The organism is Paenibacillus sp. J22R232 (assembly GCF_056269165.1).
This window is the reverse complement of record NZ_JBWDNK010000013.1, coordinates 57,672-115,342: the sequence shown is the minus strand read 5'-3', so window position 1 is coordinate 115,342 and position 57,671 is coordinate 57,672. Positions and strand designations below refer to the sequence as shown.

45 protein-coding genes (2 of these 45 cut by a window edge) are annotated in these 57,671 nt (G+C 49.9%); 11 read left to right on the top strand and 34 right to left on the bottom strand.

Annotated features, from left to right (window positions below):
- The 11 genes from AC0YN3_RS26650 to AC0YN3_RS26600 all read right to left on the bottom strand — a co-directional run.
- Window positions 1-898 carry the 5' portion of a glycoside hydrolase family 3 protein gene (locus AC0YN3_RS26650; RefSeq protein WP_475777943.1) on the bottom strand. 719 nt of this gene lie to the left of the window's left edge, so the window shows 898 of its 1,617 coding nt (coding positions 1-898); the start codon lies at window positions 896-898; the stop codon falls past the left edge of the window.
- A 38-nt stretch (window positions 899-936) separates the two neighbouring features.
- Window positions 937-2,571: a response regulator transcription factor gene (locus tag AC0YN3_RS26645; protein WP_475777942.1), complete on the bottom strand. Its 1,635-nt coding sequence runs from the start codon at window positions 2,569-2,571 to the stop codon at window positions 937-939.
- Window positions 2,568-4,379, bottom strand: coding sequence for a cache domain-containing sensor histidine kinase (locus tag AC0YN3_RS26640; protein ID WP_475777941.1), 1,812 nt, complete (start codon window positions 4,377-4,379; stop codon window positions 2,568-2,570). The genes AC0YN3_RS26645 and AC0YN3_RS26640 overlap by 4 nt, the downstream gene beginning before the upstream one ends.
- A 19-nt stretch (window positions 4,380-4,398) precedes the next feature.
- Window positions 4,399-5,244 carry a carbohydrate ABC transporter permease gene (locus tag AC0YN3_RS26635; protein WP_183569176.1) on the bottom strand — a complete coding sequence of 282 codons (846 nt, stop codon included), beginning with the start codon at window positions 5,242-5,244 and terminating at the stop codon, window positions 4,399-4,401.
- Entirely contained in the window at window positions 5,244-6,125 is an 882-nt protein-coding gene (locus tag AC0YN3_RS26630; RefSeq protein WP_475777940.1) for a carbohydrate ABC transporter permease, read from the bottom strand. The genes AC0YN3_RS26635 and AC0YN3_RS26630 overlap by 1 nt, the downstream gene beginning before the upstream one ends.
- A 96-nt stretch (window positions 6,126-6,221) precedes the next feature.
- Entirely contained in the window at window positions 6,222-7,592 is a 1,371-nt protein-coding gene (locus AC0YN3_RS26625; protein ID WP_475777939.1) for an extracellular solute-binding protein, read from the bottom strand.
- A 193-nt stretch (window positions 7,593-7,785) separates the two neighbouring features.
- Entirely contained in the window at window positions 7,786-7,977 is a 192-nt protein-coding gene (locus AC0YN3_RS26620) for a hypothetical protein (RefSeq protein ID WP_475777938.1), read from the bottom strand.
- A gap of 9 nt (window positions 7,978-7,986) precedes the next feature.
- Entirely contained in the window at window positions 7,987-10,890 is a 2,904-nt protein-coding gene (locus tag AC0YN3_RS26615; RefSeq protein WP_475777937.1) for a DEAD/DEAH box helicase, read from the bottom strand.
- Window positions 10,887-12,503 carry an SWIM zinc finger family protein gene (locus tag AC0YN3_RS26610; protein WP_475777936.1) on the bottom strand — a complete coding sequence of 539 codons (1,617 nt, stop codon included), beginning with the start codon at window positions 12,501-12,503 and terminating at the stop codon, window positions 10,887-10,889. The genes AC0YN3_RS26615 and AC0YN3_RS26610 overlap by 4 nt, the downstream gene beginning before the upstream one ends.
- Window positions 12,504-13,170: 667 nt before the next feature.
- Window positions 13,171-14,925, bottom strand: coding sequence for a sensor histidine kinase (locus AC0YN3_RS26605; RefSeq protein ID WP_475777935.1), 1,755 nt, complete (start codon window positions 14,923-14,925; stop codon window positions 13,171-13,173).
- Window positions 14,926-14,992: 67 nt separating this feature from the next.
- Entirely contained in the window at window positions 14,993-15,715 is a 723-nt protein-coding gene (locus tag AC0YN3_RS26600) for a tetratricopeptide repeat protein (protein WP_475777934.1), read from the bottom strand.
- 214 nt (window positions 15,716-15,929) lie between these two features.
- Between AC0YN3_RS26600 and AC0YN3_RS26595 the strand changes: the two genes are divergently transcribed.
- Complete coding sequence (locus tag AC0YN3_RS26595; protein WP_475777933.1) at window positions 15,930-17,504, top strand: catalase; 1,575 nt, start codon at window positions 15,930-15,932, stop codon at window positions 17,502-17,504.
- A gap of 55 nt (window positions 17,505-17,559) precedes the next feature.
- Here the strand turns inward: AC0YN3_RS26595 and AC0YN3_RS26590 are convergent, their stop codons facing one another.
- Complete coding sequence (locus AC0YN3_RS26590; protein WP_475777932.1) at window positions 17,560-18,189, bottom strand: immunity protein Imm33 domain-containing protein; 630 nt, start codon at window positions 18,187-18,189, stop codon at window positions 17,560-17,562.
- Window positions 18,190-18,672: 483 nt separating this feature from the next.
- Here AC0YN3_RS26590 and AC0YN3_RS26585 point away from each other — a divergent pair, with 483 nt between their 5' ends.
- Entirely contained in the window at window positions 18,673-20,457 is a 1,785-nt protein-coding gene (locus AC0YN3_RS26585; RefSeq protein WP_475777931.1) for a discoidin domain-containing protein, read from the top strand.
- Window positions 20,458-20,622: 165 nt separating this feature from the next.
- Here AC0YN3_RS26585 and AC0YN3_RS26580 read toward each other — a convergent pair whose 3' ends face one another.
- From AC0YN3_RS26580 to AC0YN3_RS26555, 6 genes are all read right to left on the bottom strand, one after another.
- Window positions 20,623-21,930: a sensor histidine kinase gene (locus AC0YN3_RS26580; protein WP_475777930.1), complete on the bottom strand. Its 1,308-nt coding sequence runs from the start codon at window positions 21,928-21,930 to the stop codon at window positions 20,623-20,625.
- Between the two features lie 124 nt (window positions 21,931-22,054).
- Complete coding sequence (locus AC0YN3_RS26575) at window positions 22,055-22,279, bottom strand: helix-turn-helix domain-containing protein (protein ID WP_006040330.1); 225 nt, start codon at window positions 22,277-22,279, stop codon at window positions 22,055-22,057.
- Window positions 22,280-22,401: 122 nt separating this feature from the next.
- Complete coding sequence (locus AC0YN3_RS26570; protein ID WP_475777929.1) at window positions 22,402-23,061, bottom strand: class D sortase; 660 nt, start codon at window positions 23,059-23,061, stop codon at window positions 22,402-22,404.
- A 16-nt stretch (window positions 23,062-23,077) separates the two neighbouring features.
- Window positions 23,078-23,512 carry a GtrA family protein gene (locus tag AC0YN3_RS26565; RefSeq protein ID WP_475777928.1) on the bottom strand — a complete coding sequence of 145 codons (435 nt, stop codon included), beginning with the start codon at window positions 23,510-23,512 and terminating at the stop codon, window positions 23,078-23,080.
- Window positions 23,505-24,506, bottom strand: a complete 1,002-nt coding sequence (locus AC0YN3_RS26560; protein WP_475777927.1) for a glycosyltransferase family 2 protein — start codon at window positions 24,504-24,506, stop codon at window positions 23,505-23,507. The genes AC0YN3_RS26565 and AC0YN3_RS26560 overlap by 8 nt, the downstream gene beginning before the upstream one ends.
- Window positions 24,507-24,547: 41 nt before the next feature.
- Complete coding sequence (locus AC0YN3_RS26555) at window positions 24,548-28,354, bottom strand: phospholipid carrier-dependent glycosyltransferase (RefSeq protein WP_475777926.1); 3,807 nt, start codon at window positions 28,352-28,354, stop codon at window positions 24,548-24,550.
- Between the two features lie 326 nt (window positions 28,355-28,680).
- Between AC0YN3_RS26555 and AC0YN3_RS26550 the strand changes: the two genes are divergently transcribed.
- Entirely contained in the window at window positions 28,681-29,802 is a 1,122-nt protein-coding gene (locus AC0YN3_RS26550) for a glycosyltransferase family 2 protein (protein WP_475777925.1), read from the top strand.
- 177 nt (window positions 29,803-29,979) lie between these two features.
- Here the strand turns inward: AC0YN3_RS26550 and AC0YN3_RS26545 are convergent, their stop codons facing one another.
- Window positions 29,980-31,038: a hypothetical protein gene (locus tag AC0YN3_RS26545; protein WP_475777924.1), complete on the bottom strand. Its 1,059-nt coding sequence runs from the start codon at window positions 31,036-31,038 to the stop codon at window positions 29,980-29,982.
- A 17-nt stretch (window positions 31,039-31,055) separates the two neighbouring features.
- Entirely contained in the window at window positions 31,056-32,165 is a 1,110-nt protein-coding gene (locus AC0YN3_RS26540) for a polysaccharide biosynthesis C-terminal domain-containing protein (protein WP_475777923.1), read from the bottom strand.
- 304 nt (window positions 32,166-32,469) lie between these two features.
- Between AC0YN3_RS26540 and wecB the strand changes: the two genes are divergently transcribed.
- The 3 genes from wecB to AC0YN3_RS26525 all read left to right on the top strand — a co-directional run bounded on the left by wecB (window position 32,470) and on the right by AC0YN3_RS26525 (window position 35,439).
- Complete coding sequence (wecB, locus tag AC0YN3_RS26535) at window positions 32,470-33,597, top strand: non-hydrolyzing UDP-N-acetylglucosamine 2-epimerase (protein ID WP_475777922.1); 1,128 nt, start codon at window positions 32,470-32,472, stop codon at window positions 33,595-33,597.
- Window positions 33,598-33,662: 65 nt separating this feature from the next.
- A complete protein-coding gene (locus tag AC0YN3_RS26530) occupies window positions 33,663-34,646 on the top strand; it encodes a UDP-N-acetylglucosamine 4,6-dehydratase family protein (protein ID WP_475777921.1) in 984 nt (327 codons plus the stop codon).
- 58 nt (window positions 34,647-34,704) lie between these two features.
- Window positions 34,705-35,439 carry a glycosyltransferase family 2 protein gene (locus AC0YN3_RS26525; protein ID WP_475777920.1) on the top strand — a complete coding sequence of 245 codons (735 nt, stop codon included), beginning with the start codon at window positions 34,705-34,707 and terminating at the stop codon, window positions 35,437-35,439.
- A gap of 68 nt (window positions 35,440-35,507) precedes the next feature.
- Here AC0YN3_RS26525 and AC0YN3_RS26520 read toward each other — a convergent pair whose 3' ends face one another.
- The 3 genes from AC0YN3_RS26520 to AC0YN3_RS26510 form a co-directional block, all read right to left on the bottom strand.
- Window positions 35,508-36,821, bottom strand: a complete 1,314-nt coding sequence (locus AC0YN3_RS26520; protein WP_475777919.1) for a nucleotide sugar dehydrogenase — start codon at window positions 36,819-36,821, stop codon at window positions 35,508-35,510.
- Window positions 36,822-36,909: 88 nt separating this feature from the next.
- A complete protein-coding gene (locus tag AC0YN3_RS26515) occupies window positions 36,910-38,205 on the bottom strand; it encodes a UDP-glucose dehydrogenase family protein (RefSeq protein ID WP_475777918.1) in 1,296 nt (431 codons plus the stop codon).
- Entirely contained in the window at window positions 38,202-39,194 is a 993-nt protein-coding gene (locus tag AC0YN3_RS26510; protein ID WP_475777917.1) for a sugar phosphate nucleotidyltransferase, read from the bottom strand. The genes AC0YN3_RS26515 and AC0YN3_RS26510 overlap by 4 nt, the downstream gene beginning before the upstream one ends.
- A 201-nt stretch (window positions 39,195-39,395) precedes the next feature.
- On the opposite strand from AC0YN3_RS26510, the gene AC0YN3_RS26505 reads away from it, so the two are divergent.
- The 4 genes from AC0YN3_RS26505 (at window position 39,396) to AC0YN3_RS26490 (ending at window position 42,923) form a co-directional block, all read left to right on the top strand.
- Window positions 39,396-40,421 carry a glycosyltransferase family 4 protein gene (locus AC0YN3_RS26505; RefSeq protein WP_475777916.1) on the top strand — a complete coding sequence of 342 codons (1,026 nt, stop codon included), beginning with the start codon at window positions 39,396-39,398 and terminating at the stop codon, window positions 40,419-40,421.
- Complete coding sequence (locus AC0YN3_RS26500) at window positions 40,415-41,104, top strand: glycosyltransferase family 2 protein (protein WP_475777915.1); 690 nt, start codon at window positions 40,415-40,417, stop codon at window positions 41,102-41,104. Before AC0YN3_RS26505 ends, AC0YN3_RS26500 begins: the two co-directional genes overlap by 7 nt.
- 83 nt (window positions 41,105-41,187) lie before the next feature.
- Complete coding sequence (locus AC0YN3_RS26495) at window positions 41,188-42,174, top strand: glycosyltransferase (RefSeq protein ID WP_475777914.1); 987 nt, start codon at window positions 41,188-41,190, stop codon at window positions 42,172-42,174.
- A complete protein-coding gene (locus AC0YN3_RS26490) occupies window positions 42,174-42,923 on the top strand; it encodes a glycosyltransferase (protein WP_475777913.1) in 750 nt (249 codons plus the stop codon). The genes AC0YN3_RS26495 and AC0YN3_RS26490 overlap by 1 nt, the downstream gene beginning before the upstream one ends.
- 60 nt (window positions 42,924-42,983) lie before the next feature.
- Here AC0YN3_RS26490 and AC0YN3_RS26485 read toward each other — a convergent pair whose 3' ends face one another.
- Window positions 42,984-44,129, bottom strand: coding sequence for a hypothetical protein (locus AC0YN3_RS26485; RefSeq protein WP_475777912.1), 1,146 nt, complete (start codon window positions 44,127-44,129; stop codon window positions 42,984-42,986).
- Between the two features lie 221 nt (window positions 44,130-44,350).
- Window positions 44,351-45,076, bottom strand: a complete 726-nt coding sequence (locus tag AC0YN3_RS26480; RefSeq protein WP_475777911.1) for a YhcN/YlaJ family sporulation lipoprotein — start codon at window positions 45,074-45,076, stop codon at window positions 44,351-44,353.
- 160 nt (window positions 45,077-45,236) lie between these two features.
- Here AC0YN3_RS26480 and AC0YN3_RS26475 point away from each other — a divergent pair, with 160 nt between their 5' ends.
- On the top strand, window positions 45,237-46,244 hold the full coding sequence (locus AC0YN3_RS26475; RefSeq protein WP_475777910.1) for a beta-ketoacyl-ACP synthase 3: 1,008 nt from the start codon (window positions 45,237-45,239) through the stop codon (window positions 46,242-46,244).
- Window positions 46,245-46,313: 69 nt separating this feature from the next.
- Here AC0YN3_RS26475 and AC0YN3_RS26470 read toward each other — a convergent pair whose 3' ends face one another.
- The 9 genes from AC0YN3_RS26470 to thiC form a co-directional block, all read right to left on the bottom strand.
- Window positions 46,314-46,565 (bottom strand): hypothetical protein, encoded by a 252-nt coding sequence (locus AC0YN3_RS26470; RefSeq protein ID WP_475777909.1) that lies wholly within the window; start codon window positions 46,563-46,565, stop codon window positions 46,314-46,316.
- On the bottom strand, window positions 46,552-46,866 hold the full coding sequence (locus tag AC0YN3_RS26465) for a hypothetical protein (RefSeq protein WP_475777908.1): 315 nt from the start codon (window positions 46,864-46,866) through the stop codon (window positions 46,552-46,554). Before AC0YN3_RS26465 ends, AC0YN3_RS26470 begins: the two co-directional genes overlap by 14 nt.
- Window positions 46,866-47,210 carry an alpha-helical endospore appendage domain-containing protein gene (locus AC0YN3_RS26460; protein ID WP_475777907.1) on the bottom strand — a complete coding sequence of 115 codons (345 nt, stop codon included), beginning with the start codon at window positions 47,208-47,210 and terminating at the stop codon, window positions 46,866-46,868. The genes AC0YN3_RS26465 and AC0YN3_RS26460 overlap by 1 nt, the downstream gene beginning before the upstream one ends.
- Before the next feature lie 27 nt (window positions 47,211-47,237).
- Window positions 47,238-47,528 (bottom strand): nucleoside-diphosphate sugar epimerase, encoded by a 291-nt coding sequence (locus AC0YN3_RS26455; protein ID WP_475777906.1) that lies wholly within the window; start codon window positions 47,526-47,528, stop codon window positions 47,238-47,240.
- Window positions 47,529-47,591: 63 nt separating this feature from the next.
- Entirely contained in the window at window positions 47,592-49,001 is a 1,410-nt protein-coding gene (locus tag AC0YN3_RS26450; RefSeq protein ID WP_475777905.1) for a glycosyltransferase family 2 protein, read from the bottom strand.
- A 450-nt stretch (window positions 49,002-49,451) separates the two neighbouring features.
- The gene (locus tag AC0YN3_RS26445) at window positions 49,452-54,932 is read right to left on the bottom strand and encodes a WIAG-tail domain (RefSeq protein WP_475777904.1); all 5,481 of its coding nucleotides are present in this window, start codon (window positions 54,930-54,932) and stop codon (window positions 49,452-49,454) included.
- A 153-nt stretch (window positions 54,933-55,085) separates the two neighbouring features.
- Window positions 55,086-56,057, bottom strand: coding sequence for a FecCD family ABC transporter permease (locus tag AC0YN3_RS26440; protein ID WP_475777978.1), 972 nt, complete (start codon window positions 56,055-56,057; stop codon window positions 55,086-55,088).
- A gap of 62 nt (window positions 56,058-56,119) precedes the next feature.
- A complete protein-coding gene (locus AC0YN3_RS26435; RefSeq protein ID WP_475777903.1) occupies window positions 56,120-57,160 on the bottom strand; it encodes a FecCD family ABC transporter permease in 1,041 nt (346 codons plus the stop codon).
- Between the two features lie 325 nt (window positions 57,161-57,485).
- Window positions 57,486-57,671: the end of a phosphomethylpyrimidine synthase ThiC gene (thiC, locus tag AC0YN3_RS26430; RefSeq protein ID WP_475777902.1), read on the bottom strand. 1,581 nt of this gene lie beyond the right edge of the window; 186 of the gene's 1,767 nt are visible here — the last part of the coding sequence; the start codon falls outside the window, past its right edge; its stop codon occupies window positions 57,486-57,488.

The window sequence follows — 57,671 nt, the reverse complement described above, 5'->3', positions numbered from 1 at the left end:
TGTGGCTAATGAGCACCATATCCGCGCCAGCTTGCAGCGCCTTGATCGCGCCTTGCCCCGGACCATACGTTTTGTCAATGGCATCCATCTCTAAGCAATCTGTCACGACAACCCCATTATAGCCCATCTCCTCGCGCAGCAGCCCGGTCAAGACCGGCTTGGACAAGGTGGAAGGCACACCTGTAGCATCTAGCGCAGGCAAGCATACATGAGCGGTCATGATGCAATCCGTCCCCGCATCAATGGCTGCTCTGAATGGCTTCAGCTCAATCCCCTCCAAGCGCTCGCGGCCATGCTGCAGAATTGGCAGCGCGTGATGGGAATCAACCGCCGTATCGCCATGGCCTGGAAAATGCTTAACCGTTGCGGCTACGCCTGCCGCTTGATACCCCGCTACCGCAGCGGCTCCGAGCTCGGCAACGACAGCCGAGCGGTCGCTATAGGAACGGACATTAATGACCGGATTGTCAGGATTATTGTTAACGTCAATGCATGGCGCGTAATTCATCGTAATGCCGAGCTGGCGGAGCTCCTCTCCGCAGACTCGCGCCGTTTCCATCGCTCCTTCAGCAAGCCCTGCCGCCCCTAGCGCCATATTGCCCGGCATCAGCGTCACTCCCTCAACCAGCCGCGCCACCATGCCGCCCTCTTGGTCGATTGCGATGAACAATGGCGGATTGCCAGCTTCCTTCGCAATGCTTTGAAGCTCTGCGCTTAGCCGATGAACCTGCTCCGCATCCTTCACGTTGCGGGTGAAATAAATCGTCCCGCCGATGCCGTTTGCTTCAATCAGCTGTTTGATCGGCTCTGATGGCTCAAAGCCATGAAACCCGAATACAAACAATTGCCCGATTTTCTTCTTCAAATTCCAGCTCTGCCATTCTCGTCCGCTCGTCACTATTTCCCCATCCTCTCGTTTTTCGTAACGCACTCCGGTTATTCGTTCAATGCCGCATGCCCAGACGTACCGCCCTGCCTTCTGCTTCGGTAGTCAGTCGGGTTCTCTCCCGTATATTTCATGAACACCTTTGTGAAATAACGCCGCTCCGCATACCCGACTTCCTTGGCGATTTGGGCTATGCTCTTGGCCGTTTCCCCCAGCATCGCCTTCGCTCGCTCCATTCGCTGACGCGTAACATATTCAATGAACGTTTCTCCGAACGTTTGCTTAAACAGCAGGCTGAAATAAGATGTGCTCAGCCCGACATGCGTCGCCGTCTCCTCTACGCTCAAATCACGGTATAAATTGCGATCCAGAAACGCTTTCGCCTCCGTCATCGAACGCTCGGATTGTTTTTTCTTGTCCATCGATTTTTCCGATACCGCATTCGTTACCTGACGGATGACCGACAGCAAATCCTTAATGCCAAACCGCCGGTCCAATCTCCGCCACAGCATATCCTCCTGCTCGCGCGAGAAAATCCCCATTTCCTTCATCTCCCGCATCAGATGAAGCACAAAGAAGTGCAGCAGCGGCTTGACGCGGTTGAGCGAGGGCTCGTTCATACGCTGCAGCAGCGTCGTGATGCCCTGCAATTCGTTGTCTACGCCGACAGAATCACCCCGCTTGACTGCTCCGATAATTTTCTCGGCGGTATCCCAGAATGCTTGATCGGCCTGCGATGATTTCTGCTGCTCGGACGGATACACCGCAATGCTATCGTGCTCCGGCGTTAGCTGCATGCCTTGCTGCACCAGCTTATAGGCTTGCGACAAGTCAGCCACTGCAGCAAATTCCCGGAATATCCCCGCAAACAATGACAGCTTTACATGGTTTTTAATGGCGGTCAGCAGCATTTCCGCCCAGCCCTTGATTAACGTTAGATCAAAGTCTGCTGACTTATCCGTTTCAATAAGGACGCACCATTCCCCGTCTCGTATCTGAATGACCGCATGATGCAGACCGTTCTGCTGCAGCCGTTCGCGAAGAACGTTGCAGACGGCGAAGTTCCACAGCTTTCGTTCCTTATCCGGCCAATCCCGCCAGTCCTTCGTCGACTCTGAGCTAACATCCAGATCAAGCACGATCAAGACGAACTGCTGCTGCTTCAGCTGCTGTTCGTCTCCGGTCAGCAGCCAGTTGTCTGCAGTCACATCGGTATAGTCCATAATAATGTCGTATAAAATTTTCTCGCTGGCCAGATCAATCATGCGGCCCAGCTTCTGCTTCTCTTCCTGCAGCTGCTTTTGTTTGTTCCGCTGGCTGGACATCACGCGCGCAATAACGCCGGTAAGCTCATCGTACGGAATAGGCTTCAGCACATAATCATTGACGCCGAACTGAATGGCCGTGCGCGTATAAGCAAAGTCCTGATAACCCGAGAGCATAATAATATCGCATGGCATCGCCTTATCCCGGATATGCCGCACGAGCTCCAAACCGTCCATTACCGGCATCCGGATGTCGCATAGCAATAAATCAAAGGAATGCTGCTCCATAAGCTCCAGCGCTTCCATGCCGTTTTTTGCCGTCCCACCGACAGTTAGACCGAGCATTTCCCAGGGAATAACCTTTTCTAGATTTCTCGTTATATGTGCTTCATCGTCGACTAAGAGCACTTTACCTGTCATAGCTGATCACCTCTGCTCTTCGGAATTACACAGCGAATAACGGTACCGCTGCCCTCTTGGCTGCAGATCCACAAGCCAAAAGCAGGGCCATAATGAATGCGTAAGCGATCGGCAACATTGCGAAGGCCAAGTCCTCTGCGCTCCCCGATCTCGGCGGCGTTTGACGGGCCGTTCGACGAGCCTTGCTCTGCCGTGAGCTTCTTAAGCACATTTGCGCTCATGCCAAGCCCGTTATCGCGAACCATAATGACAATTTGATAAGGCTCGATCAACACATCGATCACGATTTTGCCTTGACCATCCTCATAGCCGTCAAAGCCGTGCTGAATGCTGTTTTCTACCAATGGCTGCAGCGTAAGCTTAAGGATCGTGAAATCCAGAGCCTCTGCCGGCACATTCAGCTCATAAGAGAAAAGCTCCTCGAAACGGTACTTCTGAATTTCCAAGTAGCTGCGCACATGCTCAATCTCTTGGTTGATTCTAATTTCTTCCGTATGGTGCATGCTCGTACGCAGCAAATTGCTTAGTCTGCGCACCATCAGCATAATTTTGGCGCCTTCGTTCTGAGCGGCAAGCGCGTTGATCGACTCCAAAGTGTTGAATAGGAAATGGGGCTTAATCTGCGCCTGCATCAGCATCATCTCGGCATGCTGCTTGCGGGCTTGCTCCCGCCTGACCTCGCTGAGCAGGTTGCCGATTCGTTCAACCATGCTGTTAAAGCTATTGGCGAGGAGTACCGTTTCGTCCTTGCCGTGGGCGGTCACGCGGATATCAAGCAAGCCTTGCTCGACAAGCCTCATTTTGCGCACCACTTTAATAATCGATTTGGCTACGCGATTGACGAAGAAGACATTAAACAGAACGGCTGACAATACGCCCAGCACCGTTATCATGCCAATCCATTGCACGAATCTGACATTCTCGTTCGTTAGCGAGTTCCATGGCTTAACAGAGACCAGAATCCATTCGTTGCGATCCAATTGATAGGAGGATACCAAGCTGTCTATGCCTTCGAACTTTACCCTGGAGCTATTGTAGTTGCTCGTCTGCTGCGGCAGAGAATCAGTCTGTTCATTAATATTGTGGCCATCGAACTCGCTCTTGCTGTCGAGCATGATGAGCCCTGACTTATTAACGATCAAATATCTCGTCTCTGCGGCATCGGCCTGCGGATTCTGAAACGCTTTGAGCATCGCCGAAACTTCTTCCGTCTTGTACTGCGTAATCATAACGCCCAGATCATTAAACGTCTCGATATCCTTCACCACGCGCATTTGCGTGAATAGCGGCGGCTCAACGCCCGTCAGCTCCCTTTGCTCGTAAGGACCAATCCAAAGCGGGCGTCCCCCAAGCTTTAACACCTGATCATACGTCGAATGGGCTTTCAGCATATCGAAGGAAATCGGCTTAAAGGTCGTTGGATCGTTGCGGTAAGAGCGAAACATCGTACCGTCTTTCGCATAGAGAACCACGAAGCTGACGGCCGGATGCTGGAACAGGATTCTTTTCATCTCTTTCTCTGCTTGGTTGATGGCAATGAGCGTACTGGCGTCATTCGATGTGTAGGTGCTGTATTTCAGCGTATCCTGAACCTCGGAGCTCGTAAGATTGCCATCGGAAAGCTGATCCAGCTCGCGGAAGAAATAGCGGATGTTCCCGCCGACCGCCCTGAGCGAAATTTCCGTTTGCTCGCTATATTTTTTCTCAAGCAGCGTCTCTGAATTAAGAAAGGAGAAGATGCCGAGGCCAATCATCGGGATCACGATCAGGCATATGAAAGCAAGCATCAATTTCGGTCTCAGGTTCATCTGGCAGGCTCCTTCTTGTTTACCCCTTCACGCTTCCCGCCGTCATGCCTTCAATAATCTGCCGCTGTAAAAACACGTATACGGCAAGCACGGGTATAATGCTGATAATGACCGCAGCCGACAACGACGCAAAGTTCGTGCGATATCCGTCATTGAAGGTAGCCATGCCGGTTGGAAGCGTTTTGAGCGATTCGGACGTAATAAACAACTGCGATAATATATATTCGTTCCAATTGGATATGAAGTTGAGAATAAAGACGGTAACGAGTGCGGGCAGCGAAATCGGAATAATAACCTTGAAGAACAAGCCTACCGCCCCCAAGCCATCCACAATGCCCGCTTCCTCCAGCTCATTCGGTATCGAGAGCATAAAGGCATAAATGATAAACACGGTTATAGGCAATGCATATGTGCAGTATACCAAAATTAATGACCAATGCGTATCATACAAAGGTTGTCCGAATACTTTGATGCCCTGTACCAAACGGTACAAAGGAATAAACAGCGCGCCCGGCGGCACGATCAGCCCAAGCAATATGAATTGGTAAATCGCTTTGTTCGATTTTTTGTATTTCATGCGGGCGATCGCGAAGGAAGTCATCGCCGCGAACAGAAGCGTAAGCACGCAGGCAATGACCGTTACGAACGTACTGTTCCACGCATATTTCCCGATATTCGCCGTTTGCCATGCAGCTGCGTAATTGTCGAAGTTAAAGCTAGTAGGCAGAGACCAGGTATTAACCGTGATTTCACGGTTCGTTTTGAATGAAGACATGAACAGCCATAGCAGCGGGAACAGCAATACGATCACGTAACCGAACAGAAAGGTATGCATCCACCACTGCGAATTCCGTGTTTTTTCCATTAGTATTGCACCTCTTCGCTTTTCGTGATGCGCTGCAGAATGCCGGTCAGCACTAAAATAATAATGAACATCGCTACTCCAATCGCGCTTCCGTAACCAAGCTCCAGCGAACGGAAGCCTACTTTAAGCATATAGGTCGACATGACCTCCGTGGATTGGAACGGTCCGCCGTTCGTCATGATTTGTACGATATCGAGCACCTTCATCGTTCCCGAAACCGTGAGCAGCAGCATGACGAACAGGATCGGCCTAACGAGCGGTAGCGTAATGGACCATGTTTCCTGCCAGCCGTTTACCCCGTCCAGCTTGGAGGCTTCGACAATCTCTTTCGGAATGTTTAGAATCGCTGCCAAACAAAGCACAATGAAGAAGCCGATATTTTGCCAGGCATTGGCGATCAAGATCGAAAGCATCGCAAGCTTCGGATCAGACAGCCACTCGCGGGCCCAATCATCCGGCGCAACGAGGCGAATAAATTGATTGATCATGCCCGAATCATAGTTGTAGAGCACGCCAAACAGGATCGCAACCGTAGCCGTTGATATGACGACCGGTACGAACACGGCCGATTTGTAAAAGTCACGCATCCGTCTTACTTTGCTAATAATAATAGAAATCAAGAAGACGAGCGGAATGTTCACGATTAGGGAAAACGCCATGAAATAAAAGTTGTTGACTAATGCCTTTCTAAAAACCTCATCCTGCCAAAGCCTCGTGAAATTATCGAAGCCGATAAACACTTTTTCGGTAATGCCATCCCAGCGAAAAAAACCGTAGAAAAAGGATACGATAACGGGGTATACGAAAAACAAGGCATATAAAGCAAGCGTCGGAATAATGAACGCCACGTAAGTAATCGGATTTCTAAGTGCTCTGTTCATAATGTCCTCCTTTTACCCTGGCGTGAAAAGAGGATGTCCTCCTGGAAGGAAGGACATCCTCTCGCCCGTCACAGGATCGATTGTAATGTCTCGCGATTACTTCGCCGCGTTTGCTTTGTCTTGCGACGCTTGAATTTTTGCCGCTACTTTCTCCGGCGTGCTTACTTTTCCGATCAGTTCTTGGATGCCAACGTTTACGTCCGCGCCTACTGCCGGCTGAACGATTGCGTCATAAGCCTTCCAAGAAGTCGAAGCATTTGCCATAACCGTCAAAATTTCAGTTGTAAGCGGATCAACGCCGGACAAATCGCTAAGCTTCATGGAAGGAAGCAACTTATCTTCAACCAGCGTGCGTTTTTGAACTTCTTCCGTGAAGAAGTTCGCGATGAACTTCTTAGCCGCTGCAATTTGATCTTCGTTCAAATTGGCAGAGAAACCGAAACCATTCGAATATGATGCGTTAATGGACGTTTGGTCGCCTGCTCCGCCATCGATGGACGGGAAAGCAAAGTATCCAATTTGTCCTTTGAGCTCGCCTGCTTCGTCGCCGGAGAAACGGTTAGCGTCCCAAGTACCCGTGAATACCATTGCCGCTTTGCCAGAAAGCAATTGCGCGCCTTGGTCGGCATAGGCAAGGCCTAGAGCGCCTTTCGTGAAGTAATCCTTATTCACGAGCTCCGCGTACGAAGCAAAACCTTTTACGAAGTTTTCGTCCGTCCATTTTGCTTCGCCGGATACGACTTTGCTGAAGGCGTCAATGCCTACGTTGCGTTCCATAACCGTGTTCCAAAGCATGCCGTTTACCCAGCCGTCTTTGGCTGCAAGCCCGAACGGCGTGTAGCCTGCTGCTTTGATTTTCTCCGACACCTCAAGCAATTGCGCCCAAGTAGTAGGGATTTCCAAACCAAGCTCGGTGAAGATTTTTTTGTTGTAGAAGATCGCTTCGCTATAGCCGCCGAAAGGCAGGCCGTACACTTTGCCATCTACCGTGAACTCATCCAAGCTTGCGAATTTGTCTTTGAGACCAAGCTCATCAATGATTGGTGTCAGGTCGAGCATGCGATTTGCTTTCACATAAAGGTTAAGGTCTGCGCCGCCGAATACTTCAAATATATCGGGAGGGTTGCCAGCAGCCATTTCAGCCTTCAGCTTCTGATCGCGGTTAACGATCTCGTCAATGCCTTCAAGCTTGAACGTCAAGCCTTTGTTTTCATCCTGCGTTTTGGCTACGACATCCTCAAGAATTTTCAAACGTGTCTTGCTCGTTTCTTTAATTTGAGTATGTCGGAGCGACAACGTTACGTCCTTAGCTTCTACTGGCGGATCAGTCGCTTCGGCCGGCGTATTCGTACTGTTATTCGTACCCGTGTTTGTGTTCGTTTCTGCATTTCCGTTAGAGCCGCATGCCGATGCAACCAGCATGATCGATACCAATAGGGTCGCAATTACCGTAGATCTTTTTCTCATTCGGAAGACCTCCTCGTTTATGGTCGTACTTGTTTGCCTCGCACCTTTATTATAGTCGGGTCTGCTCCCAGCGCAGGAGGTCCAAAAAACGATAAGTTAGGGATACAATTCTCTTATTTTTCGCAAGAGGGATAAAATTGAATAGCCTGCCGGGTTATTATTCCCGACAGGCTATGTCAATGTTCATTCCATATTAGTAACGCATATCCCTCGTAATACCCTTGATAACCTCATAAAACTGCTGCCACTCCCCATTTGCTTCCTCATGGCTTCGTTCCTCGGCAGGCAATTCCTCAATACGATGTGAGGTTTGCTCAGCTTGATTGGCTTTTTGGGTGTCAAGCTGCAGCTTCTCCTGCTTTGCCCGCAAGCTGCCTTCAATCATTTATATCCCTCATCCCTTTAACCAGCCTTTTCGAAGCGCAAAAAGCTCGCGCAGATCCTCGGTTGTCATTTCGGTAATCCATTGCTCCGACTGTCCGACGACTTGATCATTAAGCGATTGCTTCCGCTCGATCATCTCGTCGATTTTCTCTTCCAGCGTGCCGAGCGTAATAAACTTATGCACCTGAACCTGCTTCGTCTGCCCGATGCGGAACGCCCGGTCGGTCGCCTGGTTCTCTACGGCCGGATTCCACCAGCGATCGAAGTGGAACACATGGTTCGCTGCCGTTAGATTCAACCCCGTCCCTCCGGCTTTCAACGAAAGGACGAAGGCGCAGCAAGGCTCATCGGCATTCTGGAACTGCTCAATCATCTGGTCGCGTTTCGCCTTTGGCACACCGCCATGCAAATACGGAACAGGCAGCCCGAGCTTCTCCTCCAGCATCTGCTTGAGCTGATGGCCCATATCGATGTACTGCGTGAAAATAAGGCAGCGCTCACCCTCTGCTGCAATTTCTTCGCACATCTCAAGCAGCCTAGCCACTTTGTTGGAGCGTTCGATTTCCCATGCAGCGGGTTTATCTTCGCCGCTAAGCAAGGAAGGATGGTCACACAGCTGCTTCAGCTTCGTTAATGCCGCAAGAATAAGACCTCTGCGCTGCATCGGGCCAAGCTTATCGAGGTTTTCGAGCAGGTCCGCAACCAAATTCTCATATAGGACGCCTTGCTCGGCCGTCAATGTCATATAGGTTTTAAATTCATTTTTATCCGGCAGCGAGAGCTGGATGTTCGGATCCTTTTTCACGCGGCGCAGCATAAACGGCTTCACCCAGCGTTGAAGGCCGGCAATCATTTTTTCGTCCCGCGTTTTCTCGATTGGCGCAACGACTTCCTTCCGGAATTCGTTAATATTGCCCAAGTAACCTGGATTAATGAAATCATAGATCGACCAAAGCTCCGTCAACCGGTTTTCCATCGGCGTTCCGGTTAACGCGATTCGATGCTGGGCAGGCAATCGTCTAATCGCCGTCGACTGCTTCGTATACACGTTTTTAATGTTTTGCGCCTCATCCAAGCATAACGCATCCCAATCGACTAGGCTCAAATCCTCTTCATCCAGCTGAGCCAGAGAGTATGACGTGATAACCAAATCAGCTTCAGCGACAGAGTCGCGGAAATGCTCGCCCTTCTCCCGCTTGTTCCCATAGTGAAGCATGACGCGAAGAGACGGCGCGAATTTCTCAAGCTCCTTCTCCCAGTTCCCGATAACCGATGTCGGGCATATCAGCAGGGAAGGTCCGTTCGATTGGAGCTTCCGCTCCTTTATATATACGAGATAAGCCATAAATTGAATGGTTTTCCCCAGTCCCATATCATCTGCAAGCACGCCGCCGAGCCCGAATTTCCTTAGAAAAAGAAGCCAAGATACGCCTTGATGCTGATAAGGGCGAAGCTCGCCTAGGAAAGACGGCGGAATTTCGGCAGACGGTATTTCCGATATTTGCTGCAGCTGCGTAAGCCAAGAGGTCATATGCTCATTCAGCTCGACCTCCGCTTCCAGCTCCGACTCCAGCTCCCCGCTGTCATCCAGCGGAATGCCGCCTCTTAGATGCATCTCAAGCACGTCACGGAAAGACAAGCCTTTGCGTTTGCCCATTCGTTTCAGCCACTGCTTGATTTGCGTGACATCCTGAGGATCCAAATGGACCCATTCTCCGCCTATATGGAAGAGCCTTCGGTTCTGCTCGGCAAGCTGCATAAACTCTGCTTCGGACAAATTGACATCGCCAAGCGCCAGCTTCCAATCAAACTGCACGATCTGGTCCAGACCGAACATCGGCTGCGCTGCCGAGCCTACCGAGGATTTCATCTTCGCTTTCAGCCTCAGCTTGCGCGTGCGCACCGCTTCCCACCAGCTGGGCAGCAGCACTGGGCAGCCAGCTTCCAACAGCTGAACGCTCGCATGCTCAAGGAAATTCCACGCTTCGTTGTCGGACAGCCTATCTCTCAGCTCGCTCTCATTCGAGGCAGCCTTCAGCTCAGGCAGGGCGGTTATCCATTTCAACTGTTCTTTAGCAAGCTTGCCCGCCAGAAGCGGCAGCCATTCGGCCTTAATTTCACGTTCGTCCTCCGTATCCGCCTCCCAGCTGCCATCCTTCTCATTGAACCGAATAGGCAGCCATGGGCCGCCGTCCCTGTCCTGCAATGCCGGGCGCAGCCGCCACACCGCTAACTCCGCAGGCTCAACAAGCTGCAGCGCGATCCGAAACGGAAGCACATCCTTCCGAAGTCCGATCGCGATGAGCCAATCTTCCTCATCCGCGGCTTTCCGCCTAAGGACAGCTTCGCCCGAGGCCGAGCTGATCGCCTTCCAAGCGCCCGCTGCCTGCTCGTTTTCTTCAATCATTTGCTCAATGGCTCCGCTGATCCAATGCTCGATGCCGATATCGCCATTAAGATGGGCAGCCCGTTCGTTGGTTTCCCATTGGAGGGAGAACGCTTGCTCTTTCTCCGGAACCGACATCCGCCATGCTCGCTTCTCGTCGTTCCAGCGTTCCCAATCCGGCGCAAACCAGCCGTTCAGCAGCGCCGTTCTTATTTGTTCAGCCATTTTGATCAAAACGCTTAAGCGATCCGTCCAATCCACCTGAAGTAGCCTGACATGCTGAGGCGAAGACAAGTAGTCCATGGCGAGCAATGGAGGAATCTTCAACAGCTTCCGTTCGCCTACGCTGATTTCCTCGACGTCTGCTCCGTACCACGACGCCTTATGCCAAGCGAACAATAGCGTTCGCAGCTTCCCGTCTGCCGCATCCTTACGGTCAACAGCGCTTAATAAAACGGAGGCGCCGCTCTCATCCTCGTTCCAAAATCCGTCTACCGTCAATTTGCGCGCGCCAATATGTGTTTTCATGTAACAATTTTCCCTTTCCACAGCTCTTCTTGGAACGCTCTAAGACGCTGATGCTTGTGTACAAGACCGCCTATATACTGCTCCCACCGCGCTGCATCCTTGTCGGCTTTGTAGAGCTTTTCAAGCTTCTTGAGCTGTTTAACGGCTACCCGGTAGCCTTGGCGGTTGCGCGTTTGAATCGATGCCTCTACGGACTGGTGATACAGCGGCATTAACGCACGCGGCGCAAGCTTGGCAATTTCCCTTAGCGCATGCGCGCCAACGTCCTCAGGGCGCGAGCCCACCAGCATTTGCAAATCCGCCCATTCCTCGTACCGCTTTTGATCCAGCCAATGATCCGATAATTCAGAATAGGAATGGGGCAGCAGCTGCGTCATGTATTCGGACCAGACCGGCATATCCGGACGATCAAGATCGGCTCTACGGCATAAGGTTACGAAAGGTCCCACAGACCTTCCGTTTTTGCCTTTGTTCACCCGTTCGAAAAGAAAGCTCATCCACTCGGCAACAAGCTCCCAACGTCCCTCTTCCATACGCTGTGCCGCGCATGGATACATCACTTTCTGCGAACGCTCAAAGGCCGTTAACGAGAAATGCTCGATTGCCTCTTTGTCCTGTCTATCCAAAAAGTACATAATCCCAATGGCAGTGTGCAAAAATGCTTTGTTTACGCTCTCCGGAGCTTCCTCCTTCGACTGCTGCACCATCGCCGAAAGCTCTCCTTCAAACCAGCTTCGGTTTTCGGCAAGCTTCTCGCAAAAAGCCAAATACATGTATTCCCAATCAAAAAGCTGCCGTTCCGTGCTGGATGCCCATAGCTTGACGTGAGAAATCAAAGCGTCCGCCCATGACTCTTCCCGCGGCTCCATTTCAGCAGGCGTCAGCTCCGAAACGAGCGTATATAAATGTTCAACCCAAGGCTCCGCCATACGGATGAATGACATTTCATGATAATATCTGCTGAACGAATCGACGGTATTGATCGCCTGCTCAGCTTGCTCAAGAACAAAAATAATCGCGGTCGACCAGTGCAGGCGCTGCATCGGCTTCTCCCAATCCTTGGAGAGCCCCTTCAGCGAGGAGAGCAAGGGCTGAAGCGCATGAAGCGAATGCCTGCATTTGCGCCATGTCTCGCCATGGGTAGCCTCCATCCATGCAAACCAGTCCTGAGCCGTTGCCGATTCCCCTGGATCCCTCGGGATGACGGGTACCGCCTCTGGCTGAGGAGCTTCCTGCACGCTCGGCTTGTTCTTGACAAACGTGCTTGCGGACGATAGTCCGAGCAAGCGGAAATAAGAGCGTTCGGCAAGCGTATGTCCGCCCTCCTGCTGACTGCAATATTGAAAATAAACGGCTGCCATGTGCTTGCAAAATCCAGAATAAGGACATGTGCAAGAGCTATACCTCAAATTGCCGGCATCCAGAATAACGGCATACAGATCCGAACCTTTCACCACTCCGTAGAGATGGTCCTGGCTTCCTTCGTTGGCACTGTTCACTTTGCCTTCCATATAGTACTGCCAGCCACGTTTCATGATCGTGGTCTCGACATGAACGTTAAGCTGTTGTTCCATCAGCGCGTGCAGCTTTTCATTGAGGTGCATTACAGACATTCACCCGCTTCCTTTCCGTTCACTTGCATTCTTACTATTATACCAAGCGAGAACCTCCGGTGCCATCATTTGGAGGCAAAACCACGATAACGATTAAAATAATTCAACGAGCAAGAAGAAACGTCTGATGGCGTCCTTTCGATAGACGCCATCTTCTCGGCGAAACATATAGAGAAAATTTGAGCAAACTCATAAGAACGCATGCGTGCTTACAGCTCACTCAATAGGGTTACTTGGCTGCTGCGAGAACATATAGGTGCTTACAGACACCCTTCAATGCTCGCTGCTACACCAATATGGCTATATAAGAACACATGTGCGCTTACAGCTCACTCAATAAGCTTACTTGGCTGCTGCGAGAACATATAGGTGCTTACAGATACCCTTCAATGCTCACTGCTACACCAATGTGGCTCTATAAGAACACATGTGTGCTAACAGCTCACTTAATAAGGTTACTTGGCTGCTGTTAGAACGTATAGGTGCTTTCAGCTAACTCTTAAGCTCTCGTCTACGCCAATAGGTACTTACAACTCCCCTTCTCCCCTACGCCAATTTGACTCCATATGCACACATACTTGCTCACAGCTACCGGTTTTGCATCAGTTCCTAAACCATAAAAAAAAGCCCGACTGCAGTTGTTATCCTGCGGTCAGGCGCTTCATTCCTATAATGGCATCTTCACGACAAATGTCAATTTTCCCGTCGGTTCGGCGGTAACGTATACGTCGCCTTTGTATTGCTTGGCGATGGATTTCACAATAGCAAGGCCCAAGCCTTGATGGTCCTGCTGCTTCGTGGAATAACCAGCCTCGAATATCGGCATGGCAACGGCTTCCGCCGCATTCTCGCAAGTATTCGTGATCGTGAATTCCAAAGCAGCTGCGGTCTGCTTGCCTACGAGCGTTACATGTCGGCGATCCTCGGTGTACTTCAGCACCTCATCAAACGCATTATCGATCAAATTGCCAAGCATCCGGTTCACATCGAGCGTTTTAACGCCCATTTCCTGCATATTGAGACCGGTAAAGGAACAGCTGAATTGAATCTTATGAATTTCCGCCTGCGAAATTTTGGAGCGCACGAGCGCGGCAATTGCCGGGTTTCCGATATTGATAATATCGTTCATGAGCCGAATATCGCCGGTCAGCTCCTTCGTGTAGGCTACAAGCTCTTGCGATTTGTTGAGCTCGGCCAAGGAATGAATCGTCTGCACATGGTTAAGGAAATCATGGCGCTGCGCACGAATCGAATGGAACATTTGGTTAATCTCTTCGACGTAGGTTTCTTGCGTCACGCGGACAACCTTTTCCTTCGACTGTCTATAATAACGCATAACCACAACGGCAATAAGCAAGCTAAAACCGGTTACGATCAGGATAATGATCCCTAAATTCAAAAACTGCGAATCCAGCTTGTCTTGAATAACATGATAATCAGACGATAGCATCAGCACGTAGCTATTCATCGGCTGGCCGTCTCGGTCCGTAATGTTAATGCCGCTTTCGTTCACAAAGGTTGGGATATACATTTTATAAATTTCTTGCCCGTTTATATTTTCGCGGTGCGTGACCGTTTTTTTGGAGAAATAGGCTTGGCGCACCAGCTCCGTATCCTTCGCCGACTTAATGGTATAAGAACCGTAGAAAATGGGCTCCTGCACTTTGTGTCCTTGCACATGCCCCTCCGTATTGATCGTTTCTTTGCCGTCAGGGAATGTCTCCGGATTTACGAACGCGATTTCCTTCAAGGAATCGCTGCTTTGCAGCGAGTTCTCGATCATCCGATGAACGCCTGTCGCGCTCTCATATTGCTCCTGCCGCTCGTAATTCACATAAGGATCAATCATGTAATTGGTTGCCCCGTCGAAGTAATAGCCCCACTTGTTAATTTGATCTACGTTAGTGGACGAGACCTCGAACGGCCCGCTCCAAAAGTTCGGCAGCGATTGCCCCAGCCAATCCACGGAGGCGTTCTTGTCATCAAAGAGCTGATTGAACACTTCGTACCAAGGCTTCCATGTCTTTGTGCTCTTATTCACTTGATTCGGATTCGTCGATTTATATAACACGATGTCATCCGGCAGCTTCTTGAGAAGCGTAATATGGCTAAGTCCCAGCTTGTCGCGAAGCTCTGCCAATTGCTCGGTCGTGACCTTTTCAACATCTGGATCAAGCGCATATTGAATGGCAATCGATGCTGCGCGAAGCTCTCGTCCGATTTGATTCTGGAACTGCTCCGATCCTTCCCTTGATTGCTCCAGCGAAATTTGCAGCCGTTTGGCAGCTGTGACAAGCTCTTCGTTAAACGATTCTTCCAATGTCCTTTTGGTTAAAAAATAATAGGCCGAGTTATTCAGTAAAACCAAAACGACTATAACACTTATAGCCACAAGCCAAATGTTGCGTTGCATCTCCTGCATCTTGCCCTTCTATCTATTATAGCTTTCATTATGTAACATCCGCTTCCAAACGACAATATGCTGCCCGCTAACAAATGATTACAAATACCCACAGGAGAAACGGCTTGGAACGAATCAGCCAAAACGTTTTCTGAACCATAGCCGCACGGCCCACCGGCGCTCCTGGCGCTTCTTGTATTTGGGCAGCATACGGTAAACACGCAGCCCCTCTTCGGCCACGCTTCTCGCCTCTTGAGTATTTCCAAGTTTTTTTGTAAATAGAGGATTGATAGTGATAGGCTTCGCAGGAGGAAGAATTCACTTCTTGAAAAGCATGTAAGTAAGCGAGTGCCCGATTTGAATTCCCAGCTGCCAGATGAGCGGCAAGGCGCAAGTATGGAGCACCGTATTTGACGCGCGGGTTAAGCTCCAACGCACGGAGCGTGCTGGCCATTCCTTTCTCTTCATCGCCGCTATAGAGATAGCCGATGCCCAGATCATCCCAATACTCAGCCGAATCCACAAGAACATGCTCAATCGGCTCAAGCAATCGAAGCGCCTCTCCATACTTTTTCCGCTCGAGCAGCAGGCGTGCAAGATCATGCTTGGAGGATACATCGTTCGGGGATTGGTCTATTTGCTGTCTTAATTTCCTGATTCTCGATAATCTTTTTAATGGTTTGAGGATACTTGGCGATATTCCGATAAAACGCCGATCAAGTAGGTAAAGCAGGAGGAGCATAACGATAATCGCAATAAACGGGTTGCCGAGCAACCAAAACAAAAATACGAAAAGACCAAATTTTAACATCTTATCCCCCTGTGAATTTGTAAAAATCGGCAAGATTGTTCGTGCCAGAAATAAAATTAATGTTGAAATATGGTTCTATTATACCATAAACCTACCTATTATTGATCAATTCTTGCAATTCCTTTCGGTAGCCAAACGATGAATAATGTTAAGTCACGCTAGGCAAAATACGTGGAAGGATCCCAATAAAAGTAAATGCGGAGGATGAAATAGAATGTCGACAAACGATACAAATGAGCAGACGCTTACCGACCGGCAGGGTCATCCGATCTCGGACAACCAGAATATCCGAACGATTGGCAGCCGCGGTCCCTCAACCTTGGAGAACTATCATTTCATTGAGAAAATATCGCATTTCGACCGTGAACGCGTTCCTGAGCGTGTCGTTCATGGACGAGGAGCCGGGGCACACGGATATTTCGAAGCATACGGAAAGCTTGGCGAGGAACCTATCGCGGCATACACGAGAGCGAAGCTGTTCCAAGAACCCGGCAAGCGAACTCCCGTATTCGTGCGCTTCTCGAGCGTCATACATGGCGGGCACTCTCCCGAAACGCTTCGCGATCCGCGCGGCTTCGCAACCAAATTTTATACGGAGGACGGCAATTGGGATTTGGTAGGCAACAACCTCAAAATCTTTTTCATTCGCGATGCTATGAAATTCCCGGATATGGTCCATGCGTTCAAGCCGGATCCCGTTACTAACGTGCAAAGCATGGAACGTTTTTTCGATTTTGTCTCGCAGTCGCCTGAAGCGACGCATATGATTACGTTTCTGTTCTCCCCATGGGGAATTCCTGCAAATTACAGGCAGATGCAAGGGTCGGGCGTCAATACATACAAATGGGTAAATGCCGAAGGCAAAGCGGTACTCGTCAAGTATCATTGGGAGCCGCTGCAGGGAATCAAAAACCTGAAGCAAAGCGAGGCGGAACAGCTTCAAGGAAAAAACTTCAATCATGCAACGCAAGATTTATATGAGGCGATTGAACGCGGCGAGCATCCCGCATGGGAGCTCCAAGTCCAATGGATGAGCGATGACGCGCATGACGAGCTCGACTTCGACCCGCTCGATGATACGAAGCTATGGGATCCAGAGCAGTTCCCCATGCTGCCCGTTGGCAAAATGGTGTTGAACAAAAATCCGGAAAACTACTTTGCAGAAGTTGAGCAGGCAGCCTTCGGGACGGGAGTGTTGGTGGACGGTCTTGATTTCTCCGACGATAAAATGCTGCAGGGCCGTACGTTCTCGTACTCGGATACGCAGCGTCACCGAGTCGGAACGAACTACCTTCAACTGCCCATCAATGCGCCCAAAAAGAAAGTGGCTACCAATCAACGGGATGGTCAAATGGCTTTCTCCATTGATATCGCACCGGGACAAAATCCCCATATCAATTATGAACCATCGACGATGGGAGGGCTTAAAGAAGCCGAGCGCTCAGGCGAGCCGCATGAACCCTATTACTCGGCGAAGCTGATCAAGGCGCCTATTGACCGCCCGAACAATTTCAAGCAAGCAGGCGATACCTACCGCAAATTCGAGCAATGGGAACGGGACGAGCTCATTGCGAATTTAGTCGATGCCCTCAAGGGCTGCAGCACCGTCATTCGCGAGCAAATGGTAAAGCATTTCACGGAGGCCGACAAAGACTATGGAAAGCGGGTCGCAGACGGTCTTGCGCTTGCCGATCGGCAAATGAAAGATGCCGGACATGTCGGCACGAATCCAGCGAACGAGGGCATGGAGCTGGCAAGCGAGCTCGGCCAATCAACCGACGGCTATTAAAATACGGAAAAGGCCTGGACATGGGTCCAGGCCTTTTCGCAATGACAGCCGCTCACTATTCGATAGAAGGCTGTTCTTCTACTTTTACCCAAGGGCTTTGCTTGTCCGCGCGCTCGAATGCCGAGCCGTATTCTGCTCTAAACACCGTTCGCAAGGTTGCATCGCGTTCACAAAGATCATATATATTCTGAATGATTACATGCTCGGGATCACTTGTGTATTCAGGCGTTTCATTGCCGTAAAACAATCTCCAGCCGCTGTCTTCCGCATGGTCAGGCTGCTCGCGATAGATATAGCGAAAGGTCCACGCTTCATCGATGCACATTTTCGATACTAACGCCATGTCCTCGCCGATTGCCAGCCAGTCGGGATCGCTTGCCTTCAGTATTATTCTTGCGACATGTCTAGGCTCGAATACGATGGTATCCCCTGCTTGAAGCGATCCGATATACAAGGGCTCATTCGTCAACACGCCCGTGTACGTCCCAGAGGATTCGTTCATGCCGGTTATTTCCACCCACATTCTCTCCGCGCGCGGCTCTCCGTCCTCCGGTTGATCCATGACAAAATGCAACCGTACTAAATCCCCCTCCCGCTGATTAATCCTTGCTTCTACAGAAGGGATAAAAAAAGTATCCGGATAGGTTAGGCTCGTCTGCGCAACATCTTCTAAAGTCCATCCCATTGCTTGTTTCCTCCTTAACGCGTTTGCCGTTCCTGATCGTACTTGAAAGAAGTAAATCGTTCGTACTCCACATTCTTTATTTTAGCTCACTCCGGCACGGGATGCCATTCCCGCCCTTTCTTCTCCTTTTCCTGCTGCAAAATCATAGCAATCAGGATTGCTAGCCGGAATGAAACCAATAGATTCACTTCTATAGAAACTTCAAATGTTTACATTTAGTTTCTATTTTATTCACTAAACCCAAAGATAAAACCGTTCATCCACTTGATTCAAGCCTTAAAATCGATCCCTTCCCACTAAAAGTATAATTTTGTTGAATAATGTTTACCAAACTTTCCAATCATGATATACTCATCCAGAAACAATTGGAAACGTTTACAAATTTCATTGAAGAGGAGGCTTCTTCTTTATCACTACATATGAATGCTGGATACCGAGAGACAGAGAGTGAACCAACTGAATTCCGATATTGGAGGATCTGCCATGTTCAAAACCATGTACGGGAAAGGTATCTCATTCGTCATTATTTTTTCGCTGCTGCTTAGCGGCAATGTGTTTGTTTCCCCAACAAAGGCTCTCGCCGCAGCAAATCTTGCATTAGGAAAAAGCGTCACCGCTTCTACCACAGAATCTTCGAGTTATCCGGCTAGCTATGCCGTTGATGGCAACGCAAGCACGAGATGGGCATCTGCTTATAGTGATCAGCAAAACTTCATCATTGACCTCGGCTCCATGCAGTCGGTTTCTAGCGTTGTCCTCAAATGGGAGGCTGCTTATGCCACGCAATTCCAAATTCAAACCTCGCTAGACAACGCAAGCTGGACGACCGTTTATTCCAATTACAGCGGAACAGGCGGTACGAACACGATTCATTTCGCTTCGACGAATGCGCGATATGTGAAGCTGTATGCTTTTCAAAGAGCGACCGCTTATGGGTATTCCTTATATGAATTCGAGATTTACGGCAATCCTTCAAACCTCGCTTTAGGCAAGTCAGTGACTGCTTCCTCGTTGGAATCTGCCAGCTACCCTGCAGCCAATGCCGTTGATGGCAATTCGGCGACAAGATGGTCATCCGCCGTAGCGGATCAACAAAACTTCGTTGTTGATTTAGGTGCTGCACAGAGCGTATCAAGCGTGATTCTGAAATGGGAGTCCGCATACGCTTCGCAATACCAAATTCAAACCTCAACCGACAATGCGAGCTGGACGACCGTCTATTCCGACTACAGCGCTACCGGCGGCACCAATACGATTACATTCCCCGCCACAAATGCGCGATATGTCAAGCTTTACGCTTTCCAAAGAGCTACGGCGTACGGGTACTCCCTTTACGAGTTCGAGGTCTATGGAAGCGGAACTCCTGCCGCAAGCATAGGCGTGCTCGATTACATCTACAGCATCAGCGGCAGCAAAACGGTCATCGGTATTCATAATCGGGAGCCAAATGCGACGCCTGCCGTGCAAACCAATGCCGTTACGAACATAACAGGACGTTATCCAGGGTTATGGAGCGGCGACTTTTTGTTCAGCGCAAGCGATATCAGCAATCGTTGGACCATGGTCTATGAAGCAAAGAAGCAGTGGGATAACGGGGCAATCGTCAATATAATGATGCATGTTACGCCGCCTACGCAAGCTGATTCCGGCAATTGGAACGGCGGCGTCGTAAGCTCGCTTACCAATGCGCAGTGGACGGACCTTATTACGAACGGCGGAGCGCTTAATCAAGCGTGGAAGGCTAGGCTCGATAACTATGCGCAATATTTGCAATACCTGGAAGACCAGAATGTAACCGTATTGTTCCGCCCATTCCACGAGATGAATCAGGGCATATTCTGGTGGGCTGGTAGGTCAGGCGCGAACGGGACCGCTGCTCTCTACCGTTTGACCCATGACTATCTGGAGAATACGAAAGGCTTGTCCAACCTGGTCTGGGTGTGGGATATGCAGGATCTTGATTTGAACTGGAGCGTATACAATCCTGGCAACAGCTACTGGGATATATTCGCCTTGGATGTATACAACCCCGATGGATTTACTACGGCCAAGTACAATGCAGCTTTAGGAGTGGCCGGCAACAAGCCTATCGCGATCGGTGAATGCGATAAATTGCCAACCGCCAGCCAGCTCTTGGCTCAGCCAAGGTGGGCCTTCGCGATGAGCTGGGCGGAGCTTACATTCAGCTCCAATACGAATGCCCAAATACAGGCATTGTATGGGGCATCCAATGTGATCACGCGGGATGAGCTGCCTGATCTCCATTAACAAGCGTAAACGGCTGTCGCCATCTTCTGTAGCAAAAGCAGTCGTTTAGCGGAGATAAATAAGATCATTTATATGTGAAAACAAATGCATTCTTTTATATTAAAAACAGGGCTGCTTGAATCAAGCAGTCCTGCTTTTTTTCCATATGCCATGCCCGCTCCATCCCTAGATCAATATTTCCATCCGCAGCTTGCCCGCTTCAAGGCGGCAATTTAATTCACCCTCGTATTTATCAACGGTTCTCCGTACAATGGACAGGCCGTTGCCATGTGCGCCGTTCGCCTGTTGCTTTGTCGTATATCCGGATTGGAACAAGCTTCCCAGCTCGTTCTCCGATAGCTCCGTTGGATTAGTAATCACAAACAGATATTTGTTTTTGTGCAAGTGACAGCTGACTTGAATATCCCGCGGAAGCTCGCCTTCATAGGCTGCTGTCGCGTCAATTGCATTATCCAGCAAATTCGAAAAGAGCTTCACCATATCCATTGGCGCTATGCGATCAAACCCATCGAACACCGTATCAAAACTCATTTGAATCGTTTTGGAGTGGGCAAGCTCCCATTTGCTCTTAAACAGTACCAGCAGCATCGGGTTTTTAACGCTTAAGGAGAGATGCAGCGCTTTTGACTCCTCCGTCAATTGTTTCAAATAGTCATGTGCCTTCTCATACCTGCGAATATCCATCAACCCGTTCAGCACCTGAAAATGGTTCATCAAATCATGCCGGCTCGACTTGATCGTGTCTACGACCTTGCCAAGCTCGGATATATACATTTCCTCCGACTCCTGCATATCCTGCTTGAGGCGTCCCTTGTACCACTTATTCAGCAAATAAACCCCCGCCAGCAGCAGGATAGCAAATAGAATATCCAAGCCGAACACATACATATTGTTTTGGATGACCTGCCTGCTAATATTGCCAAGCTCGCTTGCCGATATATCGATCCCGATTACACCGAGAACATTGCCATTACCGTCAAAAAACGGTACGCCTACCGATAAATAAGAGCCAGTCCTCTCATCATGTATAACGCTCGTATGGTATTCAAACCCTCGCTTAGCCAACTGCACCTGTTCGGCAGGCACCGTACAAGGATAACCAATCGGAAATTCCTCAACGTTTGGCGGCATCGCGGATACCAAAACTTTGGATACGTCGGTGTCGTCCAACATCAAAATGTATACATATAGGGCATTGATTCGTTTCTGGTACTCTCCCAAAAACCGCTTCAGCTGCATGTGATTCCCGTCATAGGATTTCGTCTGCATAAGTTTTCCAAACGTTTCTTTATCCAAATCAGCGGCAATGTCCACGGCAATTTCCGTGTATTGCTTCGCTAATGTGATCTCGGCCATATTGCTAGTGGTATGATAAGAAAAATATAATTTAATACCCGTTAACACACTCATTACCGCAATCGAAATGATGATAAAATAAATCATTCTTTTTTTAGTAGATAATTGGATTCTCATTTTGGCATTAGTCTCGTTTCCTCATAGCGTTAAAAGTTAGTTATCGGATTATTCCTATGTAATGATTAGATTATAACAAAAAATAAGACAGCATATCGCTATGCTGTCCGATCCTCTAGCTATGTTAGATTTGTAATTCACCAAGCTTAATAAGCTCGACAACCGCTTGTGAACGACCTTTTACGTTCAGCTTTTGCATGACATTAGAAATATGGTTGCGGACGGTCTTCTCGCTGATGAATAATTGCTGTGCGATATCTCTCGTTGTCTTGTCCTGTACCAACAGCTCAAATACCTCGCGTTCACGATGCGTCAATAAAAACTTGCTCTTATGGTCGCTACCCTTCAATGTTTGTCACCCCTCCTTGCGCGGGTTTTTATGGTTTAACAAGGTTAAGGGATACAGTCAACTTATACTATGAAGGGGCGATACCATTGGTGCTGTTGCGCGGAGAAAATGGGCGCTGACGCTTACATTTTGGCGTGGATAATCAATCGATGCGTTGGGTTTACGATTGGATCGCAAGTAATCAGGGTAAGCAGCTTATCTTTGTTATTGTAGTTCAGGACGGAGACGTCCGTAGGTTTTACGATCGACACTTTATAAACGGTGTATGTATAGGATTGATCCTTCGTGTCGACGACGATTTTGTCCCCGACCTCGATCTCCCCCAGCCGATTGAACAGCCTGCCCTTGGATCTCATCCGATGCCCTGCGATGGCTGCATTGCCGACTTGCCCGATGGCCGTTGTCTCCTTCAAATGGGCGGTAGCAGCTTTCATGTTTTTCTGCGTTGCTCCCTCGACGACAGGCAGCTTCAGCTTTATTTTGTCAATCTTAATCGTAGCGATCGGTACGATCTTTTGCGCTGCTGGCGTAGCCGCAACTGCGGGAGCCTCAGTCGGAGCCTCAGTCGGCTCATCGGTCGATGCGGATTCTTCATTGAACAAATCCGTCAGTTCCTCGAACTGCTGCTGTGCCTGCTGTTCTGCCGTTTCATCGAAGCTTGCAGCCTCCCAATCAGCCATCAGCTTATCCTGCTGGCGATTGTCGTACCATTCGCTTGCTTTTGGATACAATAAAATCATTAGGCCTACGATCACCAATACATAAGACAGTACTTTTTTCATTTCCCCCCACCTTCCGCTAGCTGCTCTCTGTCTGCGGCTTGCTCGCTGTGAATACCCATCTCTTGCTCCCGTAGAAATTGAGCGCCACCGTAATGACCGTAACGATCGCTTTGGAAACAATCTCGTTCAGTCCTAGCCACCCGTTCAAGGCCGCAAGGAGCAGCAAGGAGAAGCCGAGAAGAATGGCGTTCCACCCGATGAATTTGATTCCTCTGTTCATCTTATGCTGCTTCGAGGATTGCTTGTCATCCTTCTGAAAAGTATATCGGCTATTTAAGACGTAGCTGTTAATCATCCCAGCTCCGTAAGCGATAACCTGCGCCAGCAAGTAATAGGCGCCGAACCATATAAGCAAAGTGAACATGAGAAAATCAATGGCTGTATTCAGCAGGCCGACCGCATTGAAGGTAAGAAATTGAATAATCAGCTTCCTCGAAGCTGGTCTAGACATACTCTTTCATCCGATCGCCATCGCTATTTTCTTGCGCGTGTCGGGCTGCTTTCTCCGGGTATCCCTGCACCTCGCGAACGATATACAGCGGCCTGTTTTTGGACTCGTCATAGATTCGGCCGATATATTCGCCAATGATCCCGAGAAGCATCAGAATAATGCCGTTAAACAATAAGTTCACGGCCACGATCGAAGCCCAACCAGTGATCGTACTGCCTGTGAACAAACGCTGGAAAATAACGACGAGCAGATATAGGAAGCTTGTAATAGATAACGTAAAACCGACATAGCTGGCGATTTTAAGCGGTTTATAAGAAAACGAAGTAATGCCGTCGATGGCGAAGGAAATCATTTTCTTCAATGGATATTTCGTTTCGCCGGCGAATCGTTCCTCGCGTTCGTATTCAACCATCGTCTGGCGGAAGCCGATCCAGCTGACCAGCCCGCGCACGAAACGGTTTTTCTCCTTCAAGCCGCGCAGCACGTTGCCTACCTTGCGGTCAATCAAGCGGAAATCTCCCGTGTCAACAGGAATGTCGACATTGGTCAGGCTGCGCAGCGTACGGTAGAAGATTTTGGCGGTCAGCTTCTTGAACATGGTTTCACCCTTGCGCTTAAGGCGTTTGCCATATACGACCTCGTAGCCCTCCTTCCACTTTGCGATCATATCGAGGATCACTTCAGGCGGATCTTGTAGATCGGCGTCAATGACGACGATCGCATCTCCCTGCGCATAATCCATGCCGGCAGAAATCGCGATCTGATGCCCAAAATTACGGGAAAAGTTAATGAGTCGGACGTTCGGATCGAACTCGCATATCATGGAGACTAATTCTACGGTACGGTCCTTGCTTCCATCGTTAACGAATAAAAGCTCGTATGGCTCATTGGTGTTATCCATCACCAGCTTCAGCCGCTCATACGTATGCTCGATTACTTCTTCCTCGTTATACATAGGAACGATAACGCTGTATTTTACAGGTGCTTGATTCATGCTATTTCCCCTTTCTCCTATATTTGCGGCAATTTTATCATTTAGAATAACCAACTCGGGAACCAGCGCAGCACATGCTCCACGTACCAGCTTTTCACCGTCATGCCGGATAGAGCCGGGTAATAAACAACGAACAATAGGACGGCTCCGGCCAGAAAAATGTTGCGCGCATGCTTAAAGCCCGGCCTCCGCTCCTCGATCACCTTCGACATGTAGACGAGACTCAGAATGATAAACGGTACCATGGCAAAATAGTGATACAGAAAAGTAAGCCGCGTAACGAGCATCCACGGCACATATTGCGCGAGAAAAGCGATCCAAATGGTGTACATCGCTTTATCCTTCCGCTTGATGCTGATCCAGATCGCTGCGGTCATCGCAAAAATACCAGCCCACCAGATAAGGGGATTGCCCATTGCCACGATCGTGGACTTGAGCCCTTCAGCCATATTATCACCGGAATAATACCATACCGGCCTCTTCATGAACGGCCACTCCCACCAGGAAGAGGAGAATGGATGCGTCGATACAAGCTGGCTATGGTAGCTGAACATATGCTTCTGGTAATCGATTAAGCTCTTCAGCGTGTACCCGTCATCCATTACGGTCAGTACCGGGATATAGGACAAGGCGTAAATGGCTAACGGTATTGCAACATAGAATAGTAAACATACTGCAAGGGTAATAACCGTGTACCTCGGAAAGACTTTGATGATGTGTTGAAGGCTATCGGCATTGAAGGCAGCGGCAGCACCCTTGCCGTCTCTCAGAACGCGCCTAGCGGCCGCGTACTCCTTATAACGCTCAAACAAAGAGATGCCCAGCATTATCGCAAGCCCTGCTCCGCCGTATAGCACAATCCATTTGGATGCAACGCCGACTCCGAAAAACAAGCCTGCAAGAAACAGCGGCATAAGGGTGACTCCCAGCTTAACCCGGTAGAAGCTGAGCGAATAATACTTGTGCATGAAATAAAACATCAGCATGATGAAGAACACGCCGTACACGTCTATCGTCGCGATTCTCGTCTGCGTGAAATGCATGAAATCGGCGGCAAACAGTGCCGTCGCAAGCGCCGCGTACGTACTCGTTTTGAATAGTCTTCTGGCGAAAACGTACATCAGAGGCAGCATGGCAACGCCGAAGAGCGTGCCCATGATGCGCCAACCAAACGGATTAAGCCCAAATAGCTTAATACCGATTGCGATGATGATTTTGCCAAGCGGCGGATGCGTATTCTCGTAGGCTACGATATGTTCCAAGTGTTCATACGCGGTCCGTGCATGATATATTTCATCGAAATAAGAGCCATTCATGAAGGTTGCGTCATATTTCGCGAGCCTCTGCTCGTCGAACAGAAGCGCCACGCTGCCTCGTTTGGGCTCTTTGGCAAGCTCATCGTTAATCCCGACGATGGGGAGCGGTTCTTTGCTGCCCTGTGCGTAGATGACAAGCTCATGCATCGAGAAGCCCGATTGAACCGTCGTAAGCTTGACATAACGCGCTTGCAAAGCCGCAGGCTGGCTAGTCCACGTAAATACGGCAACATGGCTGCTGTCTATTTCCATGACTTGATCCCAATCGATGCCGTTTTGGCTAAATTCGTATTTGAATTTCCCCGTACCCACTCCGCCGAAGCTGTTGATTCGGTCAAGCTGCTTCACGTCTCCAAGGTCGACATAGAAGCTTTGCCCCGCCGATTCAGGCTGCCATGCCGATTGCGGTCCTTTCATCTCTCCGAGCTGGAATAAGGCAACGATCCCGTATATCAGCGTAATAGCGCCCATAAGCAGCCAGTCTTTGCGTACGAAGCGATTGGCGCTCTGCGTCATCCGGGACGCTGCTCCGGTCTTGAAGGCAGCTAACGCTTCGTGATCCTCCCTCTCGGCTTCGCTTGGAAGCAGCGGCTCAACGGGTTTGATCCTGCCGCTTATATAAGTATCATATCCGATATAAAGCAAGTATAGCAGCAACCCGATATTTGCCAGCGAGCACAGCAGCACGATTCCATTAAAAGGAACATTCGTCGTAATCGTGCTGTAATCGAGCACATAGGTGATGTTGATGAAGCTCGTAAGACTGAACCCTAAAAACACAGACAGCATCCTTCTGTCTAACGATTGCAGGAATGCCAGCAATGCGAGCAGCAGAATGGGGAACAAGTAGCGCTCATGCATTTTGGTCACGCCGATATAAACGACCGCAATAAGGACCATAGCAATAAAATATACCCGGTTCGTAGCGGCAGCGTCACGCTTTCGCAGCGCGAAGTAGGCAGCCAAAACGACGGCAGCAGCTATAAAAATCATACCCCATGTCTGGAAAGAGAAAATCAGCCACGTGTCCGTAATGGGCTTCCAATTATCATTGGTGAGCGTATATAGGTTGAACGCATTCAAAGTCGCATACGGATAGGATGACAGTGTTCCTTTATAGAGCTGAATTAGACCGGATAACCCGCCATTCCCCCAGAAGAACGGAAGCGCAAGCACAATAAACGTCGCAAACCCGTAGATGGCGCTGATAGCCACTTTCTTCCATTCCTTCCGGCAAATAAACCAAAGCAGCAGCACGGGCATGAATATGAACGCCTGCGGTTTAATAAGCGCTGCAATTGCGTACCACACCGAAGCGCGTTCAATCTTATTCTGGGCAAGGCCGTGAATGGACAGCACAAGCGCAAGCGCGAAGATCGAATCAACCTGTCCCCATACCGCCGAATCCACAATGACTGCCGGATTGAATAAGTACAGCAATGCCAGACCAAGCGATACCGAATATCCAGCTGTTTTTTTGCCCGCTTGAACGATAAAATAAGCAGCGGCAAGATCTGCCAATATGGCTGGCAGCTTAAACAGCAGCAGCGCAGCATTTGAAGCTCCGTCTAACGAGAGCATATCCTTGATCAAACCGAGAATATATAGAATATAAATATAGCCTGGCGGGTAATCTACAAACATCTCCGAATGGTAAAAGGCGCCAAGCCCCTGCTTTGCGGCCTGATCGGCCCAAGCCATAAACAAGGCAATATCGTTGGCATAACCTTTATTCGTGACTGCCAGCCATAGCCGCAGCGCCAGCGCAGCCGCAAATACGATGGCAAGAATAAGGCCTTGCGAATGCGCCTTCTCGTCCAGCCAGCTTCTTTGCCGCAGCAGCTTCTTATAAATTACGGCAAACAGCAGGCTGAACAGCCCGGCGAATAGAAGCAGCGGCAATACAGGCACGGCTGCCGCGTCAGGCTCGGCAGCTTGTCCGGTTTCCGTTGCAACAAGGCTGAATACCTCCGTCCCTCCGGGGGCCTTCGATACTTTCTCCACGCTGACATCATCGAAATAGGCTTTCCCGGTGTTGATGCTTCCGTAACCGCCGAGACTTGCGCCGAATGTGATGCTCTTCTGATCCTTTCCTGACTTTGCATAAAAGTGGACATACGACCATTTGCCGTTCGTGTCCTTGATTTCGGGATACGCGACAGCCACGCCGTCCACGAAAAAGTGAGCCCCGGTCGCATCTGCGCCGATTTGTTCGGTTTTAATATAACCGGACAGCTTATAGGTGGTTTTGGGCTTGACCGTTATGGTCTGGATCCATCGCGAATGGTTCGCTTCCTTGTTCTCCAGAACGGCGGAATAGGTGCCCGTATGGGCTTCTGAATTCGATATCGTGTATGAGGTGATATGCTCCTCTTTCAAATAAGCGTCATGCTGCCACTGCGCCGGGGCATTGTCCGTAACTTGTTCAAACCCTGCGTTAACGAGTAGATTGCTCGCCGCATGCAGGGAAGCTGGCCAAAGAAGAGTCAGCAGAAGGATGGTTATCATAGCGCGACTAAACTTATTTATCATCGTTCTTTTACTCACCTCGAATTAGGTTTAGGTAGGGCTCATCGGAACATCGGTTTTACGCTTCAAACGCCTATCTTTTCTGGATTATTCAACCATAATGACATATTAACTCTAAAGGATAATACCCGCATGGTCAATGCTAATAACGAAAAACGCCCCTCTCTTGTTGCATGTCTGTCTCCTACTCTACTATCTGCTCCCGCGGCCTCGTTCAAATGAAAATCTATGCCCATTTCCGTATCCCCACTAGGATGGTGCCGTGGCTGAACCCGAACCTCGGAATACAATGAAATGGGTGACTAGATATAAGGGAGTGATGTTCCGCAATGGCAGATGTAGGTATAGTTATGCCTGTGTATACGCAAGACAGCAGGCTGTTTAGGAGAGCGATACGATCCATTCTGAATCAAAGATACAGAAACTTCAAATTGCTAATCGTAATTGACGGCGTTACGCCTAACGTTCTCCAAATTGCTAGATTCTACGCGCGCAGGGATAAGCGGGTCCGGGTCATTCCAAGAACCGAGAACCAAGGCACGGCGACCGCCCTGAACGTTGGTTTTGAAATTTTGCAAAGCATGCCGAGAATCAAGTATTTAACATGGGTTTCAAGCGATAATTACTATTATCGCAATTTTGTCGGCGTCCTGCGGAATAAGCTCAAATATTCTCCTCCGAATGTCGGGCTCGCTTATGGAAGCTTTGGCTTAATTAGAGGCGGCAGAAGACTAGATACGACGAAAACATGGTTGATCTGGCAGGACCAGCCAAAAGAAAGGCTCGTCGATTTCTATTTCATCGGCTACTCTTTCATGTACAAAAAAGAATATTCGATGCAAATCGCAGGCTGGCAGTATACGCCTGTTGAGGATTATGACTACTTCCTGCGCCTAACCGAAATTTGCGATATGGTATATGTTCCGAAGATGCTCATGGATTTCATGCTTACAACGCCTCACAGCAATTCGATGCAGATCGAGAACAACATCGAGAAGAAACGCAACCGCCGCTACATTATGTACCATGTCATGCACCAAGCACGCTTGCGGAGAAATATTAGTCCGCTGGTGACGGTGATCATGTATGGATCGGAAGGCTCGGCGTCATTTACGCAAATTCTTGAAACGCTGTATGAATCGAATATATCGAATTACAAAGTATTGCTGTATGACGTAACCCCCGACCAATCTATCATTCCTATTATTCAGGATAACCCCGACTCCCGCACCAAATATTTCTGGAAGCCGTACGGAACGAGGGAGCAGGTCATCGCAGAAGGCTTGAAACAGGCCGATACGCCGTATTTCATGCTCTACCGTACTGAGGAACCGCTGCCGGACATCTACCATCTCGATAAAATGCTATACAGCATTCCCGTCGCAAATTACGATCCTGCATCGCCCCAGTTTCTGCAGCTTTATCATACCGGTTCAGTTATCCCGATATGACAGCCGCTCGGCAATCCCGCTAACCAAACGCTTTAAACATTCAGCCGAACAGGATACCTTCTCCTGCTCGGCTCTTTCGCGTTTCTTCCTCCAACCCACCAAACGAAAATGGATAGAAAGCAAATAGACTGATCCGAGCAAGGTCCGTAACCTGCTGGATCAGTCTATTTGCTTGCATTAAACGGTCATGTACGGCGGAGAAGCAACCGGTGCACCCAGGAAATCTTCCAAAATCCGTTGTTTCATATACGGATCGTAGATAATATCCCCAAACAAGGAATAATGGCCTGCATTGTTCGTCCATACGTCCTGAGCCGCATTGTTCTGTACTTCCTGCGCGAAGAAAAACGCCGTATTCGCATCATGCCCGTGATTAATATAAACCGGGTACGGCATGATTTCATGCTCGAGCTGGATAGCTCCGGTCCATACCCCCGTTTCCGACGGCTGGAATATATTATGCCTCACGCCATTGATATAATCGCTGACTTTATAGATCAGGCAGTTAAAGGAGCTTGAGAAATTGAAATATTTGGCCAATATATTGGATACCGAGTTGTAAATATACCCATTCTGGCAAATCAGAACCTTCGTCCCCGGTCTCGGCCTGTAATTATACAGCATATCGATATATGCCTTGTGATACATGTCATCGCTGTAAAGATGAAGCTCATACCAGTACTTATAGCCTTCCAGCTGCCTAATAACCTCAGCCTCATATTCACTGCTTGAAATAAACCGGATGTTAGAGGGGAGTGCAGGATAGCCTAGCAGCGCATTCTCGATAAAATATCTCGAGCTGTCATGATAGACGATATAAGCCAGATAATGCGGATTGGTTTGATTCAGCAGGCTCTTTAACGTGAAATTCATAAAGATTTCGACTCTTTTATTGATCCATGCCTCCGTGAACTGGGTGTTCGCCTCCGGCAAAGTGAGCGCGGATATAGAGGCCGGCAGCGTTTCCCTCACATTTAAATTATTGAAAGGGATATAGACGATCAAGCGGGTATTTCCTTCATGCAGCTGTTCCTCCGCGCTTGCTCTTGCGGGAACCGCTCTCCTCTTGGCATAGGTTTTTTTTCTATTCCCTTTTTTTCTGAGCTTGAGCGCCTTTGGCCTCGTCGCTTTCTTTTTCAAGCCTACGCTCTTCGCTTTTTTCTGCAAGGTTCCCCGACGAATCGCCTTCGCCTTTTTTGGGGCCAAGACTTTGCGTTTTACCGTCTTTTTTTTCATAAGCTCCCCGCTCCTTTTTATACCTTGACCCCGTACGTATCAGGATTGTTTGCGTCAAATATTTCGTTTGCCCAGAACAACACGATTAATTCGCCGTCTGATATGTTTTCGATCGCATGGGTGTAGCCAGGCGGAATATCCAGAATCATTATTTTTTCGTCTGACAGCGTGTAGGAAAAGGATTCCTGTTCGAATATATGCCTGAACTTCACGACTGCCTTCCCCTTAATGACGCAAAATTTCTCAACCTTTGTATTGTGGTAATGATGCCCTCTCTCCACTCCTTTCACTGTCGTTGACACAAAAAGCTGTCCGGCGTAGGGAGATTTAACAGTTTCGAATAAGCTTCCTCTATGATCGTGAAAGGTTTGGAGCGCATAAGCGAAATCGGAGCGGTCCAAATAGGACAAATAAGTGGAGTATAAATATTTCGTAAACGGATCCGACAAATTGGGGAGGATGGAATGCGATCGTATCGCTTTAAAAGCATAGATTTGGTCGGCCAAAGCCTTTAACGTGACAGAGAAGGTAGTCTCCAGCTTGCAATACACATCCTCCGCATTTTCAGGCTGCTCGAGCAAAGCAATAAATCTCTTTACGACATGATCGATATAAGCAAGCTCGACCTGCTGGTCGGGATTCGAGATGCTGATCTCTAAGTCTCGGGATATATGATGGCAAAATGTAGCGACAACGGAGTTGTATTCCGGCTTGCACCATTTGCCGAACAAATTCGGAAGCCTGCATATATGAATGGCTGTCGAAGTCTCTTTGGCGTATTGAATCAGTAGGGACTCTGCTTCTTGTTTGCTTCTGCCATAAGGATTATCGGCTGCTGCATGAATCGTCGATGCAAATATGATCTTTGGCCTGTTGGTCGTTGCGTTCAATCCATCTATGATTCGCTGCATCAGCTCCACATTGCCATGGTAATCCTCAAGCCGCTCGGGCCGATTAATCCCCGCCAAATGATAAATGACATCCGCCTTTGACAGCTGCCGCAGAAGCTCCTCGCTGCTCGTGCCCCTGCTGCATGATAGCACACGCACATCCGGTAGCTGCATTAATCCTTCTATTAAATTTTTGCCAATAAACCCGTTAGAGCCTGTAACCAGAATATTTCTCATAACATTCCCCTCTCCGACATGTTCAACTCGAAAAATCCTCTGTCTAGTATATGTTCGTTACCAAGCAATGCGAGTCTATTTTCAAAATAAGGCTGATATCTTCTAGTCTATGAACTAAATCTCTTTCAGGTGGTTGAATGACCGACGCCGCAAGCAGTCCGAGCGAATACCATAGAGTAATGTTCGCAGAAGCCATAGACGTACAACCGCTCTATAGGAGGTGAGTTCTAATGTAAGGATCTTGAAGATGCACTCGGCTAGGAGGAGCTTAAGGCAACTATATTTTACCCGGAGGCGGTAATCGGTGAACAAATTGAAAGTAATGACGATCCTTGGCACGAGGCCGGAGATCATCCGTTTGGCGTCGGTCATCAAAGCCTGCGATCTATACTTTGATCATGTCTTTGTGCATACGGGCCAAAACTGGGATCCCCAGCTCAATGACGTTTTCTTCGAAGATCTGCAACTTAGAAAACCGGATTATTATTTGAACGTAGTCGGCAAAAATCTGGGAGAAACAATCGGCAACGTTATATCCCTCTCCTACGATTTAATGGTACAGGTACAACCGGATGCCGTACTGCTGTTAGGCGATACGAATAGCGCGCTGAGCGCGATCGCCGCCAAGAGATTGAAGGTTCCGATCTTTCACATGGAAGCTGGCAATCGCTGCTTCGACCAGAATGTTCCGGAAGAAACGAACCGTCGGATCGTCGACCACATCAGTGATGTGAATTTGCCTTATACGGAGCATAGCAGAAGGTATTTGCTCGCAGAGGGCGTCCGCAAGGAACACATTTTCGTGACAGGCTCCCCGCTCCCCGAAGTATTCGCTCAATTCCAGCCTGATGTAGACAAGCGGGATATTTTATCCCAGCTCGGCTTGGAGCAGCAGAAATATATCGTGCTCAGCGCGCATCGCGAAGAAAATTTGGATATCGATGAGCGTTTCACCTCCCTGATTGAAGGCATTAACCACGTCGCCGACAATCTTCAGCTTCCCGTCATCTATTCCGCCCATCCCAGATCGCTCAAAAAACTGCAGGAAAAGCAATTGAAGCTCCATCCCCTCGTTCGCATACACCAGCCGTTTGGTTTCTTGGACTACAACCACCTGCAGCAGCATGCCTACTGCGTGCTCTCCGACAGCGGAACGTTAAGCGAAGAATCTGCCATTCTCAATTTCCCTGGCGTATTAATTCGAACCAGTACGGAGAGGCCGGAGGTGCTGGATAAAGGTACCGTCGTTATTGGGGGCGTATCCGGCCATGATATTTTGGAATCCATTCAACTCGCGGTTGGCATTTACTCCAATAACACTCACGTAAACCCTTTGGTTCCAGATTATCAGGATACGAACGTTTCCATTAAGGTGGTCAAAATTATTCAGAGCTATACCAAAATCGTTAATAGAGTCATCTGGAACAAGTAGAAGCAAGTAAAAGAAGAGCGATCATGCGGCACAAGCTAAGCATAAGTATCTGAGGAGGGTTACACATGTTTACAAATAAAACGGTATTAATTACGGGCGGTACAGGCTCATGGGGACAAGAGCTGACTAGAAACCTATTGGGAGCAGATCCAAAGGAGATTCGCATCTTCTCCCGCAATGAATTTACGCAGGTCGATCTCAAAAGAAAATTCAACAGCCCGAAGCTCAATTTCATTATCGGGGACGTTCGCGATTATGATGCTGTGTACGAAGCATGCCAAAACGTAGATTACGTCTTCCATCTAGCCGCGCTGAAGCATGTGCCGATTTGCGAATTCCAGCCTTACGAAGCGCTCAAAACGAATGTGCTTGGCACCCAGAACATCATCCGCGCAAGTATCGCGCAGGGCGTCGAGAAAGTAATCGACGTCTCGACCGACAAAGCGGTGGACCCAATCAACTTCTATGGAATGACCAAAGCAATCGGCGAGAAAATCATTATTAAAGCCAATGATTTAAGCGAGAAAACACGTTTTGTTTGTATACGCGGCGGCAATGTGCTCGGAACGAACGGCAGCGTCGTTCCCTTGTTTAAACAGCAGATCATCGACGGTCAAGAGCTTACGCTTACCGATATCGACATGACGCGTTTCTTTCTGACCGTGCCTGAAGCGATTCAACTGCTGCTCAAGGCTACTGCGGTAGCCGTTGGAGGCGAAACCTTCGTTATGAAGATGCCGGCATGCAAAATCATCGATCTTATCCAGGTATTAAAAAATGTTTTCGGAGGATCGAACCTGCCTATCAAGGACATCGGGATTCGCCCAGGCGAGAAGCTGCACGAGGTATTAATCTCGCAATCCGAATCGCCTTACTCCTACAAGTACGATGAGCAATATTATGTCATCCTCCCTTCGCATCCGTCGGAGCAGCTCTATAATCAATACAACCACCTGCCGAAAGTAACCTTCCCGTATTTCCAGTCCGACCAAGACCTCATGTCCTATGAAGAGATTGAGATATTGTTAAGAAAAGGAAAATTCATTTAATTCGATTAGAAATGAGGGGAAAGCAAACTTTAACGAACAAACCTAGGTGGTGTGCTTGGTGAAAACGAACAAGAAGAAAAGAAAGGCTGCGACCGATATTGGCGTTTCGATCATTACTTGCACGAATAAGCTGCCGTATATGTACAATATATTCAACAACTACGGCAGGCAAATCGTAGAGAACAAAGAGCTGATCATTATATTGAACAATGATCAGCTCAGCTTGGCCGATTGGCAGGAGCGCTCTGCTATCTATCCCAATATTTCCGTCTACCAGCTGCCCGAGTCTGCAAGTCTAGGCGAGTGCTTGAATTTCGCTGCTGAACGGAGCCGGTTCGATGTGCTGGCCAAATTCGATGACGATGATTTTTACTCACGCTATTACGTAAGCTCCGCGATTCATGCGCTGCACACGACAAGAGCGGATATTATCGGAAAAAGCGCGTATCACACTTATTTGGAAGAAGACCGGGCTTTATCCCTTCGATTTCCGAATAGAGAGAACGCGTATACGAAACAAATTGCCGGAGCGACGCTCCTGTTTCGCAAAAAAGTATTCCAAAGGGTGCGCTTCCAACCGATTTCCCTTGGCGAGGACGTTGCATTTCTAAGGGACTGCCGTTTATCTAATTTCAAAATTTTCACGACCAACCGTTACAATTACGTTTGCAACCGCAGAGCGGATCCGAATCTTCACACTTGGAAGCCTGCGAAGGAATATTTCCTCAATACCGGCATCTTTATTGCCCATACCGACGATTATCGCAAATTCGTTGTCCAAGAATCTCTCTAGCGCGCATACAAAAACAAGGATGGCCGCGGCCATCCTTGTTTTTGCGTCGAATCCATCCATCCGCTTAGTCAGCTCCAGCCTCCGCCGAACCTTACGACCTTGGCTTTGCCGTCCGTCCCGCCAGTCACGTTGCGTGTGTCATAAATAAACGGAGCATGCTCAAGCAGCAGCTGCAGCGGCAGGCTCGAGTGATCCGTCGCAATCACGACGCAATCCAGCCCGCTTAGTACAGCTTCATCCAGATCCACGCTCATAAGCTTCTCGCCTCCGACTTGTATGGTAGGGACATATGGATCATGGTACATCACGCATTCCGCCTCGAGCTGCAGCATATGGATGAGCTCAATGGAGGCCGATTCCCTATGGTCGGCAATATCCCGCTTATAGGCAGCGCCATAAACCAATATTCGTGCGCTCGACAACGGCTTTGGCGCCAAATGCAACTTCAACTGCTGCGTAATGTACATCGGCATGATGCGGTTGACTGTGTTTGAAATTTGAATGAAATCCGATTTGATGCCATATTGCTTGATTTTCCATGCCAGATACGAAGGATCTACCGGAATGCAATGGCCGCCGACCCCAGGACCGGGATAAAAAGCCTTAAAGCCAAACGGCTTCGTACTGGCTGCTTCAATAATTTCCCACAAATTCAATTCCAGCACATCGCATATCATCGCCAGCTCATTAATAAACGATATATTGACGAGACGATATGAATTTTCCAGCAGCTTTGTCATTTCGGCCGCATCCGTCGAAGAGACGCTGTGCACATGATTGAATATACCGCTGTACAGCTCAACAATCCTGCTCAAGCAGCTCGGCGTAATGCCGCTGACCACCTTCGGAATCTGCGCGACTCGGTAATCCGCGTTGCCTGGGTCGACCCGCTCCGGGGAATAGGCTAGATGGACGTCTTCGCCGATCTTCCAATCAAACGCGCTTAATAGAGGGAGCAGCACCTCGCGCGTCGTTCCCGGATACGTCGAGCTTTCCAAAACGACAAGCTGTCCCTTTCTTAGCCGGCAGCCGATTTCCCTAGCCGCCTGCGTAAGAAAGCTTAGATCCGGCGTCCCGTAAGCAGTAAGCGGAGTCGGGACGCAAATCATGACAGCTTCGGCCGACTCCAGCTCGCTGTACTGGTCCGATGGAACGAAACGCTTTGAAGCAACCGCTGCATGAATCTCATCGTCCTGCACCTCTAGGATATAACTTTTCCCTCTGCTTAGCTTGTCGATCTTCTGCTTATCCAAATCAATGCCAAGGACGTGAAAACCTCTCTCGGCAAAAAGCAGCGCTAACGGAAGGCCCACATAACCAAGACCCACAATAGCTACCGTTCGCTGCTCGCTTGGAGACCAAATGCCTGCTTCCATACTCATACTCTATGATCTCGCCTTCTTTCTATTTGCAATAGTCAACTGAAATAGTATATGAAAGCGTCATAGGAAATGATTGGACAAATTACGGCTAATCGTTGCTGCCAATGCTTTGGTAATAGTATCCCATCGCCTGCATGTCCTGCGCATTCAGGATGTTCCTGCCGTCAAACACATTGCCCTGCGCCATCACATGCTTCATCTGGGCCCAGTCAATCCCCCGAATAATTGGCCATTCCGTGCACAGAAAAACCGCATCCGCTTCCTGCAAGGCTTCCTCTACCTCCAGGCATACTGCTACGGATTCATATTTCGCATCGTTCGGAAGGGTCGCGATAGGGTCGAACAGCCGCAATTGGGCTCGTTCGTTCAAGAGGCACTCGATGATGCGCAGGGCAGGAGCTTCTCTTATATCATCCGTATCCGGCTTAAACGCCAAGCCTAGAATCGCTATTTTTTTGCCCGAAAAGCTTCCGAGACGCGCTCTGGCCTTATCCGTCAGATAACTATGCTGCGTTTGATTGACCTTCACGACCTTCTCTAGCACGCTTAGCTCGATGTTGTTCTGCCTTGCCGTCAGGATTAAAGCAGACACGTCCTTTGGAAAGCATGATCCCCCGTAGCCGATTCCTGCTTGCAAGAAGCTTGAGCCGATACGCGGGTCTAAGCCAATTCCTCCCGCCACATCCTTCACGTTGACTTTCAGCTCGTCGCAAAGTCTAGCGAGCTCGTTAATATAGGATATTTTGGTAGCTAGAAACGCGTTTGAAGCATATTTAATAAGCTCTGCCGTCCGCGGAGTCGTGATCACAAAGGGACACTTGACGGAATGGTAAAGCGACTTGAGCAGATTCGTCGCTCGCTTGCTCTCTGAACCGATGACGATACGATCCGGATTCAAGGCATCGGTCACCGCTTTTCCTTCACGGAGGAATTCCGGGTTAGACGCTACGTCGAAGGGGTAGAAATGCTCCTGCGCGGCCTCGATCCAGCCTGTGACCAGCTCCTGCGTCCCGACCGGAACCGTGCTCTTGGTTACGACCAGCTTGTAGCCATTCATTTTCTGGCCGATCTCTGAGGCTACCTGTTTAACGAACCGCAGATCGGCGCTGCCGTCCGGCCGCGACGGCGTTCCTACGCAGATAAAGATGACATCGCTCTCTTGAATGGCCTTGTCTTTGTCCGTTGTAAATCTGATTTGTCCCGTTTGGATATGCTTCTTCAATAAATCCTCCAAACCCGGCTCATGGAAATGCAGCAGGCCCTGCCTGAGCTGCCTGATTTTGTGAACGTCCGTATCAAGACCCGTCACCTTCCAGCCAAGCTCGGCAAACACCATCGCCGTCGTTGAACCGACATAGCCGGTTCCGATCACTAATATTTTCATTCGTTTCCCCCTTCTTTCTGTGCCGGCAATCCCGTCATAACGGATTGGCGGCCAATCACCGTATCTTTCAGCTTGTAAGGCATATCTTTCAAATGGACGCCGCTTAGCAGAATGCTGTTTTCTATGCAGCAATTCTCAATATGCGAATTTGCGCCAATTGACACATATGGACCGATTACGCAGTTTTTGAGGACGCAGCCTTGATTGATGGACACCGGAGCGACGATCGTACAGTTCTCTGCGACAACGGATTTGTGAATGGTACCTTGGGACGGGAGCACCCCCAGCATTTGACGGTTCGCCTCCAGCCAACGCCCCACCGTCCCGACATCCATGTTGATCTGCTCGGTCACATGATAGGTTACCTGCTTGCCATGCTCAATAAGCCATTGAATCGCGTCGGTAATCTCATATTCCCCTCTGGGTGATGGCTTAATATGATCCACGGCTTCGAATATGGTGCTGTCAAACGCATAAGCGCCCAGAACGGCAAGCTTGGACTTCGGTGCCTTCGGCTTCTCTTCCAGCTGTACGATGCGTCCCTCCAGCACTTCCGCAATGCCGTAATCCCGAGGATTCGCGACCTCTGCAAGCAATAAGGAGCCCTGGCTGCCTCTCTCCTTCACGTCTAGCTTCAGCTCCGTCAGGCTTTGGGAGATTAAATTGTCTCCCAGCAGAAGCAGGAAGTCTTCCGCGCCGATAAACGTCTGAGCTTGCCTGACCGCGTCTGAGATGCCTTTCGCTTCATATTGGTAAATATATGTGATCACGGCTCCCCAAGCTTCTCCATGGCCAACCTGCTCGCGAATGAAGCCTTCCTGCGACGGATGGATAACGACTCCGATTTCCACAATGGCAAGCTCAGTCAGTTTCTCGATGCAAGCTTGCAGAATAGAAACGTTGGCTACAGGAATAAGTGTTTTTGGAAAATTCAAAGTGATCGGATACAATCTTGTCCCTTTACCCGCACATAGGATAAGTCCTTTCAATTCGCATCTCCCCTAAAAAATCAGTTTCTATTAATCTATTAAATCGCGGCATGATTGGTGTGGGCCGAGCTTCGCGAGCGGGATAGAATTAAGCGGAACTTTCTTCGCCCAACTAATGAAAGTGCCGTGTCGCCAGCTGAAAACCGCTCATATCCTATCAAGAAATGCCCATGGATACTAACCTAAGGGAGCTGTGTACATTTGAAGATTGTTCAAGTATCGACAAATACGATCCCAGTTCCTCCAAAAGATTACGGCGGCACGCAGCGTGACGTTTATTATCTAACCGAGGAATTGGTTCGACGCGGACATGAGGTCATCTTGTTCGCCAAGGAAGGCTCTACGGCTCAGGCTACCCAAACCTTTGAATATCCTTCCAACAATCCAAAAGAACAACTTGATTTCATCATAAAGAACATGCCGGAGGACGTTGATTTCATCCATGATCATTACGGTATCGTCGCGCAAGCAAACCCGCCGATTCCAACGATCCGCAACTCGCATTCAAAAGGCGTTAGCGGCGTTCAGCTTCCCGTCTATGTAAGCAGAATGATTTTGCGGAAATACGGAAAAAGGAAAGGCTTCTACGTCTATAACGGGATTCGTGTCGAGGATTACGTCTTTCAAAAGAAGAAAAGCAAGTATCTGCTTTTCCTTGGGCGGCTGATTGACCAGAAAGGCGTGCACCTTGCGATCGAGGTTGCCAAAAAAACCGGTAAAGAGCTGATCATCGCAGGTCCGCTGAATGACAGGAAATATTTTAATGCCAAAATAAAGCCCCATCTCAATAAACGCATCCGGTATGTCGGCTCGGTAGGCGGCAGCAAAAAGCAAGAATTGCTTGCCGGCGCAAGCTGCGTGCTGTTCACCTCCACTTGGGATGAACCGTTTGGCCTTGTGCTGATCGAAGCGCTCGCAAGCGGGACTCCCGTCCTCGGCTTCAGGAAAGGCGCCATTCCCGAAGTACTGAAGGGCTTGCCTCAGCTGATATGCGCCAACACGAGGGACATGATCGCCAAAGTCAAGAACGCCAAGCGATTCCCGTCCCCCCATCGATGCAGGCGATACGTGCGCAAGCGCTTCTCCGATGTCGTCATGACCGATCAATTTCTCAAGCTCTATGAAAAAATTATAAAAGGGAACAAATACAAGCTCATCAAAAACTCTAAATGGAATAAGCGAAAAGCCCGGATCGTTAAACAGAACGAGGAGATGAAAGAATGGTAACCATCATTGCCTGCACGATGAGATCTTCATTTATGGACAATGTCTTCGCCAATTACGATCGGCAGACATGGAAAAACAAGGAAATGATTATTGTGCTGAACAAAAACAACATGAATTTGGAGGCATGGAAGGAACGCGCAAGCCGTTATCCGAATAACGAAGTACGCGTATTCAAGCTCCCGCAGAAGTATAAGCTTGGCAAATGCTTGAACTACGCCATTGCGCGGGCGAAGGGCGGCATTATTACGAAGTTCGACGATGATGATTACTACGGAGCAAAGTATTTGAGGGAATCCATGCGAGCGCTCAAAAAAGGCAAAGCCAAAATCATTGGCAAGCATACCTCCTACCTTTATTTCGAGGAAAAAAAGGCGCTTATGGTGTTTCGTGCCGGCGGCGAGCGCAAATACCAAAGATCCGTAAAAGGCGGCACCCTTTTGTTCCGGAAATCCGTATGGAAAAAAGTGAAATTCCCCGAAAACAAATTAGTAGGCACCGATTCCGGATGGACTGGCAGATGCCGCCGAAGGGGCTATAAAATATATTCGGTTTCCAAAAAGCATTACGTCTGCGTAAGAAGAAAAAACATTGGCTCCCACACGCAAAAAAAGAGCACGAAACGATACATGTCTCATTGCAGGCTGGTCCGACATACCCGCAACTTCAAAAAATACGTTTCTTAACAGGGATGAACGGAATTCCGGAAAAGCCGGGACAGCGGGATCCGCTGTTCTCGGCAGCACTAAAACAGAGGAGCTGAGCGGCTTTGAGAATTGCTCAAATATCGAACAATACGATACCTGTGCCTCCCAAGGATTACGGGGGTACGCAGCGCGAGGTATACTATTTAACGGAGGAATTGCTCAGGCGCGGCCATAAAGTTTATTTATTTGCCAAAAAAGGCACAAGCGCCCGTTCAACGAAAACCTTCTATTACCCATCCAACGATGCCAAGGAACAGCTTGCTTTCATCAAAAAAAACCTTCCGGACGGCCTCGACTTCATTCATGACCATTACGGAATTGTCGCGAAAGCCAATCCTCCGATTCCCACGATTCGCAGCTCCCATTCCAAAGGGGTAACCGGGGTTCAAATACCCGTATATGTAAGCAAAAAAATATGGAGCAAATACGGCGATAAAAAAGGCTTCTTCGTGCATAACGGCATTCGGATGAAAGACTATACCTTCCGCAAGAAGAAAAAGAAGCATCTCCTCTTCCTTGGCCGGATCATGAAGGAAAAAGGAACCCATCTCGCCATCAAGGTAGCCAAAAAAACAGGCAAGGACCTGATCCTCGCCGGTCCGATCCATGATAACAAATATTTCAAATCCAAAATCCAGCCGCATTTGAATAAGCATATCCGATACGTGGGACCCGTAGGCGGCAGGAAAAAGCAGCAGCTGCTTTCCGAGGCGAGCTGCGTGCTGTTCACGTCGACCTGGGATGAACCGTTCGGCCTCGTGCTCATCGAAGCGATGGCTTGCGGTACGCCTGCGCTCGGCTTCAAGAAAGGCGGGGCTGTGCCTGAAGTATTGAAGGGCATGCCCGAGCTCATTTGCAAAAACACAAAAAGCATGATCGCGAAAGCCAAGCATCCGAAAAAGCTGCCCTCTGCACGCGCATGCAGGCGCTACGTCAAAACGAACTTCTCAGACCGTGCAATGACGGGAAAATTCCTGAAGCTGTACAAAAAAATCATTAAGGAAAAGCAATACAAGCTCAATAAACAATCGACTTGGAATGAGATCTGATGAAGCTTGCGGCCGAAGGCGTATCCATGATTGCTGCCACAGTCCGTGAGCCCTTTCTCCTGCAGATCTTTCACAATTACGATCGGCAGACCTGGATCCATAAAGAGCTGATTATAATCGTGAACGATAACGCAATTTCCTTGGCTCCCTACAGGCAGAAGGCGCTGGAGTATCCGAATGTATCCGTGTTTAGGGTCGATGAGGGCAAAAACCTAGGGGCCTGCCTGAATTACGGAGTAGCTCAAGCCAAATTCAATTATATCGCCAAACTCGACGATGATGATTATTACTCGCCTTATTATCTTACCGAGGCGATGCAGCAATTTTCAAGCTCCGATGCGGACATAGTAGGCAAGCGTTCCTGCTATTTCTATTTTCCTCACCGCTCCAAGCTGCTATTCCGCAGAACCGCGGTCCGCGCCAATAGCCGGTGCAAGAAAATAGCAGGAGCTACGATTATGTTTCACAGAAACGTGTTTGAAAAGGTGCAATTTTCCACTAAAGTCATACAAGGCACAGACGTCCGTTTCATCCGCGCCTGCTTGGCGAACGGTTTTCGGTTATATACGACCTCCCGATACAATTTCGTCGCGTTCCGGCGAAAGGATCCAAGGTCGCATACCTGGAAAGTAAACGATAATCAATTGTTGTCTAGCAAAGGGGCTATCATCATCCGCACGGCTAACTTCAATAAATATATTTTGAAGCCGTTTCATACTGTTCCTTCTGAGACTGCCAGCAAGAGCTAGCACCGTAAGCGCGAAGGCTGCCTTTCACTCGTCCCTGATGGTGGTAGGCAGCCTCCCCTTTCATTTTCGGCGCTGCATGCGTTTTCGCCTAATTGATTTCCTTTTTTTACGGACAAGCTTTCTTCTTGTCAAGACAGTCGTTTTCCCAATCGTTTCATCCGGGCCGAAACCCGGCATCGCTTCATCCGAACCGATATATCCGTTCACGGGCTGTTCGTCTGGGCCAAAGTAGGCATTCGTTAGCAGATAAGGATTCTCCGTTTCAGGATTCTCATAATAGTAGCGGCGGAACACCGTTTTCGTACGATCCGAAATGGCTTCTCCGCTGGCAAATATGCCATAGCTCCAAGGCACGCTCTCAACCATTGTTTCTCTTGCCGCTGCTAATCTAGCTTTGTAGTTTTCATAGAGCTCTTGATACAGCATCGCATTCGCGTCCTCGATCCAGGCCGTTGCCTGAAGAAATCCGCTCGAGGGCTGCACGATGCGAAGCGGCTGTCCTTCGATATCGTAATGATTCGGTCCCGCAGCCGTAATGTTCCAACGCTCCATGAGATTATCCGCATTCACTAGATAGCCCGGATTTCTAATCGCATAGACGTTATCAAACAGCGTATGCGTGAAATCAAGCCAGGATTGATCGGCAAAACGGCTGTTTTCACTCTCGTAATAACAGTTATTTTCGCTAATCCCGCACCACCATTTCAAGAAAGCATCCGCAATAGCGTGACGCCTAAAGGCTACGAAGCCGATATCGTATATGCCCTTCTGGCGAACGCTAGACTGCATATGGGCATCCAGCGCTTCGGGACACACAACTTTGCTCGCCATTGCGATCGGATGCGCTTCCCAAATCGCTGCAAGCTCGTTAAAGGGAGATACGATCATCGTCCCCGCATCCACGCTGACAAAGTGATTCTCGCTGCCAAATTTATCGTACACATACCTTGCAGCCATCGCTCTGCATGCACGTTCTGCTTCTATTCGTGTATATTGAAAGAAAAATTTCAGCACGCTATCCGATCCAACTATATCCTTCATCAATACCGTCTCATCAAAATAGGAGCATTGCTTTGCGGCTGGTGGAAGCTTATCCTCCAATATGGCGACTACTGCCTTGCTCCCGGGCATTTGTTCCTTGACCGATTTGGCCATTACGATCGCTTTAGGCAAATCATCGGCACTAATTGCCGTTACGATAATCATCCAGCTACTTCCATACGATTTCGTTGTAGTCGTTTATCACTCATGGTAGTTTGACCATCTCCTCTCCTTTCCTATACTATGAATAACTAGAATGGCAGGTAACCCTATGATCTGTCTATATTTGAATCGCCGCAAATGCTAGAGTCCCAGAAGGTCGCTGCTCGCGCCAAAAGACGGCCGAAGTGATCCTTCTGCCGCTTTAGCTTATAGACTGCTTCACCTTAGTCGTAGATCATTCGTTTCGTTTTTGTGCTTCTTGTCTCCACTTGATCTTCCCCTGACTTTTTCGGGAAGACACGCTCAGCCATTGCGTTGAATTCTGCAATAAAGCCTTGAATAGGATGTCCGAGCTTAACGTCGTTCATGTATGCGGTCATTCGTCCAACGAAGTCAGGATTCGCGGATACGTACACATGCTCGATGCTTGGATTCAGCTCTTTGATCTTATTCGCGATTTGACCTTTGATTGCGTCAGTCAGCTGAGCATGCCCGGTTGACAAGCTGCTCATGCGCCTGCTGATCTCAGCGCCTTCTTTCCCCATATAGCCATTGTTTGTACGGCTTAGCATTTTGGATTCAACGTTTGGCTCCCCTTCGTCAAGAGAGACCGCTACATACGCGTTGTGTTCCGTCAGCATGACGTAGGATGCTTTGACTACCCCTAGATCCGTAATCTCCTTAGCGAGCTTCTCGCTCATCTCCATGCGGTAATTTTTGTGAGAGCCGATTACATTATTGCTGTTCAGCCTTCGTCCGTTCACTCGGTTCATTTCGTTCATTTGATCATCGGCGAACCGCTTGTTTTTTAATAAATTTCCATTTGCGTCATATCGAATGCTGTTTGATCGGATGTCTTTATTCCCAAGCTCACCGTGATTTTCCATGCAGCCTGCCAACATCGTGCTAAGCAACACACCTGCAGACAAAGCAACGATTTGTTTGCGCATTGAGCCATCCTCCACCTGATTTAGTTTAGGTTCAAGACCTTTGCTTAGCGTTCGCCCGACAGGCGATGTCTATTCATTTCATTGACAATTGGCAAAGAATCAAGTAAATTAGTATCAACTACTAGTACTTGGTACTAAATTCGAAAGGAAGTGTGTCGCCATGATCGAAAAACAATCGGTTAACCTTCAATCCAACGCGGTCGTTACCGCCATCGGCACGTATGTGCCTGAACGAATCGTAACGAATGCGGACATGGAGAAGCTCGTAGAAACAAGCGATGAGTGGATTGTTCAGCGCACGGGCATTAAGGAGCGGCGCAAGGCTGCCGACGACCAATTCACGAGTCATCTTTGCTTCGGGGCCATCGATAATATGATTGAACGTTATGGCGTGCAGCTTTCGGATGTGGATTATATTATCGTAGCAACCTCGTCCCCGGATGCCGTCTTTCCGAGCGTTGCTTCGCAGGTTCAATCGCATTATGGCATTATTCATGCCGGGTCTGTCGATATTCAAGCCGCCTGCGCAGGCTTTGCGGCTGCGATCCAGCTGGCCAACGGATTGCTGCTGTCGGGGGCTCATCGCAAGATATTAGTGCTCGGCGCAGAAACCTTGTCCAAGATTACGGATTATACGGATCGAACCACTTGTATTTTATTCGGCGATGGCGCCGGCGCGTTTTTAATGGAAACCTCAGATGACGGCCACGGAGACGTCTCGGCTGTTTTTACCAAAACCGACGGCGCACGCGGACATCTGCTTTATCGCAGCAGCTTAGCTTCTGTCATTGGCGAGAATGCTATACAAACGAACGGCTTCATTGTTCAGAATGGGCGTGAAGTATACCGCTGGGCCGTCAGCCACGTCGCAGAAGGCATTCAACAGCTTTTGGATCGCAGCGGGTACGGCATTCACGATATCGATTGGTTTATACCGCATAGCGCCAACATGCGCATCATCGAATCGCTCTGTGAGAGAACCGGCTTCTCTCTGGAACAAACATTGTCCAGCATTAAACAATATGGCAATACTTCAGCGGCTTCTATACCTCTAGCAATCGATGAAGGCGTACGGGCAGGTATCGTAAAGCCTGGCCAGCTCATGCTGCTCTACGGCTTCGGAGGCGGACTCACCCAAGCCGGCGTCATCCTTCGCTGGTCTTTGTAAAACAAGCCAAATCAGCCATATTCCTTATCCTTCCATATAAACAGTGAAGGATAAGGAATATGGCTTTTCTTATTGCCTCTTCTCGTAAGCGGCCTTGTGGCCATCCTCAAAGCCTTTGGCGAATCCGGTATTGTAACCGTCGTTATAGGTTTGCCCTAGCTCTGCCCGTTCATTCTCTTTCTGGGTAAACCGCTTTCTCGCAACCGGCTTGCGGCGCAGAAGCGTCTTTTTGGGAGCTATGCTTCTTCGGCCTGCCGCCTTGCGCGTGCTTTTCGAGCCTTTGCTCATGCCCGAAGCCGCTCTTCTCTTATTGCTCAGCACCCGCTTCACCCCCTGACCATGAAACGCTGTATATGGATAGCTTTGGCTGAAGCCAAGGCTGGGCAGGCCTCCCCCTCCGCCTAATCCGTTTGCGCCAGGCAAGGCCCGTAACCGACTCTGCTATCGATTCTTGCATCGCTGTCAGCGAGCTGACATTGTCTCTTAGCAGCTTGCTCGCAAAAGGAGAGCTGTCGGTTATTTCCGCCATGCTCTCCAGCATGCTCGCAAGCGCATTTTGGCTTCTTGCGAGCGCGGCCAGAAACGCAATTCTCGCTTCCTGTTCGTTATGCCGGCTGACCATTAGCTTTTATCCCCGAAAGAGAAGCCTTTCCCTAATGAAGGCATGGCATCTCCATAGCTTTCACCCATTTCTTCCTCCTGCTGCAATACCGCCTTCAGAATCGAAACCATGCTTTGATTAAGCTTGGCGATTCCGTCGATAACCTCAATGACTTGATCATGCATCTGAATGGACTGCCCAAACTGCGCCTGTTCGGAATCAAAGCTATGGCTGTGCAAATGATTGCAAATCCAGCTTCGCATCTTCTCGGCCTCCGCTGCTTTGGCTTCCAGCATAATAGCTATATTCCACTGCATATTCGCCGTTGAGTCCAGCATCCGCAAATACGCCTGTTCGCGGTTCATCGCTAACCATACCTCCTTCTATTCCCGTTATTCTTCCGCGCTCGGTTCCTTTAGCTCCCGGATGACAAAGGAAAGCTGTCCGGCAAGCGTTTCCTGAAACTCAGCTAAGCTATTTAAATAAGCGACCACGCTTTGACCCACCGACTGCGAATGCTCAAGTATCCCGTTAAGCCCGTCGAAGCTGGGCTCCTCATCGGGAATCGCCTGTACGATTTCAGAGAGTCGGACCGTTACGTGGCGTTCTGCCTCTAATACGCGGGCGAGCTGTACGCTTGCATGGGACATATGCTGCATCATTTCCGTAATCGAATCGTGCATGCCAATCCCCTCCTTGCTCCTATAGCATATGCGGGCCCCGTCGCAGAGGTACGTTATAGCAAGCTATAACGCTTGGCGGAGCGTAATAGGCGCGATTAATGGCTGCCCATCCGGAATAGCCTCAAGCTCATCCTTCGGAATCCTGCTGTGATGGTCATGCCGCAAGCCCCAGCCCTCTGCCGCAAGCCGGCTTAGAATCATTCGTTTTTTTCCGTTTTCGATATAGTAGCTGCTGCCGTCCCCGCTCTCGCAAACCATTTGATTGTACAATTTCTCAATTCCTGGACCATGCAGCATTTCCATATATGCGCATACCATCTCAGCATCTATTTTCTCGCCAACGGACCATCTCCATAAATCCAGCTGCGACAACCGGATTGTCAATCGGTCATACGGTCCTTCAATCGGTCTCCTCGTGCTACCGTCTATCCAATAGGACGTGGGGCCAAGTCCTTTAACGACCATTTGCCGCGGATAAAATAAAGCTTCTCCCAGCTGCCTCGCCTGGCTGATCTCCTCATCGGTCATCGGCGCTTGGCGGGAAGTAGAAAGAGCCTCGCGCTCGAAAAAGGATTCGTCAAGCCCGCTCCATTTGTTCATAAAATACGTGCTCGCGCTTTCGGAAATATCCATCCGCGCTTGAGATTCAGGTTCAGCAGTGAAGGTCTCCTCCGTTTCATTCGAGTCCGGCTGCATATGAATATACGCGTCTCTAGCACATACGAGCGAATAGCCTTGAAGGCGTGCCCGATAGCCATAATCCGCCGCATCGAATGGAGCTTCCATACAGCCTTCGTCCAAATAGCCGACTCTTTCAAGCAGCTCCCGGCGAAGGAGCAGACAGCTGCTCGACAGCCGCTCTACTTGATGCCATTTGGAAGAATTGCTCTCATTATTCATTCTCGCAAACTCCTGCATGTCATCCATATCATGCACATGAAGCGCCATTCGCTGCTTTCCGGTCAGTCCGGCGGATACGGGGCCAACGATGCCGATGCTTGAATCGCTATTCAAACAAATAAGCAGATTATCAAGCCAATTTTCCGTCGCGCGGATTCGGTTATCCAGCAGTAGAATCGTAGTCCCCTTCGCCATCATGAAACCAACGTTTGCTGCACCGGTATAACCTGATGAAGCTGGTAATATGCGATATCGGACCTGTCCGTCCAATTGCTTCAAATAGTGTTCGATTCCATCCGTAGAACCGTTATCAACGACGATAACCTCATAAGGCAAATCAGTCTGGTCCATAATGCCTTCAATGCATGCTTTTACAGAGTCTACCTCGTTATGACTCGGAATAATGATGCTCGTTCCGTCAAAGTGCGCGTCATAGCTTTCTATGCCTGCTTGCACGCCTTGCTTATAGCCCTCGGTCAGTCCGGACTTATAACGTTCCGTCCGCTTTTCGGCATTGCTCCGCAAGCCAGCATTCGTTTTGAGACGTCGGACCGGCCTCTTTTTGCGTCTCATCGTCAACCTCTCCAATCCGTCATATAGTCGTGCGTTTCAACATCATATTGTATGTAAGGGAATATGATCCGTAACGGCAAGCGTACAACTTATATAGGGACTTGTTACGCATGCTGCTGCATATCGAATATCTTAATAAGTAGGCTAAAGAATAGAGAGAGCACGTAATACAGAGCCGAAGAGTATCGCTGTATGCCAGCGTAAACGTCTGAAGCCGTCCTCTTGCGGCTAAACTTATGTTTCGCGTAGAAATATAGAGAAAATATGGTGAAATGATATGCTTTCCTATATTTCAAGGTGAAACGGCTATCGCCGTTCTTTGGCTGCGCGGTGCGTTTCATTCCGAGAAATATAGAGAATGTTTATACTAAGGATATACATGCCAATATATCAAAAAAGGACTGCCGCGAAAGTCGGTTTACGACTTTCGCATGCAGTCCTTGTTCTGGTTTATCCTTTTCCGATTGCGATCCAGTTGATGTTTCCTCTAGGCTCATGGCTAATCCGAGTACGAATGATAACAATGGCAGCTTTATCAACAGCCTTGGAATGAACAACGGCGTAACATACGGGATTGTCTGTCGTAACGGTCAATACATAGCGATTGTCTGCAAACGGCTCATCGAATGGGATGATCAACTCCACCTGCTCGGCTTGAACGGCAAAGCTGTATGGTGCCAAGCCGAATTGCTGCTTTATAACGCCCAGCGCTGAACCCGTGATCACGGGATTGAACCGCAATGCGGATAATTCGACGGATTGCTGCTGGATATGGGCGGCGCCAATGGAGTCGCTCGCGATTTGCTCCGGCGGCAATGCCGCCACGCTCGGAATCAAGCTTGAAAGCAGGTCAGGCGCCAGCTTATCCGCTGAGATGCTGCCCGGCGCGATTTGCTCCGTCCCTACGCTGCCAGACGCCAGCTTCGATCCCGTTACGCTCCCGTCCGTCAGCTGCACCTCGCCTACGCTGCCAACTGCCAGCTTCGTCCCCGTTACGCTCCCATCCATCAACTGTAACGAACCCACGCTGCCCAACGCCAGCTTCGATCCTGTCACGCTTCCGTCCGTCAGCTGCAATGAACCTACACTGTCGACCGCAAGCTTCGTTCCTGTCACGCTTCCGTCCGTCAGCTGCGCTTCGCCTACGCTGCCTACGGACAGCTTCGTTCCCGTCACGCTTCCGTCAATCAGTTGCGCTTCGCCTACGCTGCCTACGGACAGCTTCGTTCCTGTCACGCTTCCGTCCGTCAGCTGCGCTTCGCCCACGCTGCCTACGGACAGCTTCGTTCCCGTCACGCTTCCGTCAATCAGCTGTGCTTCGCCCACGCTGCCTACGGACAGCTTCGATCCCGTCACGCTTCCGTCCATCAGCTGCGCTTCGCCTACGCTGCCGGCTGTCAGCTTCGTTCCCGATACGCTTCCGTCCATCAACTGTAAAGATCCTACGCTGCCTAATGCTAATTTTGACCCTGTCACGCTTTCATCCGCAAGCTTCGATCCCGTTACGCTTCCGTCCGCCAGCTGTACCGATCCTACGCTGCCGACTGCCAGCTTCGCTCCCGTCACGCCTCCGTCTGTCAGCTGCGCCACACCTACGCTGCCTGCTGCCAGCTTCGATCCCGTTACGCTTCCGTCTGTCAGCTGCGCCTCTCCTACGCTGCCTGCTGCCAGCTTCGATCCCGTTACGCTTCCGTCCGCCAGCTGTACCGATCCTACGCTGCCGACTGCAAGCTTCGCTCCCGTCACGCCTCCGTCTGTCAGCTGCGCCACACCTACGCTGCCGGCTGCCAGCTTCGATCCCGTTACGCTTCCGTCTGTCAGCTGCGTCTCGCCTACGCTGCCGGCTGCCAGCTTCGTTCCCGTTACGCTTCCGTCTGTCAGCTTCGCTCCCGTTACGCTTCCGTCTGTCAGCTGCGTCTCGCCTACGCTGCCGGCTGCCAGCTTCGCTCCGGTTACGCTTCCGTCTGTCAGCTGCGCCTCTCCTACGCTGCCGGCTGCCAGCTTCTCTCCCGTCACGCTTCCGTCTGTCAGTTGCGACTCACCTACGCTGCCGGCTGCCAGCTTCGATCCCGTCACGCTTCCGTCTGTCAACTGCGCCTCTCCTACGCTGCCGGCTGCCAGCTTCGCACCCGTCACGCTGCCGTCTTTCAGCTGCGCCTCGCCTACGCTGCCGACTACCAGCTTCGTTCCCGTCACGCTTCCGTCTGTCAGCTGTGTCTCACCTACGCTGCCGGCTGCCAGCTTCGTTCCGGTTACGCTACCGACTGCCAGCTTCGCTCCCGTCACGCTTCCGTCTGTCAGCTGTACCGACCCTACGCTGCCGGCTGCCAGTTTCGTGCCCGTCACGCTTCCAGCCGTCAGCTTCGTTCCCGTCACGCTGCCATCCAGCAGCTGTGCCTCGCCTACGCTGCCGACCGCCAGCTTGGATCCTGTCACGCTTCCGTCCGTAAGCTGTATCTCGCCTACGCTGCCGACTGCCAGCTTCGTTCCTGTCACGCTTCGATCCCTCAGATGTGCTTCGCTTACGCTGCTAATCGATAGCTTCGTTCCGCTCACGCTTCCATCCGCCAGCTGCGCTGCGCCTACGCTGCTTACTGACAGCTTCGCTCCCGTCACGCTTCCGTCCTTCAGCTGTGCTTCACCAACGCTGCCGGCTGCCAGCTTCGTTCCTGTCACGCTACCATCCGTCAGCTGTGCTTCGCCTACGCTGTCTACGGACAGCTTCACTCCCGTTACGCTTCCGTCCTTCAGCTGTGCTTCGCCTACGCTGTCAACCGACAGCTTCGCTTCTGTCACGCTTCCGTCTGTCAGCTGCGATTCACCCACGCTACCGGCTGCCAGCTTCGCTCCCGTCACGCTTCCATCCTTCAGCTGCGCCTCGCCTATGCTGTTAACGACCAGCTTCGCTTCTGTCACGCTTCCGTCTGTCAGCTGTATTTCGCTTACGCTGCCTACGGCCAGCTTCGCTCCCGTTACGCTGCCATCCGTCAACTGTTCGCTTCCCACAGCATCTATAGCCAGCTTCTCCCGCGTGACCGCTCTGTCATTAAGCTGCTCGGTTCTTACGCTGCTCGTAGATAGCTGCTTGCTTCCTACCGTCCCTTGCTTGAGCTTACTGCCCGGAATCAATTCATCGGCCAGCTTATCGAACGCAAGCACGTCGCCAGCTAGATGGGCTAGCGTAATGGTGCCCTTGCGGATGTGGTACCCTTGGATCGTGTCCGACTTCAAATGCTTGCCGGCCAACGATTCCAATTGTACATGCTCGCTGGAAACTGAATCCTGCGCCAGCTTTGCTCTTGTCACGGACTCATCCTGGAGCGCTAGCTCGCTTACGCTGCTCGGAGTCAAGTGAGCCGCGTGAACCGATTGCGGCTGAAGCTGCTTCGAATTGATCGATAGCTCAGCAATCTTATCCGAGGTGACAGCTCCCGCTTCGATATGGTCCGTACGCACCGCTTCGGCACGCAGCGCTTCCGCGCCGACAGACCCGTTCTGAAGATGATCGGAAATAATGCTGCCGGCAGCAAGCTTCTCTGAAGTGACCGAATCGTTAGCCAAGTGCGGTCCATGAACGGATCCCTCGCTGAGATGAATGCCCAGCACCGACGCATTGCCAAGATGGCGGCTGTGAATCGCCTCATCTTCGATTTGCTTCGATTGTACGGCGCCAAATGCCAGTTTCGATGACGTTACCGCATTGTCCTGCAGCGAGTCCGTACCGACCGACTGCTCAGCTAAGTGGCTCGCTATGATTGCCCTTGCTTCGATATGGGCCGAGCGAATCGCATCCGGCTGGATATGTTGAGAGCCAACCGTTTTGATCGCAATATGGCTAGGCAGAATGGAGTGGGATGCAAGCTTCCCGCTCGTCACGCTGCCGTCTGCCAGCTTAGCCGATGAAACGCTCAGATCCGTCAGCTTATCCGTTGTAACCGACTCCGGCGATAGCTTTAGGGAATTGACTACGTGATCCGCCAAATGATGCGAGAACACCGCGCCGGGTGCAATATATCGCTCCGATACAGCTCCTTGCGCCAGTTTGCTGCTCGTTACCGAACCATCCTGCAGATGATTGTTGCCCACTGCATCGGCTGCTAGGTGATTGGCTTCGATGCTGCCTTGCTTCATATGCTCTTTGCCGACTGCCTGATCTGCAATCGCCTCCGACGTTACGGAGTCAACGGCGAAATGATAGGCTCTTAACGCTTCCGGCGCGAGCTTCTGAAAGGTTACGGTCTCATCCTTAAGATGTCTCGTTTCTACCGAATCGCTTCCCAACACCACGCCGTCTACGGCACCCTCAACCAGCTTGCTGCGGGTAATTGAACCCTCGCCCAGCTGCGCCGTTCCTACCGCCGCATCGCCGATATGCATTTCCTTAACGGCTTGGGGTGCGAGCTTATCCTCGTTAATGATGCCCCTTTGCAAATGCTTGCGCGCAATCGCTCCTGATGCGATATGCTTCGCTATCACCGCGCCTTCCGTCAAATGCCCTTCCACTATTTGCCCTTCGGCAATTTTGTCTGACGTAACGCTCCCAGCCCCCAAATGACGGGTTAGGACGGAATCGCTAGCCAGCTTCTGCGCGTTCACGCTTTGATCGGAGAGCTTGGAAATCGTAATGGAGTGATCGACGATTTTGATTGTCGTAACGGATTGATCCGCTAATTTTGAAGAATTGATCGACTGATCAACGAGATGCTCGCTTTCGATCTGTCCCGCTCCGATATGCGAGCTTAGAATCGACTCTTGCTGGAGATGTGACGCAGACACCGAATCAATCGCCAATTGTTCGGCTCCGACAGCTCCCACTTGCAATTCTTCGGTTCCGACGGCTCCTTCCGCAAGATGCTCGCTAGTAATTTCGCCAAGAGCCAAATGCGATCCTTGAACGATGCCTGGAGCAACATGCTCTGCTTGGATTAAGCCAGGCTTCAAATGGTCGGCTTCTACAGCCTCTGGCGCGATTTTGGCGCTTGTAACCGCTGCATCGCGAATTTTGGAGGAGGTAACAGCGCCTTCGGCGAGCTTTGAGTTGTTAATGCTCTCATTCGCCAAATTTTCAGGGCGCACTGCTCCGCTTTTTATTTTTTCGAAAGTAATGGCTTGGTCTGCAAGCAGCTCAGTCGTAACGATCAACGACTTCAAATGCTTTGATTCAATCGAGCCTTCTGCGATCTTGGCTGCGTCAATCGTCCGGTCCGCAAGCTTTTCGGAGGTGATGCTTCCATTCTGCAGCTTGCTGCCAGAGACCGAGTGATCTGCGAGTTTGTCTCCGGTCACCGCCTGGCTTGCCAAATGGCTGTTGGTAACCGCTTCGTTTGCGATTTTCTCTGAATAAATGATGCCATTATTAAGATGAATGGCTTGGATGGCATAATCGCTAAGCGAGCTTGCTTGCACGCTTCCCGGCGCAAGCTTGCTGCTATCGACCGAACCGGGAGCAATCTTCTCGGAAGTAACGGACAGGTCTACAAGATCGTCGGTATAAATAAAGGCAGGCGGACCCTCTGGTTCCTTTTTCTCTTCGATCTTCTCCAGCTTTTCCTCCAGCGTAAATGCTTCTATCGGCTCCTCTTCCTTCTCGGGAAGAAGCTCCTCAAATAGCTCTTCTTGCAATGCCTCTCCCATGGTAAGCTGCTCGGCATCTTGCTCTGCGTCCTGCTCTGCGTCCTGCTCTGCGTCCTGCTCAGCCTCTTCCTCAACATCTTGCTCATATTCTGCCTCAAGGATGGCTTGCGCTTTAATAATGGCAATCGGTTCCGTTTCGTCAGCTGATATTATGGATGTTTTAACGGCTTGGGCTTGAACGGCAGCCTTCCTTTTGTTCAAATCATCCAACCACTTTAATTCGGAAGTATTGGGATTATCAACATAAAAAAGCGGCTTTCGCCCCTTCGGGCTTTTCCCTTTTCTGTTTTTTGTCATAGTCCTCTCCTTCTCCCACCTGAAATGTCATAGGTAATATATGCAGATACCCATGGGCTGGATACTGAAAGCGAGGGCAAATATGGTTACGCGTCCATTTAAACGGCAAAAACCGCGGAAGCAGCGAGCTTCCGCGGTTCAAATTCACGATGATTATTTGGATCTGGACAACAAATACAAGAAATAGGGAGCACCGATAACTGCCACGACGATACCCGTTGGAATCTCATTAGGCTGGAACGCCCACCTAGCCAGCGTATCTGCGACGATAACGAGCAAGGCTCCGACGAAAGCCGATGCCGGCACGAGCACCTGATGCTGCGGACCGACCAATCTTCTTGCCAAATGCGGGGCGATAAGCCCTACGAAACCGATGCCGCCGCCAACTGCGACGCAGGATCCGGCAAGTCCCACCGATGCGGCAAGCAGCCATGCTCTTTCTTTATTCACCTGGGCACCAAGTCCGATAGCCATTTGGTCTCCTAGATTCAAAGCGTTCAAGGACTTCGCCTTGTATTGTACGAATGGCAGAATAATAATAAGCCACGGCAGCAGAGCAAGCACGTATTTCCAGTTCGTTCCCCAAATGCTTCCCGCCATCCAAACCGCGAAATACTGGTATTTCTCGGGCGTTAGGCGGAGAATCAAGATTTGCATGGCTGCGCTGATGCCGGCCGCAACCGCGATGCCAACCAAGATCATCCGGGTCGGCAGCAGCCCCCTATGACGCTTGTAGGAAAGCACGAAAATGAGCAATGCCGTTAGCGCCGCACCGATTAATGCTAGGAACGGCATAAGGAAAATCGAGCCTTTTTGCGTAGGCGGATAGAAGGAAATAAATAAGATAACAGCTAAACCTGCGCCCGCATTAATGCCGAGAAGCCCGGGATCGGCCAGCGGATTGCGCGATATGCCTTGGATGATACAGCCGGATACCGCAAAGCCTGCTCCAATTAAAACGGAAATGACGATCCGCGGCAGCCGGAAATCAAACAAAATGAGTTCCTGCTTGTCCGTGCCTGCACCGAACAGCGTCTTCAGGACATCGATCGGCGCTAGGCGAATATAGCCCGTGTTCATACTAATAATAAAAGAAATCACAATCAGCGTGCTTAACACGGTCATAACGAGCACCGCGCGTTTTCTTCTGCGCTGTTCCGTAGCTGTCAGGTATAAAGTTTCCACGTTTATTCCCCTTTCATTCTAGTTACAAGATAGAGGAAGAACGGAACGCCGAGTACAGCGATAATAACGCCGATCGCAACCTCCTGAGGCGGATTAATGATGCGCCCGCCAATATCGGCAAGCACCATCAGCAAGCTGCCTAGCACCGCCGAGGAAGGTATGATCCACCTGTAATCAACGCCTACCAGAAAGCGGCAGATATGCGGAATAATAAGTCCGACAAAGCCGATGGAGCCAACCGCGGATACGGCTGAGCCTGCGAGCAGCAGAACGATAATAACGCCTGCCGCCTTTACTAATCCCGTGCGCTGGCCAAGCCCTGCGGCTACATCCTCGCCCAAGCTCAGCAAAGTAATGGAACGCGATAAAATAAGCGCCCCAATCAAAGCACCGATCACCCATGGCGATACGATTTGGATTTGCTCCCATTTGGTTCCAGCTACCCCGCCGGCGTACCAAAAGGCCAAATCTTGGCCGATTTTGTAATAAAGCGCTATTCCTTCCGTAATAGCCAGCAGAAGCGCACCTACCGCAGCTCCGGCAAGTGTTAGTCTGACTGGCGTTAGTCCTCCCTTAGCCATTGAGCCTATGCCGTACACCAATCCCATAGACACTGCCGCGCCAAGAAAGCAAACCAACATAAGTCCTGTATACGAAATAGATGGGAAAAACGCAAAGCAAAGCGCCAGCATGAAGCCTGCTCCCGCATTGATGCCGAGCAAGCTCGAATCCGCTAGCGGATTACGGGTCATTCCTTGCATGACGGAACCGGATACCGCGAATGCCGCTCCGACCAAAGCCGCCGCGAGTGCACGAGGCATCCGAAGTTCCTTAATGATCTGATGCTGGATGTTTTCTGGGTCAAAGTGAAAAACACCATTCCATACCGTACTCAAACTAATATCCGCCGCTCCTACCGAAATGGATAAAGCCAAGGAAAATAAGAGAGCGGCTAAACCGCCGAACAAAATAATCGTAGCCGTTAGAGGCCTTGTGCGCAGCTTGCTACCTGCCAACGCTTTGGAGTTTAATGGAGAAGACATCTGCTAACTACCCTTCTGTATGTATACTTTTAATGAATAACACTAAGAAGAAACGCCTAACGGCGTCCTTTCAATAGACGCCATCGTTTCGGCGAAACGTATAGAGAATGGATGAGCAGACTCATATCCTTTCCTATACGTCAAAAAATCCGCTACACTGATAACGATTCTCGTTTTCAATATAGCAGATTTAATATGTTTTTTCAATCCAATTATTGCGCCATTTCGTGACGAAACGGTGCCGCCCTCTCCATAAGCAGCACCGCTTGTCCCGTCAACTCACAATACCTTCTTCCGCTTATCTACCCCACGAATTCAGATTTCTTTATTGCCCGTACATGATGCTGCCCCCCGCAATAAAGGCATCGGACTTCTCTTTCATACCCGCTTCAATCGCTTCCGATGTTTCCATTCCATGCTGAGCAGCGTATTCTCGGATATCCTGAGTGATGCGCATGCTGCAAAATCTCGGCCCGCACATGGAGCAGAAATGAGCCGATTTCGCAGCTTC

What these genes read in the sequence shown, in the direction of transcription:
- AC0YN3_RS26445 (WP_475777904.1), bottom strand. Translation starts at nt 54,932, where the DNA reads ATGACAAAAAACAGAAAAGGGAAAAGCCCGAAGGGGCGAAAGCCGCTT.
- AC0YN3_RS26460 (WP_475777907.1), bottom strand. Translation starts at nt 47,210, where the DNA reads ATGAACCGCGAACAGGCGTATTTGCGGATGCTGGACTCAACGGCGAAT.
- AC0YN3_RS26625 (WP_475777939.1), bottom strand. Translation starts at nt 7,592, where the DNA reads ATGAGAAAAAGATCTACGGTAATTGCGACCCTATTGGTATCGATCATG.
- AC0YN3_RS26615 (WP_475777937.1), bottom strand. Translation starts at nt 10,890, where the DNA reads ATGAAAACACATATTGGCGCGCGCAAATTGACGGTAGACGGATTTTGG.
- AC0YN3_RS26515 (WP_475777918.1), bottom strand. Translation starts at nt 38,205, where the DNA reads ATGAAAATATTAGTGATCGGAACCGGCTATGTCGGTTCAACGACGGCG.
- AC0YN3_RS26560 (WP_475777927.1), bottom strand. Translation starts at nt 24,506, where the DNA reads ATGAATCAAGCACCTGTAAAATACAGCGTTATCGTTCCTATGTATAAC.
- AC0YN3_RS26490 (WP_475777913.1), top strand. Translation starts at nt 42,174, where the DNA reads ATGAAGCTTGCGGCCGAAGGCGTATCCATGATTGCTGCCACAGTCCGT.
- AC0YN3_RS26480 (WP_475777911.1), bottom strand. Translation starts at nt 45,076, where the DNA reads ATGCGCAAACAAATCGTTGCTTTGTCTGCAGGTGTGTTGCTTAGCACG.
- AC0YN3_RS26500 (WP_475777915.1), top strand. Translation starts at nt 40,415, where the DNA reads ATGGTAACCATCATTGCCTGCACGATGAGATCTTCATTTATGGACAAT.
- AC0YN3_RS26485 (WP_475777912.1), bottom strand. Translation starts at nt 44,129, where the DNA reads ATGATTATCGTAACGGCAATTAGTGCCGATGATTTGCCTAAAGCGATC.
- AC0YN3_RS26435 (WP_475777903.1), bottom strand. Translation starts at nt 57,160, where the DNA reads ATGTCTTCTCCATTAAACTCCAAAGCGTTGGCAGGTAGCAAGCTGCGC.
- AC0YN3_RS26550 (WP_475777925.1), top strand. Translation starts at nt 28,681, where the DNA reads ATGGCAGATGTAGGTATAGTTATGCCTGTGTATACGCAAGACAGCAGG.
- AC0YN3_RS26580 (WP_475777930.1), bottom strand. Translation starts at nt 21,930, where the DNA reads ATGAGAATCCAATTATCTACTAAAAAAAGAATGATTTATTTTATCATC.
- AC0YN3_RS26645 (WP_475777942.1), bottom strand. Translation starts at nt 2,571, where the DNA reads ATGACAGGTAAAGTGCTCTTAGTCGACGATGAAGCACATATAACGAGA.
- AC0YN3_RS26540 (WP_475777923.1), bottom strand. Translation starts at nt 32,165, where the DNA reads ATGAGAAATATTCTGGTTACAGGCTCTAACGGGTTTATTGGCAAAAAT.
- AC0YN3_RS26545 (WP_475777924.1), bottom strand. Translation starts at nt 31,038, where the DNA reads ATGAAAAAAAAGACGGTAAAACGCAAAGTCTTGGCCCCAAAAAAGGCG.
- AC0YN3_RS26465 (WP_475777908.1), bottom strand. Translation starts at nt 46,866, where the DNA reads ATGGTCAGCCGGCATAACGAACAGGAAGCGAGAATTGCGTTTCTGGCC.
- AC0YN3_RS26585 (WP_475777931.1), top strand. Translation starts at nt 18,673, where the DNA reads ATGTTCAAAACCATGTACGGGAAAGGTATCTCATTCGTCATTATTTTT.
- AC0YN3_RS26520 (WP_475777919.1), bottom strand. Translation starts at nt 36,821, where the DNA reads ATGAGTATGGAAGCAGGCATTTGGTCTCCAAGCGAGCAGCGAACGGTA.
- AC0YN3_RS26440 (WP_475777978.1), bottom strand. Translation starts at nt 56,057, where the DNA reads ATGACCGTGTTAAGCACGCTGATTGTGATTTCTTTTATTATTAGTATG.
- AC0YN3_RS26630 (WP_475777940.1), bottom strand. Translation starts at nt 6,125, where the DNA reads ATGAACAGAGCACTTAGAAATCCGATTACTTACGTGGCGTTCATTATT.
- AC0YN3_RS26455 (WP_475777906.1), bottom strand. Translation starts at nt 47,528, where the DNA reads ATGCACGATTCGATTACGGAAATGATGCAGCATATGTCCCATGCAAGC.
- AC0YN3_RS26620 (WP_475777938.1), bottom strand. Translation starts at nt 7,977, where the DNA reads ATGATTGAAGGCAGCTTGCGGGCAAAGCAGGAGAAGCTGCAGCTTGAC.
- AC0YN3_RS26595 (WP_475777933.1), top strand. Translation starts at nt 15,930, where the DNA reads ATGTCGACAAACGATACAAATGAGCAGACGCTTACCGACCGGCAGGGT.
- AC0YN3_RS26570 (WP_475777929.1), bottom strand. Translation starts at nt 23,061, where the DNA reads ATGAAAAAAGTACTGTCTTATGTATTGGTGATCGTAGGCCTAATGATT.
- AC0YN3_RS26555 (WP_475777926.1), bottom strand. Translation starts at nt 28,354, where the DNA reads ATGATAAATAAGTTTAGTCGCGCTATGATAACCATCCTTCTGCTGACT.
- AC0YN3_RS26635 (WP_183569176.1), bottom strand. Translation starts at nt 5,244, where the DNA reads ATGGAAAAAACACGGAATTCGCAGTGGTGGATGCATACCTTTCTGTTC.
- AC0YN3_RS26590 (WP_475777932.1), bottom strand. Translation starts at nt 18,189, where the DNA reads ATGGGATGGACTTTAGAAGATGTTGCGCAGACGAGCCTAACCTATCCG.
- AC0YN3_RS26475 (WP_475777910.1), top strand. Translation starts at nt 45,237, where the DNA reads ATGATCGAAAAACAATCGGTTAACCTTCAATCCAACGCGGTCGTTACC.
- AC0YN3_RS26450 (WP_475777905.1), bottom strand. Translation starts at nt 49,001, where the DNA reads ATGAGACGCAAAAAGAGGCCGGTCCGACGTCTCAAAACGAATGCTGGC.
- AC0YN3_RS26640 (WP_475777941.1), bottom strand. Translation starts at nt 4,379, where the DNA reads ATGAACCTGAGACCGAAATTGATGCTTGCTTTCATATGCCTGATCGTG.
- AC0YN3_RS26605 (WP_475777935.1), bottom strand. Translation starts at nt 14,925, where the DNA reads ATGCAGGAGATGCAACGCAACATTTGGCTTGTGGCTATAAGTGTTATA.
- AC0YN3_RS26565 (WP_475777928.1), bottom strand. Translation starts at nt 23,512, where the DNA reads ATGTCTAGACCAGCTTCGAGGAAGCTGATTATTCAATTTCTTACCTTC.
- AC0YN3_RS26530 (WP_475777921.1), top strand. Translation starts at nt 33,663, where the DNA reads ATGTTTACAAATAAAACGGTATTAATTACGGGCGGTACAGGCTCATGG.
- AC0YN3_RS26600 (WP_475777934.1), bottom strand. Translation starts at nt 15,715, where the DNA reads ATGTTAAAATTTGGTCTTTTCGTATTTTTGTTTTGGTTGCTCGGCAAC.
- AC0YN3_RS26610 (WP_475777936.1), bottom strand. Translation starts at nt 12,503, where the DNA reads ATGTCTGTAATGCACCTCAATGAAAAGCTGCACGCGCTGATGGAACAA.